We start from the raw sequence: 55,759 nt of genomic DNA, 5'->3' as shown, positions 1-55,759 counted from the left end.
CGTCCGCAGGACCGGGCGCCTGGTCATCACCCACGAGGCCGCACAGTCGGGCGGCCTGGGGGCGGAAGTGGCCGCCAGTATTACCGAGCGGTGCTTCTACCACCTGGAGGCGGCACCAGTCCGCGTCACCGGATTCGATATTCCCTACCCTTACTCAAAGCTTGAGATGCACCACCTGCCGGGCCTGGACCGGATCCTGGACGGCGTAGACCGTGCCCTGGGCCGGCCGAACTCCCTCAGCGGGCTGGAAGGATGAGCGGGACCATGATCAAAGAATTCCGGCTGCCGGACCTGGGCGAGGGCCTCACCGAATCGGAGATCCTCAGCTGGAAGGTGGGGGTTGGCGATACCGTCTCGCTAAACCAGGTGATCGCCGAGGTTGAGACTGCCAAGGCTGTGGTGGAGCTCCCGTCCCCGTTTGCCGGGGTCATCAAAGAGCTCCACGAACAGCCGGGGGCCGTCGTGGAGGTGGGCAAGCCGATCGTCTCCTTCGAGGTGGCGGACGACGCCGGCCCGGCACCTTCCGGGGCAGGCGGCGCCGCCGCTTCGGTCAGGGATGCGGGCAAGGACCCGGGCGAGGATGTTAGGGAGGCTGCGGGGCAGGCAGCGGGGGAGAGCTCCGCCGGGACCCCCAAGAGGGAGCCGAACCTCGTGGGCTACGGTGCCGTCGTCGAAAGCACTGGCCGGCCCGCACGGCGCCCGCGGACCTTCCCGGTGGCTGGTCCTGCCGGTTCGACGCCCGCGGCAACCACGCGCACCGACACAACGTCTGCCGAGACCACGTCTGCCGACGCCATGTCCGCGGAGGCCACGCCTGATGTGGCCAAAACCCCCGCGGTTGAGCACCTCGCGGCTGCGTCAGAGCATCCCGCAGGCGAGCGCCCACGGTCCACCCCGCCTGTCCGGAAGCTGGCCAAAGACCTTGGCGTAGACCTGGCCAGGGTTACCGGTACCGGACCCCAGGGACTGATTACCCGGGAGGACGTCCAGCACTTCATGGACAGCCAGTCCGCGGGCGCAGCATCGGCCGGCGCGGCTGCCGCGGACCATGCGGGTGTGCAGGCCGGCGGGGGTGCGCGGGAAACGCGCACCGCCATCAAAGGGGTCCGCAAGTTCACGGCCGCAGCCATGGTGCAGAGTGCCTTCACCGCGCCGCATGCCACCGAGTTCCTGACGGTCGACGTCACGCCGTCCATGGAACTGCTCGCCAGGCTCCGGGACAGCCGGGAGTTCGCGGGCGTCAAACTCACGCCGCTGACCCTGGCCGCGAAAGCGGTGCTGATCGCCCTCCGGCGCAATCCTTCCCTCAACTCGCGCTGGGACGGGGAGAACCAGGAGATCATCACGTTCCATTACGTGAACCTGGGCATTGCAGCCGCCACGCCCCGAGGGCTCACGGTCCCCAATATCAAGGACGCGGATTCGTTGTCCCTGGCCCAGCTGGCGCAAGCCCTCTCAGCGCTCGCCGACACGGCCCGTGCCGGCAAGACCACTCCGGCCGACCTCGCCGGCGGCACGGTCTCGATCACCAACATTGGTGTTTTCGGGATTGACGCCGGCACCCCCATCCTCAACCCCGGCGAAGCGGCGATCCTTGCCCTGGGAGCCGTGCGCAGGATGCCTTGGGAGTGCCGGGGGGACATTGCCCTGCGCCAGGTGATGACCCTCAGCCTTTCCTTCGACCACCGGCTGGTGGACGGCGAACAGGGCTCGCGCTTCCTTGCCGACGTCGGTGCCATCCTCGCGGATCCCGGCCTGGTGCTGACCATGGTGTGACCCTCGAGTTCTTGTTTGGATACGCAGGGTTCCAACCGGTTTAAGCCTGCATATCCGGACAAAAACTCCGGGCTTCAGGGGGTGGTCTGGGAGTCCGCCAGCAGCGCGGCCAGGGCCATGCTCTCGAGCAGGGGCCGGGCGGTTCCGGACGCCATCTTCCTCCCGTGGCTTCGGACCGAGTGGGGGGTGGAGTTGATGAGCCCGAACGTGGCATGGGCCCGCATCCGGAGCTCCGAAGCGTCGGTCTCGGGATGGAGCCCCGCGAGGACCTCCACCCACACCTCCACATAGCTCCGTTGGAGGGTCCTGACAGCCGCCTGGTCCTCATCGGAGAGGCAGCTGAAATCCCTGTCCTGGACCCTGATGACGTCCGGCTTCCCCAGCGCGAAGTCCACCTGGAACGCCACCAGGCTGCGCAGGGCCGCCAGGGGATCGGCGTTTTCTGCCGCCACCCGGCGCCCGCCGTCCAGGAGTTCCTGGCTGACGGTGACCAGGAGGTCCGCCAGGACTGCCTGCTTGCCGGGAAAGTGTCGGTAAACGGCCGGGCCGCTGACGCCGGCGGCGGCGCCCAGATCCTCCAGGGAGACACGGCTGAACCCGTGCAGCGCGAACAGCGAAGCTGCAGCGGACAGGAGCGCCTGGCGGCGGTTCTCCTTGGCCAGGCTGCGCTGGGTTGTGCTGGGGGACTGGTTTGGGCTGCTGGGCTCGGGCGGGCTGGCGGGCTGGGATGTGCCACTGGGCTGGGTCGTGCTGCTGGCCGCAGCGGCGTCGGTGCTTGGCACAATTCCTCCTCGGACCCCGGAAGTCTAGCAAGGCAGCTGCTGAGTTGGACATCACAGTTAATCGAGACTAACCTGAATTTCAGTTATTGAGTACTAACCGAGTTGGCCTTCTTGCCCCGGCCGGAACAGGAACAGGACGCGTCGATGGAGACCCTTGCCAGCAGGATCGACCCCGCCAGCAGCACGTTCCTGGCAAACCGCGAAGCCCAGCTTCTGCTGACGGAGGACCTGCGGAAAAGGCTCGCGGACGCTGCCCTGGGCGGACCGGAAAAGTCGAGGCAGCGGCATATGGGCCGGGGCAAGCTCCTGCCCCGCGAGCGCATCGACCGGTTGCTGGATGACGGCAGCCCCTTTCTTGAGATCGCTCCGCTGGCCGCCAACGGCATGTACAACAACGAGGCCCCCGGCGCGGGCGTCATTGCAGGCATCGGCCTGGTCCACGGCCGCCACGTGCTGGTGATTTCCAACGACGCCACGGTCAAGGGCGGGACCTACTATCCGCTGACGGTGAAGAAACACCTGCGGGCCCAGGAGATAGCCCTCGAGAACAGGCTCCCGTGCATCTACCTGGTGGATTCCGGCGGGGCCTTCCTGCCAAAACAGGACGAGGTGTTTCCGGACCGGGACCACTTCGGCCGTATCTTCTACAACCAGGCCCGGCTCTCAGCTGCCAAGATTCCCCAGATCGCCTCGGTCATGGGGTCCTGCACGGCCGGCGGAGCCTACGTGCCGGCCATGAGCGACGAAACAGTGATTGTCCGGAACCAGGGCACCATCTTCCTGGGCGGGCCGCCGCTGGTGAAGGCTGCGATCGGCGAAATCGTCACGCCGGAGGAGCTTGGCGGCGGGGAAGTGCATTCGAGGATCTCCGGCGTCACCGACCACCTCGCCGAAAACGACGAACACGCGCTGCAGATCATCCGGGACATCGTGTCCACGCTCCCGTCTTCTGCGCCGCCCGCCTGGGAGGTGGACGCCGCCGTCGAACCGTCCGTGGAACCGGAGGAGCTCTACGGTGCCGTCCCCACGGACGTCAACGCCGCCTACGACGTCCACGAGGTCATTGCCCGGCTGGTGGACGGCAGCCGGTTCCACGAATTCAAGAAGGAGTACGGCGCCACGCTGGTCACCGGGTTCGCGCGGCTGCACGGGCACCCTGTGGGGATCGTGGCCAACAACGGCGTCCTTTTCAGCGAATCCTCACTCAAGGGGGCCCACTTCATCGAACTCTGCGACCAGCGCGGCATTCCGCTGGTCTTCCTGCAGAACATCTCCGGTTTCATGGTGGGCAGGGACTCGGAACAGGGCGGCATCGCCAAGAACGGGGCCAAGATGGTCACCGCCGTAGCCACCGCCCGGGTGCCCAAGCTGACAGTGGTCATTGGCGGTTCCTTCGGTGCAGGCAACTACTCCATGTGCGGGCGTGCCTATTCACCGCGGTTCCTGTGGATGTGGCCGGCCGCCCGGATCTCGGTCATGGGCGGCAACCAGGCCTCAAGCGTCCTCGCCACCGTCAAACGGGACCAGTACGAAGCCGCCGGACAGGAATGGTCCGCCGAGGACGAGGAAGCCTTCAAGGCACCCATCCGCCAGCAGTACGAGGAGCAGGGCAGCCCGTACTACTCCACGGCCCGTCTCTGGGACGACGGCGTGATCGATCCGGCCGATACACGCACCGTCCTGGGCCTGGCATTGGACGTGGTGGCCCGCACGCCGTTGCCGGAAACCTCCTTCGGCCTCTTCAGGATGTGAGCGAGCACATGACCACCCCTTCCCTGGCCGGCACCCCCGCCGCCACCCGGCCCATGTTCGGCACCGTCCTGGTGGCCAACCGCGGCGAAATCGCCTGCCGCGTGATCCGGACGCTCAAGGCCCTGGGCATCCGCCCGGTGGCCGTCTACAGCGATGCCGACGCCGGTGCCCGGCACGTGCGCGAAGCGGACACCGCCGTCAGGATCGGCCCGGCAGCCGCCGCGGAGAGCTACCTGAACATCGGGGCGATCATCGAGGCCTGCCGCAGGACCGGGGCGGAGGCCGTGCACCCCGGCTACGGCTTCCTCAGCGAGAACGTGGAATTCGCCCGGGCCCTGGAACAGGCCGGGATCGCGTTCATCGGCCCGGGCGTGGAGGCCCTGAACATCATGGGGGACAAGATCCGGTCCAAGAACCATGTGGCGGGCTACGGCGTCCCCGTGGTGCCCGGCGTGGCACAACCGGGGATGAGCGATGCGGAGCTGGTTGACGCGGCCGCGGGCGTGGGTTTTCCGCTGCTGATCAAGCCCTCCGCGGGCGGCGGGGGCAAGGGCATGCATGTGGTGCAGCGCCCAGAAGACCTTGCGGCCACGCTGGCTACGGCCAGGCGGGTGGCGGCCAGTGCGTTCGGCGACGACACCCTGTTCCTGGAACGCCTGGTTACCACCCCGCGGCACATCGAGGTGCAGGTCCTGGCGGACAGCCACGGCAACGTCATCCACCTGGGCGAACGCGAGTGTTCACTGCAGCGGCGGCACCAGAAGGTCATCGAGGAGGCGCCGTCGCCGCTGCTCGAGGCCCTGCCGGACGGCGCCGCCATCCGCGCCCGCATCGGTGAAGCGGCCTGCAACGCGGCCCGCAGCGTGAACTACAGCGGCGCCGGAACGGTCGAATTCCTCGTCTCCGACGACGCGCCGGACCAGTTCTACTTCATGGAGATGAACACCAGGCTGCAGGTTGAGCACCCCGTCACGGAGATGGTTACCGGCATCGACCTCGTCGAGTGGCAGGTGCGGATCGCCGCCGGCGGGGAACTCACCGTCCGGCAGGCCGACGTCGAACTCCACGGCCACGCCGCGGAAGCGCGCGTCTACGCAGAGGTCCCCGAGAGGAACTTCCTGCCCTCCACCGGAACTGTGCTGCTGCTGGACGAACTGCCCGGTCCACAGCAACGTCCCGGTGCCCCCGCCCGCGTGGCAATGGACACGCCCCGCGGCAGGGTGCGGGTGGACTCGTCCCTGGTGGAGGGCGTGGAGGTTTCCTCCAGCTACGACCCCATGATCTCCAAGGTCATCGCCTGGGGGGAGGACCGCACAGCCGCCCTGGACACCCTGGACGCGGCGCTCGCCGGCTATACGGCGCTCGGCCTGGACACCAACGTGGAATACCTGCGGCTGCTGATCAATGATGCCGATGTCCGCGCCGGGCGGCTGGAGACCGGGCTGATCGAACGCAAACTGCCCGGTTTGTCCTTCCGGAGGGTTGCCGACGCCGAGCTGGCGGCGGCAGCGCTCTTCACCCTCGCCATGGAGGAACAGAACAACACGCCGCCGGCCCCGGGGCCCTGGCAGGCACGCAACGGCTGGCGGCTTGGGGCGCCGGCGCCGCGCCTGGTCAGCCTGGGAACGCCCGACGGCGGCGTTGCGGCCGTGCGTGTCAGCGGCACCCGGGATGCGGGGGCGGAAGCGGACGGCACTGCCCTGGACGGCACTGCCTTGGACGGCACTGTTTCCGGAAGGACATTCCTTGTGGCTGTGGGGGACGGGCCTGCTCGGCCGGCACGGCTGGAATTCCCCTCCCGGCGGCAGGCAGTGCTGACCCTCGACGGCCGCACCAGTACCTACTCCATCGCGCCGGTCTTCCGCGGCCCGGCGGACCCAACGCGTGATTCGCCGGTTGTCGGCATACCTGCGGAACTGTTCCTGGGCAATGAGGGCTGGTCCTGCCGGCTGGACGTACTGAGCCGGGAAGCACGGCTTGACCGGGTGCTTGCGGCCCTCCAGCGGGAGGAGGGTGCCACCGATCCCGCGGTGCGTTCACCCATGCCGGGAACAGTGGTTTCCGTTCCGGTCAGTGACGGGGACACCGTAGCGGCCGGCCAGCTTCTCGTCTCGGTCGAGGCCATGAAAATGGAGCACCAGCTGGTGGCCCCGCTGAACGGCACCGTCCATCTCACCGCCCGCCCCGGCGACCTGGTGAAGGCGGACCAGGTGTTGGCCACCATCCACCCCCACGCGGGAGACACAGACGCAGATACGATGCATTCAACGGCGAAGGAGCCTAGACATGGCAGGTTTTGAACTCAGCGAGGAATACCAGGACCTCAGCGACACTGTCCGGGACTTCGCGGACACCGTGGTGGCGCCGGTGTCCGCCAAGCACGACGAAGAGCACAGCTTCCCGTACGGCGTCGTCAAGCAGATGGCGGAAATGGGGCTGTTTGGGCTGCCCTTCCCCGAGGAATTCGGCGGCATGGGCGGGGACTACTTCGCCCTTGCCCTTGCCCTTGAGCAGCTGGGCCGGGTGGACCAGTCCGTGGCCATCACCCTGGAAGCCGGCGTCTCGTTGGGAGCCATGCCCATCTACCGCTTCGGCACCGACGCCCAGAAACAGGAGTGGCTGCCCATGCTCGCGTCCGGCCAGGCGCTCGCCGGCTTCGGGCTGACCGAACCGGAAGCAGGATCGGACGCGGGCGGCACCAAAACCACGGCGCGGCGAGAGACCGTCGGAGACAAGACAGACTGGGTGATCAACGGCAACAAGGAGTTCATCACCAACTCCGGAACGGACATCACCCGGCTGGTGACGGTCACCGCCGTTACCGGGCAGAAGGACCGCGGGGACGGCACGGTGCAGAAGGAAATCTCCACCATCCTGGTGCCCACGGACACCCGCGGGTTCAAGGCCGAAAAGCCGTACAACAAAGTGGGCTGGAACGCCTCGGACACCCACCCGCTGACGCTGAAGGACGTCCGCGTTCCGGAAGAAAACCTGCTGGGAGCGGAGGGCCGCGGCTACGCCAATTTCCTGTCCATCCTGGATGAAGGGCGGATCGCCATTGCCGCGCTGGCTGCGGGCGCAGCGCAGGGCTGCGTGGACCTGTCCGTCAAGTACGCCAAGGAGCGCAGCGCCTTCGGCCACCAGATCGGCAAGTACCAGGCCATCTCCTTCAAGATCGCGCGCATGGAGGCCCGTGCCCATACCGCGCGGCTGGCCTACTACGATGCGGCCTTCCGTATGCTTGCCGGAAAGCCGTTCAAGACCCAGGCGGCCATCGCTAAGATGGTCGCAGGCGAGGCAGCCATGGACAATGCGCGGGATGCCACCCAGGTATTCGGCGGCTATGGCTTCATCAACGAGTTCACCGTGGCACGCCACTACCGCGACTCCAAGATCCTCGAAGTGGGGGAAGGCACCACGGAGGTGCAGCTGATGCTGATCGCCCGCGAACTGGGTCTGTAGTACTGGCACTGTTGTAACTGGCACCGAAGCCGGCCTGAGAGGATCACCGATGATTGACAAGGTTGTTGCCAGCGCTGGGGAAGCCGTAGCGGACATCCCGGACGGGGCGTCCCTGGCGGTGGGCGGATTCGGCCTCTGCGGAATCCCGGTCACCCTCATTGACGCACTGCACCGGGCAGGGACAACGGACCTGGAAACCGTCAGCAACAACTGCGGCGTGGACGACTGGGGACTCGGCATCCTGCTCCGGGACGGGCGGATCCGCCGCACCATCAGCTCCTACGTGGGTGAGAACAAGGAGTTCGCCCGGCAGTACCTGGCCGGCGAGCTTGAGGTGGTGCTCACCCCGCAGGGCACCCTGGCCGAGAAGCTGCGCGCCGGCGGCGCCGGAATTCCTGGCTTCTACACCAAGGCAGGGGTGGGCACCCAGGTGTCAGAGGGCGGGCTGCCCCAAAAGTACGACGCCGAAGGCGGGATTGCTGTGGCTTCCGCACCTAAGGAGGTGCGCTCCTTCGGCGGGGTCGACTATGTGCTGGAGGAAGCCTTGACCCCGGACTTCGGGCTTGTCCATGCCTGGAAAGGGGACCGGCACGGAAACCTGGTCTTCCACGCCACCGCCATGAACTTCAACCCCCTGTGCGCCATGGCCGGCAGGATCACCATTGCCGAGGTGGAGGAGCTCGTGGAGCCGGGCGAGCTGGACCCGGAACACATCCACACCCCGGGCATCTTCGTCCAGCGTGTGGTCCTTGCCGCAAACGCGGAGAAACGCATCGAGAAACGGACCGTGGCCCTGGCCCGGCCCGGACAGTCAGCATCCGCACACAACGCCGGCAGCCCCCGGCAGGCAGGAGCATAGCCATGGACCCCAACAGCCCCGACGCTCCCCGGCCCGAAGGCGTGCGGCCAGAGTACCGCCGGGCGGCGGCGCAGCAGCACGAGGTGCAGGCGGACGGAGCCGGCGCCAAAGGGTGGACCCGGAACGAACTTGCGGCCCGGGTGGCCAAGGAGCTCAGCAACGGCCAGTACGTCAACCTCGGCATCGGCATGCCCACCCTCATCCCCAACTACATTCCTGATGGAGTGGAAGTGGTGCTCCACTCGGAGAACGGAATCCTCGGCGTCGGCCCCTATCCGGAGGAAAACGCCATTGATCCGGACCTGATCAACGCGGGCAAGGAGACAGTCACCGTCAACAAGGGTGCCGCGTTCTTCGATTCGGCTTCTTCCTTCGGCATGATCCGCGGCGGCCACGTGGACGTGGCCGTCCTGGGCGCCATGGAGGTGGCCGCCAACGGTGACCTGGCCAACTGGATGATTCCGGGCAAGATGGTCAAGGGAATGGGCGGCGCCATGGACCTGGTGTTCGGCGCCAAGAAGGTGATCGTGATGATGGAGCACGTGGACCGCAACGGTAACCCGAAGATCGTCCAGGAGTGCTCCCTGCCGCTGACCGGCAAAGGCTGTGTTGACCGGATCATCACGGACCTGGCCGTCATCGACGTCGTGGCGGACGAATACGGGTCCCGGCTGGTGCTGCGCGAACTGGCACCCAACGTGTCAGCGGAGGACGTTGCCGCCGCCACCGGGGCCGAGCTGTTCGAAGAGGACCAGGAACTGACAGTATGAGCGGCGGTGGCGGCGCTGCGGCAGGCTCAACCGGCGGGGAACCGCGGGTGGTGGAACAGCGGGGACTGTACTTCGAGGAACTGGAAGAAGGGGTCACGTACGCCCACCGCCCTGGCCGCACCGTGACAGAGGCGGACAACGTCCTGTTCACCACGCTCACCATGAACACCCAGGCCCTGCACCTGGATGCCGCCTGGAGTGCCGGGCAGCCCTTCGGCCAGCGGCTCATGAACTCCATGTTCACCCTGGCCACCATGGTGGGCCAGTCCGTTTCCCAGCTGACGCAGGGGACCATCATTGCGCAGCTGGGCCTGACGGAGGTCTCGTTCCCGCACCCGCTCTACCACGGTGACACGCTCTACACCGAGACGGTCATCAGCGGAAAGCGGCTCTCGGGCTCCCGGCCCGGGCAGGGAATCGTCACCATGGAGCACACTGGCCGCAACCAGGACGGCACGGTGGTGGCGCTTGCCACGCGGAGCTGCCTGATGTGGACGCGGGAAGCCCATACGGGCCAGCCCGGCAGAGGGCAGGGGAACGGACAGGAGACAATGCCGGTATGACTTTCGTAATGGGCCCTGCCCTGCTGTTCTGCCCCGCCGACCGGCCCGAGCGCTACCAGAAGGCCGCTGCCCGGGCGGACGCCGTCATCCTGGACCTTGAGGACGCCGTGGCACCAGCGGACAAGCAGCGTGCCCGCGGCGCCATCCTGGCCCAAGTGGGGACCACCGGGGTGGAGCCGGAGCTTGAACCCAGCTGCACCATCGTGCGGGTAAACCCCGCAGGCACCGAGGAGTTCGAGAAGGATCTTCACTGCCTTGCCCACACGCCCTACCGGACGGTCATGCTGGCCAAGACGGAAACTGTCCAGCAGCTTGAAGCCCTGGACGGTTACAAAGTCATCGCGCTGTGTGAAACAGCGCTGGGAGTCCTCAATGCCCCCGCCATTGCCGCCGCCCCCAACGTGGTGGGCCTGATGTGGGGGGCAGAGGACCTGCTGGCATCGCTGGGCGGAACCTCCAGCAGGACGGCCGACGGCGGTTACCGGGCCGTGGCGCTGCACGCCCGTTCCGCCGTGCTGCTGGCTGCGCGCGCCCACGGCAAGGAGGCGGTGGACGCTGTGTACACGGACATCCCGGATCTGGCCGGGCTGGCGGAGGAAGCGGCCGACGCCGTGGCCTCCGGCTTCAGCTCCAAAGCGTGCATCCATCCGAGCCAGGCCGCTGTGGTCCGGGCCGCCTACGCACCTTCCGATGCCGACGTCGCGGCTGCTGAAGCCCTTCTGGAGGCTGCAGCATCGGCCGGCTCGGGGGTGTTCCAGCACCAGGGGAAGATGATCGACGGTCCCATCCTCAAGCACGCCCAGGAAATCATCCGCCGCGCCCAGGCCATCGGGTAGCCGGCCCGCTCACCCCGGCCGCCCGGGGGAGCGCCGCAGTGACAACGGCGGAATCGGCTCGTAGAGCAGCGTCCGCACCCAACGGTTCCCGGTCTTCCTGAACTCTTTCCGGCTGGCAAAGCGGTAGTGGTAGCTGCGCACGCGCACCCAGCGCGGCGGTGCGCCGTCGAACGGGTCACGGCGGAGGAGCCGCAGGGTCTGCCGGTCCGCCTCCAGCAGCTTTCCCAGGAAGGCGTAGAACCATTCCTCGTGGACGGTCCTCAGCGGCAGGAACCACATCAGCCAGTCAAGCCGCAGGTGGTAGGGCGCCCACGGCCGGGGGAGCCTGCGGACGTCACCCGGCTTGCCCCTGAAACCGTACTCCCGCCAGTCGGAGGACTCGTCCGGATCCTCGTCGAAGGTTCCCTCCACCACAATCTCAATCCGCTGCTTGGTCACGGTGCCGAATGCCCCGTAGGTATTGACCAGCTGCCACCGGTTGAAGCTGGCATTCATCAGCTGGCGGCGGGAGAAAAGGTTGCGCAGCGGCCAGTAGCTGAGGACCGCCAGCAGCAGCGTGGCCGCCAGGGTAAGGGCCAGCCACCACAGGGGAGTCTCCCTCTCCACGCCGGCCTGGCCGTGCCAGTCCAAGGGGATGGCCGGCAGCACGGCATGCGCAACGGGATCGCTAACGGCGGCGAAGGCCAGCACGATGGCAATCCAGTTCAGCCAGGCGAAGTTGCCTGTGGCCACCAGCCACAGCTGCGTGAAAATGACGATCCCCGCGGCCACGCTGGCGACGGGCTGGGGTGCGAACAGGAAGAACGGCACCACGAGCTGGGCGAAGTGGTTGCCGAGGACTTCAACCTTGTGCAGGGGCTTCGGCAGGAGGTGCGCCTGCCGGCTCAGCGGCCCAGGCATCGGCTGGGTCTCGTGGTGGTAGTACAGGGCCGTCAGGTCACGCCATTCCCGGCCGCCGCGGATCTTGATCATCCCGGCACCGAATTCCAGCCGGAACACCAGCCACACGATCAGGATCAGGATGGTGCGCGGCGGGTCGGTCTGGTCCGAGCCCAGGAAAGCGACGGTGAAGCCGGCCTCCAGGAGCAGCATCTCCCAGCCGAAGCCGTAGAACGTCTGTCCCACATTGACGATAGACATATACAGCAGCCACAGGGCCAGGAAGGCGACGAGTGGAACCCAAGGCGGGCCCTGCTGCGGGATGCCGGCCACCAGCAGCGCCGACACCAGCAGCCCGGCGGCACACACCCAGCGCAGCAGCCGGTCCGTGTACCGCCAGCGGAACAGCGTGGGCCGCCGCAGGCGGCTGAAACCGGACAGGAAGTCGGGTACCGGGAGAAGGCCCCGCTCACCCAGAAGCGCCGGGAACTGGTTCAGCGAGGACAGGAACGCGACGAAGTACAGGGCCGCCACACCCCGCTGCAGCACCTGCCGCGCGAATTCGTATTCCGGCGCATCGAACCAGGAGAGCCAGTCCACGCAACCCACGTTACGCCGACGCCCGTCAGGGATGCCACAGGGGAACCCCACCAGGGGGATGCCACTAGGATCGAGGGATGTTCGTGCTGGTGCTGATCGCCGTTATTGCAGGCGCGCTGGCCCAGCGGATCGCGGGCCTGGGCTTTGGGCTGCTCGTTTCCCCGGTGCTGGTGGTGCTCCTGGGCCCTTTCGACGGCGTGATGATCGTCAATCTTTGCGGCGCCACGTCATCGCTCCTTATCCTCTCCCGGGTGTGGCGGCACGTCGCCTGGAAGAAGTACTTCGGGCTGGCGCTCGCAGCACTGGCCGGCGTATTGCCCGGTGCCTGGCTGGCGAGCAACGTGCCGGAAGCCCCGCTGCAGATCTGCATCGGTGTCCTGCTCCTCATCGCCCTGCTCGCGTCCCAGCGGCTGACCAGGAGTTCCTGGCGTGCCAGCGGCCCGGTCCCCATGGCGTCCCTGGGGTTTTCCAGCGGCCTGATGAATGCCGCCGCGGGCGTTGGCGGTCCTGCCATCACGGCCTATGCCATCGCCACCCGATGGGAGCAGAAGAGCTTCAGCGCCACCCTGCAGCCGTACTTCATCACCACCGGGTTCACGTCGCTGCTCACCAAGTACGTGCTGTCCGGCGGGCACGTCCCTGCCTTGGAAGGCTGGCAGTGGCTGGCGATCCTGGCAGCGATGGTTGCGGGCATCGCTGCGGGTGACCTGCTGGCCGGCCGGGTGCGCCCCGCGTCCGCCCGCCGCATCGTCACAATCATTGCCTACCTGGGTGCCGTGGCCACGCTGGCCAAGGGCCTGGTGGAACTCGCGGCCGCCTGAGTACGTGGCCCGGTGCGCCGGCCTGCACAAACATGTTTTGCTGGATCCATGACACGTGTTGCGGTAATAGGTGCAGGTATCGTCGGGCTGTCCACAGCCCATGCCCTCCAGAAGGCAGGCGCGGACGTCACTGTCTACGAGTCCGGGACCCCGGGCTCAGGACAGTCAGCCGGGGAATCGAGGATCTTCCGGCACGCCCACGACGACGTCCGGCTGGCCTCGTTCGTGCGTCACAGCCGCGCCCTCTGGCGGGAGTGGGAGGCGGACTTCGGTGTGGAACTGGTCTCCGGCGCCGGTGCGGTGGCTATTGGGGACAGCGTGGAGGACAAGCTCCGCGTTCTCAGCGGCCTGCCCGAAGTCCCTATTAAGCTGCTTACCCCTGGACAACTTGCGGCCGCGCTGCCGATCCTCGCAGACTTCCAGGGCAAGGCGATGCTCGATGCCCACGGCGGGACAATCCGCACCAGCGCCGCGTTCCGGGCCTTGGCCGGCAAGCTCAAGGACGCCCTCGTGGCGGACCACGTCATGGCTGTCCGGCCCACTCCCGGCCAGGGTGTGGAGGTCCGGACCGGGACCCGCGTGGACCGGTTCGACCATGCAGTCCTGTGCGCCGGACGCGGCACGGCAGCCCTGGCGCGGGGCGCCGGACTGGACATACCCGTTGAACTTGCCGCGCACGCCCGCGTGACGTTCCGCGTGCGGGATGTCCCGCCTGCCCCGCTGCCAACATTCCAGGACGGCAGCGGGGTATTCGGGGAGACCGGCGTTTACGCGGCGCCCTCGGCCGACAACCTGCGTTACTCAGTGGGCTTGAGCGAAACAACCGACGTGCGCCAGGACGGGAGCCTCGCCGACCCGGCTGCCCTGGAGTCGTTGGCGGCGCGTGCGGCAGCCTACGTGCGGACTGCGCTGCCCGGCCTCGATCCTGAACCGGCCGGCTACGTCCACTGCTGGGTGACGCGACTGCCGTGGGGCGATGACGGCGTGGGAATCTGGTCAGCCGGCAGCGTCAGCGCCGTGGCCGGGCATAACCTCTTCAAGCAGGCGCCGGCGCTGGGGGAGGCGCTGGCAGAAACAGCACTGTCCGGCGTCGTGCCCGCTGTCCTGCGGCCTGAATCGCAGCTTGGAAGGTCCTGAACGGCCGGGCGGCACGGTGCGGGATACTTAAGCAATGCAGCCACGCAGAATCGTCCTCCTCGGATCCACCGGTTCCATCGGCACCCAGGCGATTGACGTCGTCGACGGCGCCCCGCACCTTTTCGAGGTGGTGGCCCTCAGTGCCGGGGGAGGCAACCTGGAACTGCTCGCCCGCCAGGCAGTGCACACCGGCGCGTCCGTGATCGGCATTGCCGGCGGTGACCCCGCACAGTTGGCATCGCTGGTGGCCGACGCTGCCGCGGCGGCGGGAAAGCCCGGCTACCGGCCGGAGATCATCGCCGGACCGGACGCCTCCACGCGGATCGCCGGCGTTGAGGCGGAGGTGGTGCTCAATGGAATTACCGGCTCGATCGGACTGGCGCCCACGCTGGCCGCCCTGCGCTCCGGCGCCACACTCGCCCTGGCCAACAAGGAATCCCTCATTGTGGGCGGATCGCTGGTGAAGGCAGCCGCCCGGGAAGGGCAGATCGTACCCGTGGACTCCGAACATTCAGCGATCGCCCAGTGCCTGCGCTCGGGTTCGGCCGGGGAAGTGGAAAAACTGATCCTGACCGCATCCGGCGGGCCCTTCCGCGGCAGGAACAGGGACGAACTGCACGGGGTCACCCCACAGGAAGCCCTGGCCCACCCCACCTGGGACATGGGCGTCATGGTCACCACCAACTCGGCCACGCTCGTCAACAAGGGCCTGGAAGTTATTGAGGCGCACCTGCTCTTCGACGTGCCGCTTGACCGGATCGACGTGGTGGTCCATCCCCAGTCCGTGGTGCACTCCATGGTGCAGTTCATCGACGGTTCCATCATCGCCCAGGCATCCCCGCCGGACATGCGCCTCCCCATTGCGCTGGGACTGGGCTGGCCGGACCGGGTGCCCAAAGCCGCCGCTGCCTGCGACTGGACGCGCGCGGCCACCTGGACCTTCGAGCCGCTGGACACGGAGGCCTTTCCCGCCGTCGGACTCGCCAAGCACGCAGCGGGGCAGGGCAGCACGTTCCCCGCCGTGTTCAACGCCGCGAATGAGGAAGCCGTCACAGCCTTCCACGCCGGGCGCATCAGGTTTACGGACATTGTGGACACGATCGATGCCGTCCTCAGCGAACACCCAGGGTCCTCCGGGCTGACGGTGGAGTCGGTGCTGGATGCTGAAAGCTGGGCACGTGCCCGCGCCAATGAACGTTTAGCAGTCAGAAGTCTCTAGGAAGCAGCAGCACGTCAATGACCCCCGTCCTCCTTTTTGTCCTCGGCGTCGTCTTTGTGGCGATCGGCATTGCCGTGTCCATTGCGCTGCACGAAGTGGGGCACCTGGTGCCCGCCAAGCTGTTCAAGGTCCGCGTCACCAAATACATGATCGGCTTCGGCCCCACCCTCTGGTCCAGGCGGAAGGGTGAAACCGAATACGGTGTGAAGGCCATCCCGCTGGGTGGCTTCGTGTCCATGATCGGCATGTACCCGCCCAACAAGGATGACGGCTCCGTCCGCCCCTCCAGCACCGGCATGTTCCAGACCCTGGCCACCGAAGCCCGGTCCATGGCCCACGAGGAAGTGGGGCCAGGTGACGAAAAGCGGGTGTTCTACCGGCTTCCGGTCTGGAAGAAGGTCATCGTGATGCTGGGCGGCCCGGCCATGAACATGGTCCTCGGCGTGCTCCTCACTGCGGTGCTGCTCATGGGCTTTGGCATGGCCACGGCCACCACCACCATTTCCGAGGTGTCCAAATGCCAGGTGGCGGTGGGGGAAACGGTGGATCCGGATTCGGCGGACTGCCAGCCCACGCCCGCTGCCGCGGCCGGCCTCAGGCCCAATGACAGGATCACCTCCTTCGACGGCAAGACCGTGACCGGCTGGGACCAGCTGACGGAATGGATCCGGGCCTCCGCCGGGCGCGAGGTGGGCATCACCGTTGAGCGGGACGGCGCCCAGGTGTCCACCACGGTGACCCCGGTGTTGTCGGCCCGGCCCGTCATCGGGGCGGACGGCCGCCAGGAAACGGACAACGCCGGCACCCTCCGCTACCAGGACGTCGGCTTCCTGGGCATCGGCTCCCAGACCGAACTTGTGGCCCAGCCGGCGTCGTCCGTCCTGCCCATGGCGGGGGAGAACATCCGCCAGGTGGCAGGGGTGGTGTTCAACCTGCCCGCCCGCGTGGTGGGTGTGGCAAAGGCTGCCTTCAGCGAGGAGCCCCGCGACCCCAACGGCCCCATCAGCGTGGTGGGCGTAGGACGCGTCGCCGGGGAAGTGGCCGCCATGGAAGAAATCCCGGTGCAGTCCCGGCTGGCCGCACTGATCGGGCTGCTGGCGGGCCTGAACTTCGCACTCGCGGTCTTCAACCTGATACCGCTGCTGCCCCTCGACGGCGGCCATGTTGCCGGTGCCCTGTACGAGGGGGCCCGGCGCCAGGTGGCCAAGCTGTTTGGCAAACCTGACCCGGGTGCCTTCGACATCGCCAAGCTGCTGCCAGTGACCTACGTGGTGGCCGCCCTGCTGATGGGCATGAGCGCCCTCCTCATCTACGCCGACATCGTGAAGCCGGTGAACCTCTTCGGCTGACACTGTGCCCTCCATCCGGAGGGACGCCGTAGCAGCCTTTTCAGGAAGGGCGATCACATGAATCCGCAGGACACCGGCCGCTGGATCCGTGCGGGACTGTGGGCGCTGCCTGCATCCTGGCTTCTCACGGCCTGGTCTTCCCTGGAGCCCCAGCCGGACCAGGAGATTGACCCCGGCGCCTGGGCACGGTTCGTCAGTTCGTACTCCTACCAGGCCAGCCATCTCGTCGGCAGTACGGGAGGCACCATCCTGGCTGTCTTCGGGCTCTTTGCGCTGGGCTGTTTTCTGGCAGGCGGCCGGTCCGGACGCCTGGCGCTGGCGGCAATGGTCATAGCGGCTGCCGGTACCGCGTTGCTGTTGGTGCCTGCAGTTATTTCCACCTTCGTGACTCCGGCTGTGGGGAGGGCTTACCTGGCGGGGAACCAGGACGTCATGCAGCTCGAGTTCCCTGGATCGATGTCGGCGGCGTTCATGGCCGGGCTGGTGCTTGCCTTTGTTCGGACTGTCCTGCTCGGCGTCGCGGTCTGGCGTTCACGCGTGCTCCCGCGGTGGGCAGGAGCACTGTGGGTGACCGGCGCCGTCGTGTTCTACGCCCTCGGGGTGGTTCTGGGGCAGGCGACAACGGGGAGCAGCCTGCCCACCCAAAGCGCCGGAGCTGCGCTGTTGGCAGTTGCCGCCGGTGGGACTGCCTGGCGTGGTTCAGCCCGGCAGGGGCGGGAGTTATCTCCTGCAGGGTGACTACGTAAAATTAGCATATTTTGACTGATATTAAATAATCAGCCAAATATGTTTGATTGGTGATCCTCACCCGCGTACGGTTAGGGCATGTACGTCCTCACGATCGACCAGCAGGGCAGCACCTCCGATATTGACCGCGTCCCGGAGCTGATCGCCGCCCTGCGGAACCTTACGCCCGTGCCCTTTGAACGTTCGGTAGGGGACGAACTCCAGGGAGTGGTGGAACAGGCCGCCGATGTGGTGGATGTGGCACTGCATGCGCTCCGCGACGGGCACTGGTACGTGGGCATAGGAATCGGGGCCGTGGGGTTGGCGCCAGGTGCCAGCCCGCGCGAGGGCTCCGGAAGCGGCTTTGTGGCGGCCCGCAAAGCCGTGGAACTCGCCAAGGGTGCCGCCGGCCAGGTTCCGTTGTCAGTGGTGTCCGGCACCATGGTCCGCAGTAAGGATCTTCAAGCCCACGCCGGGGAGGACGCCATGGCCAGCGCAAATGCCCAGGCGGTGCTTCGCTTGATTGGACGCCTGGTGCAGCAGCGCACCGAGGCCCAGTGGCGGGTGGTGGACCGGCTGCGGGCCATCCAGGGTGGAGCCAGGCATGGCAGCCAAAAACAGGTGGCCCGGGAGTTGGGAATAACCGAACAGTCGGTGAGCCGTGCCGTGCTGAGGTCCGGGTGGCAGGAAGAATGGGCGGCGAGGCCGGCAGCCGCCATGCTGCTGGACTACGCCCATTCCTTGGCAGCCCGCACTTCAACGGAAGGAAACCGGTGAACGTACTCTGGATCGCGGTTGCGCTGCTCGTTGCCGGATTCGCCGGGTGGCCAGTGACTGCACTGGTGTTCCGGCTGGCCAGGACCATCGACGACAGGGCAGACGCAGCCAAGGCTGCGGAGGACGCCAAAAGGGCCGCCGAAGATCCGTCCGCGGATGTGACCGTTGACCTGCCGCCCGCCGGCGGGTCCCAGGGCGTCGACGGCGAGCTGACCGCAGCTGCCGACGCGCCGCCGTCGGGCCTTGCCGGCTCCGGACCGGCCGCTCCCGCCCAGCGCATTCTTCGGGGCGGTGCCATCATCGGAATCCTCGAGCGGCTGGGAGTGTGCCTCGCCATCCTCACCGGCCAGCCGGTGGCCATCGCCTACATTGTGGCCATCAAGGGCCTGGGCAGGTTCGCGGAGCTCAAGGAAACGCCGGTGGCGGCTGAACGGTTCATTATTGGAACGCTGGCGTCCATGCTGTGGGCGGCGGGAACAGCCGCAGCTATCAAGGTCCTCTTCCTGGCCTGATCGCAGGCGTCCCATACAGCTGCCAAGCCGCCCCTCCGGCCAGGCGCGTCCACCCTCCGGATGGGTGCGAAGGCAGGCGGGGAGATAGGGTAGCGGTATGACAGTTTTTGCCGTTGAGTACGTTTATGCCGCCGATTCCACAGAAGACCGCAACGCCGCCCGGGCAGCGCACCGCGAATGGCTCTCGGGCCTTGCGCAGGACGGTGCCGTCCTTGCCAGTGGACCATACGGTGACGGGGCCGGCGCGCTGCTGATTTTCAAGGCAGCAGACGAGGCCGCCCTTAACTCGATCCTCAAGCAGGATCCCTTCGCCGCTGCCGGAGTCGTAGCCGGGACACGCATCACGGAGTGGTCACCCATCATCGGCGTGCTCGCCGGCCTCACCGCCTAAGCCCCTCCCTTTTTCAATCTCTAGGAGTCCTCGTGACCTCGGTCAGCCTGGGAATGCCCTCAGCACCGCCACCCGTCCTTGCCCCCCGCCGCAAGACCCGGCAGATCAAAGTCGGTTCCGTGGGTGTGGGATCGGACTCGCCCATCAGCGTGCAGTCCATGACCACCACGCCCACCACGGACATCAACGCCACCCTGCAGCAGATTGCCGAACTGACGGCGTCCGGCTGCGACATTGTGCGCGTGGCCTGCCCGTCTGCCGACGACGCCGAGGCATTGCCGATCATCGCCCGGAAGTCGCAGATCCCGGTGATCGCGGACATCCACTTCCAGCCCAAGTACGTCTTCGCGGCGATCGAGGCCGGCTGCGCAGCAGTGCGCGTAAACCCGGGCAACATCCGCAAGTTCGATGACCAGGTCAAAGAGATCGCCGCCGCCGCCCGCGACCATGGGACGTCCATCCGCATTGGCGTCAACGCCGGATCCCTGGAGCCGGGCATCCTCAAGAAGTACGGCAAGGCCACCCCTGAAGCCTTAGTGGAATCTGCTGTCTGGGAAGCGTCCCTCTTCGAGGAACATGGTTTCCACGACTTCAAGATCTCGGTCAAGCACAATGACCCCGTCATCATGGTGGCGGCCTACGAGATGCTGGCGGAAAAAGGCGACTGGCCGCTGCACCTTGGCGTCACCGAGGCCGGGCCGGCGTTCCAGGGCACCATCAAGTCGGCCACGGCTTTCGGGGCGCTCCTGTCCAAGGGCATTGGCGACACCATCCGGGTTTCCCTCTCGGCCCCGCCGGTGGAGGAGATCAAGGTGGGAAACCAGATCCTGCAGTCCCTCAACCTGCGCCCCCGCAAGCTCGAAATCGTCTCCTGCCCTTCCTGCGGCCGCGCCCAGGTGGACGTGTACACGCTGGCCGAGCAGGTCACCGCCGGGCTGGAAGGAATGGAGATTCCGCTGCGGGTAGCCGTCATGGGCTGCGTGGTGAACGGACCCGGTGAGGCCCGCGAAGCCGATCTTGGCGTTGCCTCGGGCAACGGCAAGGGCCAGATCTTTGTGAAGGGCGAGGTCATCAAGACTGTGCCCGAGAGCCAGATTGTTGAGACACTGATCGAAGAGGCCATGCGTATCGCGGAAGAGATGGGGGAGGCCGATGGCGAAGATGCTGTCAAGGGTAGCCCCGTGGTTAGCGTCTCGTAAGGACGTCCCCGACCCGCCGGGGATTTCCATCCGCACCCTTGACGGGGACGACACCGCTGCCTTGGTGCTCCTGGCGCAGCGTGATCCGGTCTCCAACGTGTTCATCCTCGCGCACCTGCGCGCAGCCGGTACCGCCGCTCCCACCAGCGGCGGTGCCGGTGTCCTGGGCGTGTTCGACGACGGCGTCCTGGCAGGTGCGTGCTGGGCCGGGGCCAACCTGGTGCCCGTCCAGCTCGATCCCACCCTGGCCGGAGTGGTGGCCGCCGCTGCCAACAAGTCCGGACGCCGCTACGCATCCGCTTTCGGGCCGGCCACCGCCGTGCTCGCGCTGCACGCCGAACTGGTTGAACTGGGACACCGGGCCCATGAAGTCCGCCCGGACCAGCCGTTGATGACCATTAGCGAGCCGCCGTCCGTGGAGCCGAACCCGGGGCTGGGGCTGGGAAACCTCGCGGACTTCGACCGGATCCTGCCGGCCTGCGCCGCCATGTTCGAAGAAGAAGTGGGGTATTCACCCTTCCTGGGCGGCAGGGAATTCTACAGCCGCCGCGTGGAAGGCCTGATTCGGCAGGGCCACTCCCTGGTTCATCTGAACGAAGCCCGCGAGGTGGTGTTCAAGGCCGAGCTCGGTGCCGTCACCTCCGAGGTCACGCAGATCCAGGGCGTCTGGATGAACCCGTTGTACCGGGGCCAGGGCCTGAGCGCCGGGTACATGGCTTCCGTGGTGGAGCAGGCACGCAAGATTGCGCCCGTCACCAGCCTCTACGTCAACGGCTTCAACACCCGCGCGCGGGCTACCTACGAGCGGGTGGGCTTCAGCCAGGTGGGGACCTTCGCCACGGTGCTCTTCTAGGCGGCTGACGTGCCCGTGCATGCCAGGAATGTGGGCAGCACTTGTCATAGTGCGCTGCATCACATAGGTTCGATCTAGCTGCGCTGGAGTGGCGTGGGCGGTCTCACCAGTCCTCACCAGTACTTGGGCGATAACGGCGTCGAGCCACGCCCGGACGCGATGACCAGCCTCTTGGGGGGCCAGGGGCTTTGCATGTCCGGGCGTGGCTCAACTGCGTTGCGGGCTGTTCTGCGCCGGGTGCACGCCGGGCGGCGCCCGCCAGGGAGCCGGGCCGCCGGAAAGGCCCCCGCTAGCCGGTAGATTAGTACCCAGACGAAATGCCCGGCTTGCTGTAGCTCCAGCACCTCCCCAGAAACGGATACCCGCCCGTGGTTACAAGACTGTCCCAGCTGTTCCTGCGCACCCTGCGTGAAGATCCCGTCGACGCCGAGGTGGCAAGCCACCGGCTCCTGGTCCGCGCAGGCTACATCCGCCGCGCCGCCCCGGGCATCTACACCTGGCTGCCGCTGGGATTGAGCGTCCTGCGCAAGGTGGAAGCCATCATCCGCGAGGAGATGGCCAGCATCGGGGCGCAGGAAGTCCATTTCCCGGCCCTCCTGCCCCGCGAGCCGTACGAGGCCACCAACCGCTGGACCGAATACGGCGAGGGCCTCTTCCGGCTCCAGGACCGCAAGGGCGCCGACTACCTGCTGGCCCCCACCCACGAGGAAATGTTCACGCTGCTGGTCAAGGACCTGTACTCGTCCTACAAGGACCTGCCGCTGAGCCTCTACCAGATCCAGAACAAGTACCGGGACGAGGCGCGTCCCCGCGCGGGCCTCCTGCGCGGACGCGAGTTCATCATGAAGGACTCCTACTCATTCGATGTTGACGACGCCGGCCTGGACGCCAGCTACGCCGCCCACCGCGGCGCCTACCTGCGCATCTTCGAGCGCCTGGGCCTGGAAGTCATTCCCGTCACCGCGACGGCCGGTGCCATGGGCGGTTCAAAGAGCGAGGAATTCCTGCACCCGACGGACATCGGCGAGGACACGTTCGTGCGCTCCGCCGGCGGCTACGCAGCCAACGTTGAGGCCGTCACCACCGTGGTCCCGGCGGACATCGACTTCAGCGCGGCTCCCGCCGCCGAGGTCCGCGACACCCCGGACACCCCCACCATCGACACCCTGGTGGCCGCCTCCAACCAGATCGCGCCCCGCAGCGAGGCCGACGGCGGCGCGTGGACTGCCGCGGACACGCTGAAGAACGTGGTGCTCGCCGTCACCCTGCCCACCGGAGAGCGCCAGTTGGTAGTCATCGGTGTTCCAGGCGACCGCGGCGTGGACCTGAAGCGCGTTGAGGCAAACATCGGCTCGTTCCTGCCCATCGGCGGCGAGATCGGCCTGGAAGCGGCCAACGACGACGACCTGAAGAAGCAGCCGCTTATCGTCAAGGGCTATCTTGGCCCCGGCCTGACCCTGGACGAGCCCCTGCTGGGCGCCGAAAGCTCAACAAAGCTCCTGTACCTGGTGGACCCCCGCGTGGTCCGCGGCACGTCCTGGATCACCGGCGCCAATGCGGCCGGCAAGCATGTCTATGGCCTGGTGGCAGGACGCGACTTCACCTGGGACGGCGTCATCGAGTGCACCGAGGTCCGCGAAGGCGATCCCGCCCCGGACGGTTCCGGTCCGCTGGAGACCGCCCGCGGCATCGAGATGGGGCACATTTTCCAGCTCGGCCGCAAGTACGCAGAAGCACTGGAACTGAAGGTCCTGGACCAGAACGGCAAGCAGGTCACCGTCACCATGGGCTCTTACGGCGTCGGCGTCACCCGGGCCGTTGCGGCACTGGCGGAATCGAACCACGATGCCAGGGGACTCGTCTGGCCGCGGGCTGTTGCCCCCGCCGATGTGCATGTCGTCGCGGTGGGCAAGGGCGAGGAGATCTTCGCAACCGCCGAGCGGCTGGCAGCCGAACTTGAGGCGGCGGGGCTCGATGTCCTCCTCGACGACCGGCCCAAGGTATCGCCCGGGGTCAAGTTCGGGGACGCGGAACTGGTGGGCGTTCCCACCATCCTGGCTGTCGGACGCGGCCTGGTGGACGGTGTTGTGGAGATCAAGGACCGCCGCAGCGGCGACGCCGAGAACGTGGCGGTAGACAAGGCTGTTGACTATGTAGTCAACGCTGTCCGCACCAACTGACGCAACGGTGGAGTTCGGACTCGAATCCCTCGGGCTGACAACTCTCCTCTTGATCGTGCTGGCCGGCTTTGCCGCCGGATGGGTTGACGCAGTGGTGGGCGGGGGCGGCCTGATCCAGCTCCCGGCCCTTCTGCTGGTCCCGGGGATCACCCCCGTCCAGGCGCTGGCCACGAACAAGATGGGATCCATCTTCGGTACCGCCACCAGCGCCGCCACCTACTACCGGCGGGTGGGGCCGGACCTTAAGACGGCCCTGCCCATGGCCGCGATCGCCCTGGCGGGCAGCTTTGGCGGCGCCGTCCTGGCGGCAAACCTGCCCGCCAGCGTCTTCAAGCCCATCATCGTCACCGCGCTGGTCGCCGTCGCGCTTTTCACAGCCCTGAAACCGGACGTCGGCGGCATCACCGCGCTGCGCCACGACGGCCACAAGCACTACGTGGTGGCCTGCCTGATCGGAGCCATCATCGGTTTCTACGACGGCCTGATCGGGCCGGGGACGGGCTCGTTCCTTGTCATCGCCCTGGTCTCGGCCATGGGTTACGCCTTCCTCGAGGCCAGCGCCAAGGCAAAAATCGTCAACATGGCCACCAACGCGGGGGCACTGCTGTTCTTCCTGCCCCATGGGTCCATCCTGTGGGGCGTGGGCCTGCTGCTGGGGGCGGCGAACATGGCCGGCGGTTACCTGGGCGCCAGGACGGCCGTGAAGCAGGGAAGCCGGTTCGTCAGGGTGGTCTTCCTGCTGGTGGTGTCGGCATTGATCATTAAGCTCGGCTACGACGTCTGGCAGGAAAACTTCGCCTGACGGTCAAGGCCGCGCACTGCGCAGTGCGCGGCAGCTGACCGCTGCGTGGTGCCCGCCGCCCCGGCCTGCAGGAGAAGGCCGTGCCCGGTTGCCGTTATACGCCGGGCGCCTGGCCGGGCTCCGGCAGCGCGTGGGCCGGCGGCAGTCCCTCGAGGGTGCGGCCGGCAAGGGTGCTGGCAACCCAAAGTGAGCGTGCCAGGTCACCGCGGTGGCCTGGCTGGCCGGCGTACCCCAGCGCGTTTGCCACTTCCCTGGCCAGGCCCCACTCCCGCGCGGCGTCGGGGTCAAGCCCGGCAGCGGCGCTGAAGTCCACGCAGCGCTGCCGCAGGCCGGATTCAGGCTGGTTCAGCGGCAGCTCCTGCAGCCGGTTCCACAACAGCGGCGCCACGCCGAATTCCGCTTCGCCGATCATGGGCTGCGGATCGATGGCGGCGAAGGCTTCAGACACCGGCCTTCCAGCCGTTGCCTCACCATCCGGCCTGGCCAGGATGTTGAGGAAGTGCAAATCCGTGTGGACCAGCACGTCCCGCCCCGAGCGGCGCCCCACCGCGCCCCGCGTCTGGCACACCTCGAGCGCCGCTTCCAGCAGCCACCGTGGAAAGGGGCGGCCGAGCTGTTCCCACTCAGCGGGCAGGTCATCACTCCACTGTTCGGCACGAGCTGCGATGTGCTCGAATTCCCGCCACTGCGGCCGGTCGTCGGGAACAAGGCTCAACTGCCGGACGAGTCCGCCCCACACGGCCGCGGCGTCAGCCAGGGGGACGGTACCCAGGGAGCGCCCGGCGTCGAGCCTTTCGAGGAGCATGGAACACGTGCCGGCGTCGGCCGCCAGGAGGGTGACGGCGCCGTGCCCGCCCCATAGCGTCAGCGCATGCCGCTCAACGCGCGCTTCCTCGTGCGGGAAGGCGATCTTGAGGGCTGCTGGCCGGCCGTCCGCCCGAAGAACCGGTATCACTACCGCGCCGTGCCCGTTCCACGGCAGTGAGCCAGGGGCGAGGTCCGGCACGAGCCGCCACCGCTCCAGCAGGCCCGCAGTGACGCCGGGCAGGGAAGCGAGCCACTCCCGTCCGGTGGCGGTGCGGGAGTAGCGCCCGGTAAGGTCCGGCGGGATGGGTACTGCCGTTGGCTGGCTCATCAGTCCCAGCCTAGGTGCAACGGGGCCCTGCCGTTTGGCCGGCACGTATCAGCGGCCGGCAGGTTTTCCTACACCACGCCCGTGGCGCCGAGCATGGTGCCAATGCTGAAGGTGGCAGCGAGTGCCAGGGCACCGCCCACCACCACCCGGACTGCTGCCCGGGTCTTCGACCCGCCGCCAATCCAGGCACCCAGCGTGCCTGTCAGCGCGAGTGCCACCAGGACAGCCGCGAAGGTCAGGGGAACCCGGATTCCGGGCGGGGGGAGAAGGATCGCCAGCATCGGCAGTATGGCGCCGATGACAAAAGCCACGGCCGAGGCGAAGGCTGCGTGCCAGGGGCTCACGATGTCCGTCTCGTCGATGTTGAGTTCGGCGGAGAGGTGCGCTGCCAGGGCGTCGTGGGCTGTGAGCTCTTCAGCGACCTTGCCGGCCGTTTCCGGGCTAAGGCCCTTGGCCTGGTAGATGGCGGTGAGTTCGGCGAGTTCCTCCTCCGGTTCCTCGGCCAGCTCCCGGCGTTCCTTCTCGATCAGGGCCCGCTGGCTGTCGCTTTGGCTGCTCACGGAGACGTACTCGCCAAGTGCCATGGACACCGCTCCGCCCACCAGCCCGGCAGCGCCGGCGGCGAGGATGGGACCCGTTTCGGAGGTAGCTCCTGCCACGCCCACCACAATCGCCGCGACGGAGACGATGCCGTCGTTTGCGCCCAGGACACCCGCCCGGAGCCAGTTCAGCCGTTGGGCAATGTCCGTTCCATGCGGTTCGGTCTCCATATGGCGGCGCAGTTCGGGGCTCGCAGCGTCCGTGCCTGCAGGCTGGGACTGGTCGTGTGCATCCATTCCTTCAGCAAACCATTAGAAGCCCCGCCGGGCCACCCTTTCCGGCAGGCCGCCGCCATTGCTTGGCGAGGTCACGTCCCGGCGGACGCGGGTGCGGGGCTGGCTGGAAGCTCCGGGAGCTGGTCCTGGTCCAGCAGGAGGCCGGGAACCGGCCCTACACCGCCGTTCCAGTGGGCAGCGCGCCGCGTGGCGGACTGCAGGGCAGCGATCGCCCAGCTCCGCAGCCCGCCGTCGGCCTGCGCAATGACGTCCCCGTAGGCGGGCAGAGCCGCTACTTCCAGGCGGGCCAGCCCGTCGCGGGGTGCCGCGAGGAAGCCAGGGTCCAGCACGAAGCCCGGCGGCTGCGCCGGCGGGGCACTGCAGGCGGCACGGGAGTGTGCCGCGGCCTGGGCAGCGAGTTCCCGGTGCTGCCCCAGGAAGGCCTCCGCTGCTGGAGCATCGCCCGCGCCAAGCCGGGGGAGCGCCGCCTGGTAGGCGTACAGGCTTTGCTGCTCGGTGGCCACAGCTGCGGACAACGCACTGCCCAGTACAGCCGACCTCCCCGCGGCAGATGGTTCCCGCCCTGCATCACCGGGCTCCGGAAGAGGAGACGGGCAGGAGGACGCCGTCGCATCGGGCGCCAGCGCGCCGGCGGCCGGAGGCGCTGCCGTGCCGGCATGGGGAAGCGTATCCTGGGCGACGCCCGCGGCGGCGGCTAGGTCCTCCGCTGCGAGCAGCTGGGCGGTGCCGGCACCGGCAAGCAACCGCGCCATCCCGCCGTCGGACTTTGCAGCATCGGTAAGGCGCTGAACGCCACTGGCCGAGAGCGCGGAAGCCAGCCCTGCAAGCGTGGGCTCCGCCGTCGTCGCAGCCTCGGCGGCTGGCCCGGACTGTCCGGACGGCAGGGGAGTGGCGGACCCCGGGGCATCCTCCTCCGGGGAAGAATCCGCCGGTGAAAGGAGGGCGCGGGCCTGCAGGGTCAGCAACGTCACAGTTTCGTCCGCTGCGGTTGGGTTTGCGTCGCCGTCCGCCTCGGCGCTGGCTGACAGCCGCCCGGCCGCAGCGCGCAGATCCAGCGAATCCTGCAGGGCGGCCACCCTGGCCTGCTCGGAGAACGGGGGATCCGCGGGCGCCGGCGGATCGGCGGGGATCAGCGAGAATCCCAGGCTGAGCACAATCAGGGCTGTGAACGAAATAACGGCGTACCGGAAATAGCGCAGCTTTGGGCGGTTTTCCGGATCGTCTTCTTTCACAACAGACCATGGTGTCACGCCGGCGGGGAATCTCCGCCCCACCGGACCGGTAAAATAGCTACGCTAGTACACACAACATCATCTATAAGGGAGGCGGCGCGGCATCGTGAGTAACGCAGAAGCCACGGCTTCATCGGACCAAACCGGAACGGGTAAGGCTGAAGCCGCCCCCGCACACAACCCGGAGGCCGACCGGCTCCGCGCACTCCTTGAACCCGCGGTCCAGGCCAACCGCCTTTACCTGGAGGACGTGGCCATCGTGGCTGGTTCCCACCGGGTGGTCCACGTCGTGGTGGACCTTCCGCAGGAAGAAACCGGCGGCGTCAGCCTTGACGCCATTGCCGACATCTCCAGGATTCTCTCAGACGTCCTGGACAACGATCCCGCAGACGACGGCAGGCCCTACGACCTTGAAGTGTCCTCACCCGGCGTCGGACGCCCGCTGACGGAACCGCGGCACTGGCACCGCGCCAAGGGCCGCATGGCCAGGATCAACGTTGTCCAGGGCGAGAATGTCATGGGCCGGATCGCGTCAGTGGACGGTGACGGAGTCACCATCGTCCCGGAGATCGCGGTGAAAAAGGGCATGAAGCCCAAGCAGGGCGACCCCATGAAACTTCCTTTCGACAGGATCCGCAACGGAAAAGTCGAGATCGAATTCAGCCACCTCAATGGGGATGGTCTGGAACCTGGACACAATGGACCTTCTGAGGAGGCCTGATGGATATTGACATGAGCGCACTGAGACTTCTGGAGCGTGAGCGTGAAATCCCGCTGGACCTCCTGATCCCCACCATTGAGCAGGCGCTCCTGGTGGCGTACCACAAGTCGCCCGGCGCCTTCGAAAAGGCCCGTGCCGAGCTGGACCGCAAGAGCGGCCATGTGACCATCTGGGCTGTGGAGATTGACGACGACGGCGCCCCCATCGGCGAGTTCGAGCACACTCCCGAAGGCTTCGGCCGGATCGCCGCCAGCACCGCACGCCAGATCATCCTGCAGCGCCTGCGCGACGTTGAGGACGACAACGTCCTGGGCGAGTTCAAGGGCCGTGAAGGCGAGCTGGTCTCCGGCACCATCCAGCAGGGCAACAACCCGCACATGATCCAGGTCAACCTGGGTTCCGTGGAGGCGCTGCTGCCGCCGCCGGAGCAGGTTCCCGGGGAAAAGTACATCCACGGCAACCGGCTGCGTGCGTTGGTTATCGACGTCCACCGCGGCTCCAAGGGCCCGTCCGTCACCCTGTCCCGGTCCCATCCGGGCCTCGTCCGCAAGCTCTTCGAACTTGAAGTGCCGGAGATTGCGGACCGCTCCGTCGAGATCGTTGCCCTGGCCCGTGAAGCCGGCCACCGCACCAAGATCGCTGTCAAGGCAAACGTTCCCGGTATCAACGCCAAGGGCGCCTGCATTGGCGAAATGGGATCCCGGGTCCGCGCCGTGATGACCGAACTGAACGACGAAAAGATCGACATCGTCGACTTCAGCGAGAATCCGGCCACCTTCATCGCCAGCGCCCTCTCGCCATCGCGCGTGAATTCGGTCACAATCACCGATGAAGCCACTCGCTCGGCGCGCGTGGTGGTCCCGGACTACCAACTGTCCCTGGCCATCGGCAAAGAAGGCCAGAACGCCCGGCTGGCGGCCAAGCTCACCGGCTGGCGGATCGACATCGTGTCCGACGCCGCTGCTGCCCGCGACAACTGAACAGTTCCTGACGCCCTCCCGGCCTCGAATCGCCCGCGCAGTTTCGGGCAGACGGGCAGGGAGGGGCTAGAATAGTAAAGACCGCGCCTAACGGCCGGCAGCCGTGCGCCTTGGGCGTGCCCCATTCCGTTCACGCGGAGGAGGGCCGTCCGCGGCCAGCAGATATGAACGTCAGGAAGATGACCGTGCCAGTAGCAAGCGGGAATCAGCCGGAGCGTACCTGCATCGGATGCCGGAAGAAAGGCAAGCGGAATGAGTTACTCCGGCTCGTCGCCGAAGGCAGCGGATCAAACGCTGTCCTGGTGGATGAACGACGCCGGATGGCTGGCCGGGGTGCATGGCTGCACCCCAGCGAATCGTGCCTGGCTCTGGCGTTGAAGCGGCGAGCATTCGGACGCGCCCTGCGGGGAGCGGCCGGTACCTCCGCCGTAGAACGCCGGATCACATCAGGCCCGAGCGTTGCACGCGTTACGGCAACTGCAACACCAACCGTCCAACCTGAAAGCGGGTCAGAAAACTGATGGAAACCCGATGAGTTCCCAGCGATGAGTGCGCAACGATGACAACTTTGTTGCGCTCTGCAATGGGCCCTTCTGCAGCATTTGCGGCTTGGGCCCGCAGTAAGAAGTAGACGGTTCGTGCCTGGCTCGGTGCGGACCGAGACAGGAGAAATGTGGCCAAGGTCCGCGTACATGAGCTCGCCAAAGAGCTCGGTATTACTTCCAAAGATGCAGTGACAAAACTGCAGGAACTGGGCGAATTCGTTCGCTCTGCCTCTTCAACCATTGAGGCCCCCGTTGTGCGCAAGCTGCGCAACGCCTTCCCCGACGCCGCGCCCAAGGCTGCAGCACCGGCAGCAGCGCCCAAGGCGCCCGCCCCGGCGGCAGAGGCGCGTCCCTCAACACCCGCACCCGGACCGGCAGCACCGAAAGCCCCGGCCCCCAAGGCTGAGGCCCCCGCGGCCGCCGCTCCGGCAGCACCGGCACAGGCAGCTGCTCCGGCAGCGCCCGCTGCCAGCGCCCCCGCAGCTCCGGCTGCACCGGCTCCGGCCGCTCCGTCCACTGGAGCGAAGCCCGGCGCACGCCCGGCACCCAAGGCTGAAACTCCCGCTGCACCTACCCGTTCCGGCGGCTCAGGGCAGGGTGGCTCCGCTCCCCGTCCCGGCGGTCCCCGTCCGGGCAACAACCCCTTCGCCACGTCCCAGGGCATGCCCCGCGGCCGCGGCGGCGACGGCGAGCGTGCTCCCCGTCCCGGGAACAACCCGTTTGCCACCTCGCAGGGCATGCCCCGCCCGGGTGGAAGCCGCACCGACGGCGACCGTCCCGGTGGTCCGCGTCCCGCAGCAGGTGCCGGTGGTCCCCGTCCCGGAGGTCCGCGCCCCGCAGCAGGCGCGGGCGGTCCCCGTCCCGCAGCAGGTGCCGGTGGTCCCCGTCCGGGCGCACCGCGCCCCGGTGGTGCCGGTGGAAACCGTCCTACCCCGGGCATGATGCCCAACCGCACTGAGCGTCCCGCACCCGCAGGTGCAGGGCGTCCCGGTGCCGGTGGCCGTGGTCCCGGACGCCCCGGTGGCGCTCCCGGAACCGGCGGTCCCGGTGGCGGCGGCGGTGCTCCCGCCGGCGGTGGCTTCGGCAAGGGCGGCCGCGGTCGCGGCGGTACCCAGGGTGCCTTCGGCAAGGGCGGCGCCGGACGTGGCAAGCAGCGCAAGTCGAAGCGTGCAAAGCGCCAGGAACTTGAGCAGATGAGTGCCCCGTCGCTGGGTGGCGTGAGCGTACCCCGCGGCGACGGCAACACTGTCATCCGGCTGCGCCGCGGCTCGTCCATCACGGACTTCGCCGACAAGATCGAGGCAAACCCCGCCGCGCTGGTGACCGTCCTCTTCCACCTCGGTGAAATGGCCACGGCCACGCAGTCGCTGGATGAAGAGACCTTTGCCCTGCTGGGCGAGGAGCTTGGCTACAAGCTCCAGGTTGTGTCCCCGGAAGACGAGGAGCGCGAGCTGCTCTCCGGGTTCGACATCGACTTCGATGCCGAACTCGAAGCCGAAGGCGACGAAGAACTTGAGGCCCGTCCTCCGGTTGTCACCGTCATGGGCCACGTGGACCACGGTAAGACCCGCCTGCTCGATGCCATCCGCAAGTCCGACGTCATGGCCGGCGAACACGGCGGCATCACGCAGCACATCGGTGCCTACCAGGTCACCCACAACCACGAGGGCAACGACCGCAAGATCACCTTCATCGATACCCCGGGCCACGAGGCGTTCACCGCCATGCGTGCCCGTGGTGCGAAGGTCACCGACATCGCCATCCTGGTGGTCGCAGCGGACGACGGCGTTATGCCGCAGACCGTTGAAGCACTCAACCACGCGCAGGCGGCCAACGTGCCGATCGTCGTGGCTGTGAACAAGATCGACAAGGAAGGCGCCAACCCGGAGAAGGTCCGCGGCCAGCTGACCGAGTACGGACTGGTTCCCGAAGAGTACGGTGGCGACACCATGTTCGTTGAGGTCTCTGCCCGCCAGAACCTCAACATCGACGAGCTGCTCGAGGCCGTCCTGCTCACCGCGGACGCTGCCCTGGACATGCGCGCCAACCCGAACAAGGACGCCCGCGGTATCGCGATCGAAGCCAACCTGGACAAGGGCCGCGGAGCGGTTGCCACCGTCCTGGTGCAGTCCGGTACCTTGCGCGTCGGCGACACCATCGTTGCAGGCACGGCCCACGGCCGCGTCCGCGCAATGTTCGACGACGACGGCAGCGCCCTGACCGAGGCCGGCCCGTCCCGCCCCGTGCAGGTGCTGGGTCTGTCCAACGTCCCGCGTGCAGGCGACACCTTCTTCGTGACCGCTGACGAGCGCACCGCCCGCCAGATCGCCGAGAAGCGTGAAGCAGCCGACCGCAACGCCGCCCTGGCCAAGCGCCGCAAGCGCATCAGCCTGGAAGACTTCGACCAGGCAGTGGCCGACGGCAAGATCGACACCCTCAACCTCATCCTCAAGGGTGACGTGTCCGGTGCCGTGGAAGCCCTCGAAGACGCCCTGCTCAAGATCGACGTCGGCGAAGGCGTGCAGCTGCGCGTCATCCACCGCGGTGTTGGTGCCATCACGCAGAACGACGTCAACCTGGCAACAGTGGACAGCGCCGTCATCATCGGCTTCAACGTCAAGCCTGCCGAGCGCGTTGCCGAACTGGCAGACCGCGAAGGCGTGGACATGCGCTTCTACTCCGTCATCTACTCCGCAATCGATGACATCGAGGCGGCGCTCAAGGGCATGCTCAAGCCGGAATACGAAGAATTCCAGCTGGGCACCGCCGAGGTCCGCGAAGTCTTCCGCTCCTCCAAGTTCGGAAACATCGCAGGCTCGATCGTCCGCTCGGGCATCATCCGCCGTAACACCAAGGCACGCATCAGCCGCGACGGCAAGATCATCGGTGACAACCTCACCGTTGAGACGCTCAAGCGCTTCAAGGACGACGCCACCGAGGTCCGCACGGACTTCGAGTGTGGTATCGGCCTTGGCTCGTACAACGACATCAACGAAGGTGACATCATCGAGACCTTCGAGATGCGTGAGAAGCCGCGCGTTTAGGCTGTTCCAGCCTTAAAGGGTGCGGGGTCGTTGGGATTTTTCCGGCGGCCCCGCCCCTTCGCTGGGTGGCCAACGTCTTACGACGTCGGCCACCCAGCTTCGGCAGCGGAGCTGGCCTTCCCAACCCTCGCAAGCTCGGCTCGGGGCCCTCGGCCATCTCCTTAGATGCCACTCCCGGTCACCAAATCGATTGGCGCTGATGTGCGCCGCCCAAATTTATCTTCTTTTAGGAGTTGTTCATGGCTGATCCGGCACGTGCTGCCAAGTTGGCGCAGCGGATTAAGGTTGTTGTTGCTGAGGCCCTGGGCCGGAAGGTTAAGGATCCCCGGTTGGAGGGCATTACTGTTACCGATGCCCGGGTGACCAATGATCTGCAGCATGCCACTGTCTATTACACCGTTTTTGGCGACCAGGCCGTGCAGGCCGATGCTGCCAAGGGGCTGGAGAAGGCCAAGGGTGTGCTTCGGCAGGAGGTGGGCCGGAACATCACCGTCCGGCTGACTCCCAGCCTCGAATTCGTGGCCGACCAGATTCCCGTGGTTGCCTCCAACCTCGAGGAACTGCTGCGGGAGGCCAAGAAGCGTGACGCCGAGGTGGCTGCCCTCGCCGCCAAGGCACAGCACGCCGGCGACGCCGATCCCTACAAGAGCGACGTTGCAGCAGAGGTGGACATCGACGAGGACGACTTCGACGAAGAGGACCTTGACCTCAGCGACGATGGGGAACTCGACGAAGACGGCCACAAGTAGCCGTCAGCACAACAAAAGGCCCGGACCGCCGATGCGGTCCGGGCCTTCTGTTGTGCCGCTAACTGTCCTATCCCGTTACAGGCCTATTTTGATGACACTTCCCTGAGTGGGATCAGCGAAACTGAAACCGGCCGTGGCATAGAGCGAGTTTCCGCGGATTTCCACTGCAGCCGGGCCGTCGATCGCGAGGAACTGTGACCTGTGGCGGCTGGAGGCATCAAACTCAATGATCTCGTTGCCGAACAGGGACGCCACGTAGACGTCGCCGTCGTCGGCAATGGCCAGGCCGGTGGGGCTCAGGATGCCCTCCGCCCACACCTTGGTGCTGCCGGTGGAAGGGTTCACGCGGAAGATGGCACCCCGGGCTCCCAGGGAAGGATCCTCAGGCCCACCCGGAAGTGACGTGACGTACAGCCGGCCGTCCGGGCCGAACTCCAGGTCCGTCGGCACAGGCTCAAAGGCGTATTCGTGCCCCACCACGCACGCAGGAACTTCTACAGTGGTCCCAGCCATATCCACGGGGATCCTGGTCCCCGCGGGGATCACTGCAGGCCGGGGCGGCAGGACTGCCAGCGTGTCAACGTCCCCTGATTCCAGGTCCACTTCCAGGATTGCGTTTGCTCCCGCATCCGCGATGTACGCCTTATCACCCCGTATTGCCACGGCGTAGGGATTCGAGTCCAGGCCGCCCTGGTACCGGGCCGGCGGGAAGGCGGGCCACTCGGCCAGGCATGAATCCGGTACCTCGGGTCCAAAACCGTAGTGCTGGGCGCCATCAGGGTTCTTGTCCCGTTCATGGCTGGCGAGATCGGCAAGCGTATGCACCTCTCCCTCTGGGTCGAGGGACTTCAAGTAACCTTTGAGAGCGGCCGGATCACCTTCCCCGGCGCCTGCGTTCTCCACGAAGTACCTCGTGCCATGCCGGGTTTCAACGCCTCCGACGCTCCAACCCTGTTCCCCCTGGTAGAGGGCTGTAGTGGAGCCGTCGTCGTTGACGCGACTGAGCAGACCGGAGAAATTCTGGGACACCAGGACGGATTTATCGTAGGTTACGGTAAGGCTCAAAGGCGCGGTCAGGCCCTCAGCCAACGTCCGGGGCGTTGTGTGCTCGAGGGTGGAAACCGCGGCTGCGGCCCCGGCAGGAACAACTGTCGCCGCAGCAGCGAACAACGCGACGATCGAAAATTTCATCTTCATTGGGTACTCCGGTTTGGGGCCTTAACGTGGCGGATAAGGAGCCTCCCGGCAGGAGGCTAGAAATTCGGAACCCCCCGGCGCCAGATTATTCCTGCACAGTACGAATGTCGCGGGGATTTCCCCCTATCAGCCCCCTAATTCCACCCCCTAACGGCAGCCTGAGTGATTAGGATCTAGCTATGACTGAGCCGAATGACTCCGACCACACCGCGAAGTACCTCGAGCAGGCTGTGGAGCTGGCCACCCGGAACGTCGGCGCAGGAGGAGGACCGTTCGGCGCGCTGGTGGTGACTGCCGACGGGCGGGTGCATGAAGGCGTCAACCGCGTAACCCTGGATAACGATCCCACCGCCCACGCCGAAGTGGTGGCCATCCGGGCCGCAGCAACGGCGATAGCCAACTATGACCTGCAGGGAGCCGTCCTCTACGCGAGCTGCGAGCCCTGCCCGCTGTGCCTGGCGTCCGCACTGTGGGCAAGGATCGACCGCGTCTACTTCGCCGCCGACCGACACGGCGCCGCCGCCGCAGGTTTCGACGACGCAGTTTTCTACGAGTACTTCGACGGGACCCGGCCGGAACTGTTGCCCGTCACCCGAAGCGACATCCCGTCGTCGCACGCGCCGTTCCAGGCGTGGGAGGACTTCGCCGGCAGGAAGGAATACTAAGGAATGGAACCTGCACTCACCACGTGTCCAGCCTGCGGAAAGACCAACAGGGTCCCGGCCCAGGCGGCCGGCCGGCCGCGCTGCGGCAACTGCAAAGCGGACCTGCCCTGGATCGTGGCCGCAGGGGATGGTGACTTCGCGGCCGTCGCCGAGCAGTCACCCGTTCCCGTGATGGTGGACTTCTGGGCTGCCTGGTGCGGCCCGTGCCGGATGGTGAGCCCGGTGCTGGACAAGCTGGCCAGGGAACGGCCCGGCCGGATCAAGCTCGTCAAAGTGGACGTGGACAAGTCCCCGGGCCTGTCGCGCAGATTCGATGTACAGGCAATTCCCACGCTGATGGTGATGGTTGATGGCAAGGTGGCCGCCCGCCAGGCTGGGGCGGCCCCCGCGGAGGTACTCCGTTCGTGGTTGGACGGGGCACTGGCGGGAAAGGGAAACTAGCCCCTCCCCGGCGGCACTAACCCTGCCGGGACCGGCCCGGCAGCCGGCAGACACTGGCCTAATCAGCCCTGTCCGGCAGACTACCCAGGCCCTCCACCAGGTCTTCCTGCCGTCCGCACAGGGCCACCCGGACCCACCCTTCACCGATGGAACCGAAGGCAGTCCCTGGGGCCAGGGCAACACCCGAGTCTGCGAGGAACCGCCGCACCCAGCTGCGGACGTCCCCGCCGGTGGCGTGGGAGACATCCGCCCACAGATAGAACGCCCCCTGCGCCTTGAGGTAGGGAATTCCCTTCGCGTCAAGCACGGCGGACGCCGCATCGCGGTTCGCCCGGTAGTGCCCGTGTGCGTGCTGCACATAGTCCTGCGGCCCGGTCAGGGCAGCGAGTGCAGCGTACTGGGACGGTGAAGCAACGCAGGAGACAATCGCCTCCATCACATTGTCCATCTTCTGCTTGATGCCCGGCGGGCAGATCAGCGCGCCGATGCGCAGCCCGGTGAGCCCGTAGGTCTTGGACAGGGTCAGGGAGGTGAAGACGCGCGCGTCACCCGGCGCATCGCCGTCGAACCTTGCGGGGCTGACGTGCGGCACATCGTAGGTGAAGGCCTCATAGCATTCGTCGGAGATGACCCAGAGATCGTGACGGCGGGCCAGATCCATCAGTTCCCGGGTCAGGTCCTCGCCCAGCACGGCGCCGAGCGGGTTGGAGGGGGAGTTCAGGACCAGTACCCGCGTGCGGTCCGTGACGAGCGCCTCGATGTCCGCGGGCCTGGGCTGGAAACCGTGGTCCGGGTAGAGCGGGTAGCCCACGGGGACAGCGTTCAGCAACCGGGCGGTCATCGCAAAGGTGGGGTAGCCGGGGTTGGGGACCAGGATTTCGTCGCCGGGGGAGAGCAGCAGGCTCATGGCAAAGTGCAGGCCCTGCTGGGCGCCGTCCACCACGTACACCCGGTCGGCGCCGATGCTGTCGATGCCGCCGGGGCTGATGCCGGCGCGTTCACGGAACCGCGCCGCGAACGCTTCCCGCAGTGCCGGGATGCCGGCGTTCGGAGTGTAATTCGTCTCATCCCGGTCCAGGCACGCCATGGCTGCTTCCAGCACATGCCGGGGGACCGGAAAGCCCGGCTCGCCGATGCTGAGCACCAGGGCGCCGGGGGTGCGCCACGCGGCCTCGGTGATTTCGCGGATCTGGTTGACGGGCACGTCGCGGACATGGGCGGCAAGCTCAGGCATGCCTGCCATCCTAGCTGGCGCTGGAAGCGCCTCCGGAGTGCCGGTGCCCGGGCGTGGGCAGGGGCCGGGACCAGCGCCGATATACTGGGAGGCGTGCTTTCTGGACTGGTGATAGTGGACAAGCCGCAGGGATGGACCAGCCATGATGTGGTTGGCCGGATGCGGCGCCTCGCAGGTACCCGGAAAGTAGGGCACGCCGGAACGCTTGACCCTATGGCCACCGGCGTCCTGGTGGTGGGTATCAACAAGGCAACCCGGCTGCTCACCTACATCGTGGGCACTTCCAAGACCTACACCGCCACCATCCGCCTGGGCCAGTCCACCGTGACGGACGACGCCGAAGGCGACGTCATTGCCGCGGCCGGCACGTCCGGGGTCAGTGAGCAGGGAATTCACGACGGCGTTGCGGCCTTGACGGGCGACATCCAGCAGGTGCCCAGCAGCGTCAGCGCCATCAAAGTCAACGGGGAACGCGCCTACGCGCGCGTGCGGTCCGGTGAAGACGTGAAACTGGCCGCCCGCCCTGTCACCATCCACAGGTTCGAGGTGCACGCCATCCGGCGGGACCCCGAGGCGGACGTCGTGGACCTGGACGTCACCGTGGAATGCTCCTCCGGCACGTACATCCGCGCCCTCGCCCGGGACCTGGGCAATGCACTGGGGGTAGGCGGACACCTCACCGCGCTCCGCAGGACCCACGTAGGCCCCTACTCACTGGACCAGGCGCGCACCCTGGACCAGCTGGCCGAGGAGCTCAACGTCCTGGACATGTCTCAGGCTGCCCGGGCCCTGATGCCTAACCGCGAGCTCAGCGCAGAAGAAACCACCGAGATCTCCTTTGGCCGGCGCATCGCCGCCGGCGCCGTTCCCGGAAGCCCCGACGCTGCCACCGCCGACCACCCCGCAGCCGCTTTCGCGCCGGACGGAAGCCTGGTGGCACTCCTGGCCGATGCGGGCAGCTTCGCCAAACCCGTCCTGGTGTTCGCTCCCGGCAACGGCGCCCCGCCGGTCCGCAACCCCGTGGAGGGCTGACGGTGGACGCGTATTTCTACATCATCCTGGTGGTCGGGCTCCTGTCCACCGCGGTGTGCCTTGCGGCGGGCATCCTCAAGAAGGCGCCGAACGACGTCACGATCCTGTCCGTGGCCGCGGTGGAGGTCGCCCTCCTCGTCTACCTGGTGGGATCCGTCATCCGGGTGGTTGCCGGCGAGCCCATCGCCGGCGAGGCATGGGAGTTCTGGGGCTACCTGGTCACCGCCATGCTCCTGCCCCCGGCCGCCGTCTACTGGTCCATCCTGGAACGGACCAGGTGGAGCAACTTTGTCCTGGCCGCCGTCGGCGTAACCGCGCTGGTCATGGCGGCCCGCATGAACCAGATCTGGTACTGAAGTGGAAGAAGCACGCAACGTGAAAGACCAGCACACCACAACCGCCGGGCAGGACCACGCCGGCAGCAGCGCCTCCAACAGCCGGAACACCGGCCCAGGGCGGCTGCTCATCGCCGTCTACGCCGTCTTCGCGATTTCCGCCTCCGCGCGGGCGGGCTACCAGATCCTCACCAAGTTCTCCGAGGCGCCGCTCGCGTACCTGCTCTCCGCCTTCGCCGCCGTCGTGTACGTGGTGGCCACCGTCTCACTGGCCAAGGCCGGAAGCACCTGGTTCAAGGTGTCGGTTGCCGCAGTGCTGGTGGAACTTGTCGGGGTGCTGGTGGTGGGTGCCCTGAGCCTCTTCGACCCCGTCCAGTTCCCGCATGAAACCGTCTGGTCGCTGTTTGGCCGCGGCTATGCGTTTATCCCGCTGCTGCTGCCCATTTTGGGGCTGGTGTGGCTGTACCGCCGGCGCCCGGGGGCACGGACCTCCGCCTGAGGAACTTTCCTCCCGGACTGGCGCGCCCTTGCCGAAACACATGAAATATGCTTCACTATTTCATGTGGAGGGGAGTATCCCCCGAATGCCTCGTCGTCAGTCCGACCGCCCCTGAGCGGCCCGGCGGGGCAGGCTCCCGCAGGGAGCCGGGAAAGACCTCCAGTTGGTACATCTGACTGGAAGCAGGTTCCCCCTGATGAACGTTCCCCTCTGGGCCTGGCTGGCCGTACTTCTTTTCATTGTCCTGATGCTTGCCCTTGACCTCTTCGCGCACCGCAAAGCCCATGTGATCGGGGTGCGGGAGGCAGCATTGTGGTCCGCGGTCTGGGTGGCCTTCGGTGTCGGCTTCGGCGTGCTGGTCTGGCAGGTTTACGGCGCGGAGTTCGGCCAGCAATATTTTGCCGGCTACCTGATCGAGAAGTCCCTCGCCGTGGACAACGTCTTCATCTGGGCCATCATCTTCACCTACTTCGCGGTGCCCCGGGAGTACCAGCACCGGGTCCTTTTCTTCGGTGTCCTGGGCGCCCTGGTGTTCCGGGGCATCTTCATCGCCGCAGGCGCCGCCATCATCGCCAGCGCAGGGTGGGTGCTCTACATTTTCGCGGCGTTCCTTCTTGTTACCGGCTACCGGATGATCCGGCACCGGGACGACCACCTGGACCCGGAAAAGTCCCGGGCGTTGAAGCTGTTCCGCCGGCACGTACCCATGACCAATGATTTCCACGAGCAGCGGTTCCTCATCCGGCGGCACGGCGTCCTCCTGGCCACCCCGCTGCTGGCGGTCCTGGTCCTCGTTGAGGTCACGGACATCATCTTCGCCGTTGACTCCATCCCCGCGATCTTCGCCGTCACCGATGACGTGTTCCTGGTGTTCACCGCAAACGCGTTCGCCATCCTGGGCCTTCGGGCCATGTACTTCCTCCTGGCGGACCTTATCCACCGGTTCATCTACCTCAAGACCGGCCTGGCGCTCGTCCTGATCTGGGTGGGCATTAAGATGTTCCTGAAGATCGACATCTACTACATCCCCACGCCCGTTTCCCTGGCCGTCATTGCCGCGATCCTCCTCGTATCGGTGGCAGCCAGCCTGTGGGCAACGCGCGGCCAGGGCCGCCGGCCGCTTCCCGCGCCGGAGCGTGCTCCGTTCGGGACAGCATCACCCGAGGAGATGGCAGCCCTTGAACCGCTGTGGCGCCGCCGGGAACCAAGCAGGACCAACTATCCATAACCCCGAAACAACGGAGCATCCATGACGGCTGAAAGTTCCATCGGCAGCGGCCAGGAAGCTCCACGTCCAGGCGGGCCCGCCCGGCCCGCCTGGACCTTCCTCACCAACCACGGGCACGTCCTGCTGTCCGTGGCAGCGGATCCGGACATCCTGGTGGCAGACATCGCCGAGCGGGTGGGCATCACCACCCGGGCCGCCCTCCAGATCCTCAAGGACCTTGAAAGTGCGGGATACCTCCAGCGGGCAAGGGTGGGGCGCAGGACCCACTACACCATCCGGCCGCACCAGCATTTCCGGCATCCTGCAACTGCCGCGCAGGAAGTGGACGGGCTCATCCGCCTGTTCGCCGCACCGGCTCCGGACGAGCGGCCGGCAGCGGCAGCGGAAAAGTAACCGCCCGGCCCGTGCCGTTCCCGGCGTCCGGACGGGCCCCCGAATGCGGGTAATCTTAGAGAGTTCCGCGGCCGGTACCAGGCCCGAACATTGATACTTGCAAGCGGTTAAGGCGAGGGTGATGGTCTACATCTGGAACGATCCGTCCGAGGTCCCGGCGGACTTCGGCCCATCTGTGGTCACCATCGGGAACTTCGACGGCGTTCACCGGGGGCACCAGCAGGTGCTGTCCGAACTGATCCGCACGGCCCGGATCACAAGGTCCAAAGCGGTTGTGGTCACCTTCGACCCGCACCCTGCCCAGGTCCACCGTCCCGAGTCCGCGCCTGAGCTGATCATGGGTTTGCAGGACAAGCTGGAGGCGCTGGGGGAGTTGGGCCTGGACGCCATCCTGGTCATGAAGTACTCGCTGGACCTGGCCAGCCTCACCCCCGAGGACTTCGTGGAGCAGTACCTGGTGGACTGCCTGCATGCCGGCCACGTTGTGATCGGCCACGATGTACGCTTCGGCCGCGGCAATTCCGGGGACCTGGACACCATGAAGGAGCTCGGCCGGAAGTTCGGGTTCGAGGTGCAGGTGATCAGCGAGTTCGGCTCCGAGGGCTACCCCCTGCATGACGACGACGGCACGGACCGCCGATGTTCCTCCACCTGGGTGCGGGAAGCCCTGCAGGAGGGTGACGTTGCAACGGCCTCCGCTGTCCTGGGACGTCCGCACCGGATGCGTGGCGAGGTTGTCCACGGCGCCGCACGCGGCCGTGCGCTCGGATTCCCCACCGCCAACCTGGCCAGCAACGCCAGTGGACTGATTCCTGCCGACGGCATTTACGCCGGATGGCTGGTGGACCAGGCAGGGACCCGGTGGCCCGCGGCTATTTCCGTGGGCTCAAACCCCACGTTCGACGGCGTCAGCCGCCAAGTGGAAGCCCACGTGATCGACCGGCCAAAAGAGGACGTGGAAGATTTCGATCTGTACGGCCAGACAGTAGTTGTGGAATTCGTTGCCCGCCTCCGGGGCATGGTGGCCTACCGTGGGCCGGAAGCACTCGTGGAGCAGATGCGCCTGGACGTCGTCCAGGCACACGAGCTGCTGGCCAGGCGCTAGGGGCGCCCACCAGGGAAAGGCAGCACCGTGTCCGTCGACAAGAACACCCGGAAGCTGGACAAAGGCATCGTCCGCGACTTCAGCTCACGGATGAGCTACTCCTCCTACCTCCAGCTGCCAACCCTCCTCAGCGCGCAGCAGCCGGTCAGTGAGCCCGAGCACCACGATGAAATGCTCTTCATCATCCAGCACCAGACCACCGAGCTGTGGCTCAAGCTGGTCCTGCATGAACTGCGCAGCGCCGCGGCGTGGCTCCGGGCCGATGACCTCGGATCAGCGCTGAAGGGCATTGCCCGGGTCAAACACATCCAGAAGACCCTGACCGAGCAGTGGTCGGTCCTGGCCACGCTGACCCCCACCGAGTATTCCCAGTTCCGCGGCTTCCTGGGCAACTCCTCGGGCTTCCAGTCGAGCCAGTACCGGGCGGTTGAGTTCGTACTGGGCAACAAGAACCGCAAGATGCTCCCGGTGTTCGAGTCGGACCCGGAAGCGCACGCCATGCTGGAGGAACTGCTGGCAGCCCCCAGCATCTACGACGAATTCCTGGCCTACCTCGCCCGGCAGGGCTTCGACGTTCCGGCGTCGGTCCTCCAGCGGGACGTGACCAGGGCCCACGAGTACACACCGGAACTGGTGCCACTGTTCAAGCACATCTACGAGAATGCCGCAGCCAACTGGGGCGCGTACGAGGCCTGCGAGGAGCTGGTGGACCTTGAGGACAATTTCCAGCTGTGGCGGTTCCGCCACCTCCGGACGGTCCAGCGGACCATCGGCATGAAAGCGGGCACCGGCGGCTCGAGCGGCGCGGCCTTCCTGCAGAAGGCCCTGGAACTGACGTTCTTCCCCGAACTGTTCGCAGTCCGGACGGAAATCGGCCAATGAGCACGCACCAGGGGACCTTCCGCACGGACACCAACCACCAGCCGGTCCACGGAAAGGCAGCCATGACTTTGCAGCAGCGCGCGGAAGAGCTGGACAGCCATGATCCGCTGGCCCACTACCGCCACCACTTCATCGGCTCGGACACCCCCGTGTCCTACCTGGACGGCAACTCCCTGGGCCGGCCCCTCAACCGGACCGCCGACGACGTCGCCGCCTTCATCCGCGAAGAATGGGGAGGCCGCCTCATCCGCAGCTGGGATGAACACTGGCTCGCGATGCCCCAGGCCATCGGTGACCAGCTGGGCCGGGCAGTGCTGGGAGCGGCTCCCGGCCAGACCATCATTGCGGACTCCACCACCGTGGTGCTGTACAAGCTGATCCGTGCCGCCCTCGCGGCTGTGGCCGACCCCGAGCGCAACGAGCTGGTCCTGGACACCGAAAACTTTCCCACGGACCGCTACCTGGTGGAAGGCATAGCGCTGGAAGAGGGGCTGACCCTCCGCTGGATCCAGGCGGATCCGGCCGCCGGGGTAACCGTTGAGCAGGTGCGGCAGGCAACCGGGCCACGCACCGCCGTCGTCCTCCTCAGCCAGATCGCCTACCGTTCCGGCCACCTGGCCGACCTTCCCGCCATCACGGCGGCAGTGCACGACGCCGGTGCGCTGGTGGTGTGGGACCTGTGCCATTCCGCGGGGTCGGTGGAGATCGGGCTGGATGCGGCGGGTGTGGACTTCGCCGCGGGCTGCACCTACAAATACCTCAACGGGGGACCGGGGTCGCCGGCGTTTGCCTACGTGAACCACCGGCACCTGCCGTCGCTCAACCAGCCGATCTGGGGGTGGATGGGCCGCAAGGACGCCTTTGAGATGGCTGCAGGATACGAGCCGGCCGCCGGGATCCGCGGCTTCCTCAGCGGAACGCCCGCCATCCTCGGAATGATCGCCATGCAGGGCACCCTTGACCTGATCGAGGAAGCGTCCATGGCAGCCATCCGGGAGAAATCGGAGAAGCTGACGGCCTTCGCCGTCGAGGTTTTTGACGCCCTGCTGGCTCCCCTCGGGGCGGAGCTGGCCACGCCGCGCGATCCCGCCCGGCGGGGCAGCCACATCACTGTGGACCACCCCGAATTCACCAAGGCAACCGTGGAGGCGCTCTGGGACGGGGACGTCATTCCGGACTTCCGAGCTCCGCACGGCATCCGCGTGGGCCTCTCCCCGTTGAGCACCAGTTTCCGGGAGGTCCTGCAGGGCATGGAGGCAATGCGGAACCGCCTCCAGGCATAACGCGGGCACTGTTTCGACAAGATTAGGCACCGGCCGGTAAACTGAACGATGGATCCGGCTGCAGTCCGTGGCGGCTGGTTCCTGTTGCGTACGGCGCTGACCGGTTTCCGGTTGCCCGCCGCGGCAGCAGACCCGGCAGTGAAGTACTGACCTGGGCCCTCACGGCACATCCCAAGGAGATATTGTGGCACTTGACGCCGCTGTAAAGCAGTCCATCATCAAGGAATACGCAACCGGCGAAGGTGACACCGGTTCACCCGAGGTCCAGGTTGCAGTCCTGACCCAGCGGATCAAGGATCTGACTGAGCACATGAAGGAGCACAAGCACGACTACCACACCCAGCGCGGTCTGCTGGCCATGGTTGGTCGTCGCAAGCGCATGCTGAGCTACCTCAAGAAGACTGACATCGCCCGCTACCGTTCGCTCATCGAGCGCCTCGGCCTGCGCCGCTAGTCACACTTTGGGGCGGCCCTTCCCTCCGTGGAACGGGCCGCCTTCTTCACCTGAATAACTAAACAGGAGGATCAACCGCATCACGCATTCGCGGTCCTCGGTAGTGATCCCCGGGAACGGCTTCCTTGACGGAAGCCCCGGCCCGTGGGTCTCGATCGATGACCGGGTGCAGGGCCAGTAGACAGATGCTGGCTGGGTTGATGCGGCTGGACTTCCGTAAAAACAGAAACGGAGGTGACTCTCTTGGAGGGTCCCGAAATCCAGTTCTCAGAAGCAGTCATTGACAACGGCCGATTCGGCCAGCGGGTCATCCGCTTTGAAACCGGCCGCCTTGCCAAGCAGGCAGCCGGCGCGGCAATGGTGTACATCGACGACGACACCGCACTGCTGTCCGCCACCACCGCCGGCAAGCACCCGCGTGAAGGCTTCGACTTCTTCCCGCTGACGGTCGACGTCGAAGAGCGCATGTACGCTGCCGGCCGCATCCCGGGCTCGTTCTTCCGCCGCGAAGGACGTCCGTCCACCGAAGCCATCCTGGCCTGCCGCCTGATGGACCGCCCGCTGCGCCCCGCCTTCATTAAGGGCCTGCGCAACGAGGTCCAGATCGTGGTGACCGTCCTGGCCATCAACCCGGACGAGCTCTACGACGTGGTGGCCATCAACGCCTCCTCCATGTCCACCCAGCTTTCCGGCCTGCCGTTCTCCGGCCCCATCGGCGGCGTCCGCGTAGCCCTGGTTGCCGACGAAAACGGTTCACAGTGGGTTGCTTTCCCCAAGCACTCCCAGCTGGAAAACTCCGTGTTCAACATGGTTGTTGCCGGCCGCATCGCCGGTGACGACGTCGCCATCATGATGGTGGAAGCCGAAGCCACGGACAACTCCTGGAACCTCATCAAGGAACAGGGCGCCACCGCCCCCACCGAAGAGGTTGTCTCCGAGGGCCTTGAGGCTGCGAAGCCGTTCATCAAGGCACTATGCGACGCCCAGGCCGACCTCGCCGCCCGTGCAGCCAAGCCGACCGTCGAGTTCCCGGTCTTCCTCGACTACGAGGACGACGTCTACGCCGCCGTTGAGGCCGCTGCCGCTGAGAAGCTCACCGCTGTCTTCCAGATCGCTGACAAGCAGGAGCGCGACAACGCTTCCGACGCCCTGAAGGACGAGGTCACCTCCTCCCTGGCCGGCCAGTTCGAAGGCCGCGAGAAGGAGCTGTCCGCAGCGTTCCGCTCGGTCACCAAGCACGTTGTGCGCCAGCGCATCCTCAAGGACCAGATCCGCATCGACGGCCGTGGCCTGACGGACATCCGCCAGCTCACCGCCGAGGTTGAGGTCCTGCCGCGCGTCCACGGCTCGGCCATCTTCGAGCGCGGCGAGACCCAGATCATGGGTGTCACCACGCTGAACATGCTGAAGATGGAACAGCAGATCGACTCGCTGTCACCGGTCAAGACCAAGCGCTACATGCACAACTACAACTTCCCGCCGTACTCCACCGGCGAGACCGGCCGCGTCGGTTCGCCCAAGCGCCGCGAAATCGGCCACGGTGCCCTGGCAGAGCGCGCGCTCGTACCGGTCCTGCCGTCCCGCGAGGAGTTCCCGTACGCCATCCGCCAGGTGTCTGAGGCTCTCAGCTCCAACGGTTCGACGTCCATGGGTTCCGTCTGCGCCTCCACCCTGTCCATGCTGAACGCCGGTGTGCCCCTGAAGGCCGCCGTCGCCGGTATTGCCATGGGCCTGGTGTCCGACCAGGTTGACGGCCAGACCCGCTACGCGGCCCTGACCGATATCCTCGGCGCCGAAGACGCCTTCGGTGACATGGACTTCAAGGTAGCCGGCACGTCCGAGTTCGTCACGGCCATCCAGCTGGACACCAAGCTCGACGGCATCCCCGCGTCAGTGCTGGCAGCAGCCCTGAAGCAGGCCCGCGAGGCCCGCCTGCACATCCTCGAGGTCATCGACTCCGCCATTGACACCCCGGATGAGCTCTCCGAGTTCGCGCCGCGCGTCATCGCCGTGAAGATCCCCGTGGACAAGATCGGCGAGGTCATCGGCCCCAAGGGCAAGATGATCAACCAGATCCAGGAGGACACCGGCGCCGACATCTCCATCGAGGACGACGGCACGGTCTACATTGGCGCCACCAACGGTCCGTCTGCCGAGGCAGCACGCTCCGCCATCAACGCCATCGCCAACCCGCAGGTCCCGGAAATCGGCGAGCGCTACCTGGGTACGGTCGTCAAGACCACCACCTTCGGTGCCTTCGTTTCGCTGACCCCGGGCAAGGACGGCCTCCTGCACATCTCCGAACTGCGCAAGCTGGCCAACGGCAAGCGCGTGGACAACGTCGACGACGTCGTCTCTGTCGGCCAGAAGGTCCAGGTGGAAATCACCAAGATCGACGACCGTGGAAAGCTCTCGCTCGCCCCCGTAGTTGCCGAGGAAGAGGGCGCCGCGGATGAGACCGAGCGTGCCCACGCCACGGAACCTGCTGAAGGCGCTGACGTCTAGCATTCCGCCTTGCGGGCACGGCCTGCAGGTTGAAGTATGAATCGGCGGGGCCGGTGGATGATCCACCGGCCCCGCCGCTGTTACGATGGCAGCCAGATCCCGGCTGCCCCTTTTGAAAGGCCTCAATGACTGTTGTACCCCTGCCGCTTGAGCAGAACCACCCCGGCGACACCCTGGTCCACGGTTCCGACGGCGGCTCCGAAGTCCGGCGCTCGGTGCTGCCCGGGGGAGTGCGGGTACTCACCGAGGCGATGCCCGGGCAGCGGTCGGCCACCATTGGTTTCTGGGTGGGCGTCGGTTCGCGGGATGAGGCACCGGGACAGCACGGCTCCACCCACTTCCTGGAGCACCTCCTGTTCAAGGGCACCAGGCGCCGAACCGCGCTGGAGATCGCTTCGGCTTTCGACGAGGTGGGCGGCGAGTCAAACGCGGCTACGGCGAAGGAAAGCACGTGCTACTTCGCGCGTGTCCTGGATACTGACCTGCCCATGGCCATTGACGTCATCGCGGACATGATCACCGGAGCTGTCCTGGACCCCGCTGAGATGGAGCAGGAACGCGATGTCATCCTGGAGGAAATCGCGATGGACAGCGATGACCCCACCGACGTCGCCCATGAGCACTTTGTGGCGGCCGTGCTTGGCAGCCACCCCCTGGGCCGCCCCATCGGCGGCACCCCCGACGCCATCAGGGCCGTGGCCCGCGACTCGGTGTGGGAACACTACCAGCGGTACTACCGGCCGGATGAGCTGGTCATCACTGCAGCCGGGGGATTGGACCACGACGTCGTCTGCAACCTCGTGGTGGATGCCCTCGAATCGGCCGGCTGGTCGCTGAAGACCGACGCCGCGCCGGTGGAACGCAGGTCCACCGACCGCGCCCTCATCACGGGGACGGCAGGCCTGCACGTGGTCAAGCGCGCCGTGGAACAGGCCAACATCATCATGGGCTGCCCCACCATCGTGGCCACGGACCAGAGGCGCTACGTCATGAGCGTCCTGAATGCCGTGCTGGGTGGGGGCATGTCCTCACGCCTGTTCCAGGAGATCCGGGAGAAGCGGGGGCTCGTGTACTCCACGTACTCCTTCGCGTCCTCCTACGCTGATGCCGGCTATTTCGGCATGTACGCGGGGTGCACACCGTCGAAGGTGCGGCAGGTCCTGGAGCTGCTGGCTGTTGAGCTGGACAAACTGGCGGAGCACGGGATTTCCGAGGACGAGCTCCGCAAGGCCGTGGGCCAGCTGGGTGGCGGAATCGTGCTGGCGCTGGAGGACACAGGTTCCCGGATGTCACGGCTGGGCCGCGCCGAGCTCGTCTCCGGCGAATACCAGGACATCGACGAAACGCTGCGCCTGATCAAGGCTGTCACCGCCGAACAGGTCCAGGAACTCGCGGCCGAACTGGCTGCTGCACCCCGGACCGTGACCGTGGTGGGACCGTTCGAGGAGACTGAAACTTTCGGCTTCTGACTTACGGGCCCCAGGCTTAGGATGAACCCGTGAGGGCAGGTCATTGCCCGGGTTAGGGGAGGACGAAACATGGACCGGCCCCGCACCGATCATGGCCACCCGGCCCTGGCGAACCTGCTGGGCCGGTGGCGGGGGACCACACGGCTCGAGTCCGGCCCCTGGGGCGCGGAACGGACCGTGGACGCCGAAATGACGTTCACCCTGGTTGCCGGAGGCTCAGCCGTGGTGCAGAGCTACCGTCACACAGAATCGGATGGAAGCCACTTCGAGGGCCACGGCATCTTCACGGTCGATCCCGTCCGCCGGGATGTCCTCTGGTACTACGTCGACAGCGTGAACCCCGCCCCGGATGCCCCCGTGCGCTGCACCTGGCATGACGGGGACCTCCAGGTGGAGCGCCACGCCGGAGCGGGTTCCATCCGCCACACCCTGCGCGTCACAGGCGGAGTCCTCTTTGACGTCGCCGAACTCCGCCGGGATGATTCTGCTGGCACGGATCTCCGTGACCGAAGCGCAGCTGACGGGGCAACAGCCTTATACAAGCCCTTCATGACCTCCCGGTACAGGCGTGATCCCGGCGTACCAGCTGAGTGACTCCCCGCGCCCTGGACCGGCCGGACAGGCGTTCCTTACCCCCCGGCGAAGGGAGGCAAAACGTCCACCACGTCGTCCGCTTTTAACACAACTGAGTGGTCACGCACCGCCACTTCATTAAGGAGGAAGCTGCTCCGGGAGAGAATACGTGGCAGCGGGGGAGTGCCGGCCGGAGGTTCAGGGCGCTGCACGGCCAGGACAGCCTCCAGAAGGTCCGCAACGGTGGCGCCCTCCGCCAGGTGGAAGCTCTCTTCCTCCAGGCCGGCAGCAGCGCGTGCGGCAGCGAAGTAACGTACGTCCATGAGATTCAGCCCCCGATGGCGCTCATGCTGCGGTCCGGCTGGACGAAGTCCGGAGCATCAAGTCCCACGTGGTCCATTCCGTGGGCCTTCGGCTTGAGCCACATTGCGTCCTGCCACCGCTGGGCGAGGGCTGCATCGCTTGCCCCCGAGCGCAGCAGTCCCAGCAAATCGAACTCCTCGCGGGAAAAGAGGCAGCTCATGATCTTGCCCTCTGCCGTGATCCGGGTCCGGCGGCAGTCGGAGCAGAAGGGTTCCGTCACGGACGCAATGATTCCCACGGTTCCCAGCACCGGACCGGACCCGCCATCGGACCCCGCCGTCCGCCGTCGTACTTCAAAACGTTCCGCCGGCGCACCATCACGGGCCCGGGGATCGGCGCTGAGGACAAAGTCAGCGGAGAGCAGTTGGCGGATCTCGGCAGCCGTAATCATGTTCCGCCGTGTCCAGCCGTGGTCGGCATCCAGCGGCATCTGCTCGATGAATCGAAGCTCATAGCCGCGGCCGAGCGCCCAGTCCAGCAACGATGGCGCCTCGGCGTCGTTGATTCCACGCATCAGCACCGCGTTGAGCTTGACCGGCCCAAGACCCGCGGCCCACGCGGCGTCCACTCCCGCCAGCACCTGGTCCAGGAAGGGCCTGCGGGTCAGCTGGGTGAAGGTTTCCTCGTGCAGCGAGTCAAGGGACACATTGATCCGGGTCAGCCCGGCGGCCTTCAGGGCGGCAGCCTTCTTCGCCAGGCCAACGCCGTTGGTGGTCATGGATATCGGCAGGTCCGGGTGGTTGCTGCGCAGGGCGGCAATGATGTCCACAAGGTCGTGCCGGACCAGCGGTTCGCCGCCGGTCAGCCGCAGCTCGCGGACCCCCAGTTGCCCGACCCCGATGCCGACGATGCGGACGATCTCCTCAGCGGTCATCACGGCCTGCTTCGAAAGCCACTCCAGGCCCTCCGCCGGCATGCAGTAGGTGCAGCGCAGGTTGCATTTGTCCGTCAAGGACAGCCTCATGTCCGTCGCCCGCCGGCCGTAACGGTCCGCGAGCCCGGCCGGCGCATTTCCGGGGCGGGCGGCAGGGACTGACGGCAGGGGTGCGTCTGCTTCCTCCCGTGGCTGCGGCATGCCAAGCTGGACACTCATGAATTCAGGCTACGCCACCTTGGGGCGCGCATCACACCCGGTGCGGATCGAAGGGCGCAACAGAATCCCGGCAGGACCGGCGCAAGGCGTATTCCACGAATCTATGCTGGAGGTGTGAGCAGCTCCGAGCCAGGGCCGGCAACGCAATCAGGGCAGGTATCGCCATCACGGCCGCCAAGGCAGGCAACGCACGGCGGCGGGCCGCGGCAGCCTGCGCGGGCGGCAGCAGCCGCCGGCGTCGTCGCAGTGGGGAGCGCCGCCGTGCTGGGGGAACTGCTGGCCGGATTCTTCAGTCCATCACTGTCGCCCGTGACCGCTGTGGGCGGAGCGGTGATCGACGCTGTTCCCCCGGGCGTCAAGGACTGGGCGGTAGCCGTGTTCGGCACCGCGGACAAGGCGGCCCTCCTCGTGGGCATGGGCCTGGTGATGGCTGCAGTGGCCGCCCTGGCAGGAATCCTGGAATACCGGAAGCGCTTTGCCGGCGCTGCGCTGATCGGCGTCTTCGGCATGGTGGGCCTGGCCGCCGTCCTGACCCGGGCCCAGGCCAGCGCCAACGCGGCAGTGCTGGCGGTGCTCACCGCCGTCGTCGCCGTACTTCTGCTCAGGTTCCTCATTCGCAGGCTCCGGGAATGGGAGACCCAAGCGCTGGAGCCTGCACCCGGTGCCCCGCCGGCACGCCGCCGTTTCCTTCAGGCTCTGGCCGGGGGAGCGGTGTTTACGGCGGCAGGAGGCCTGCTGGCGGGACTCTGGCGTGGTGCTGCTGCCGTGGCCAGCGAGGCCCGGAGCCGCGTGACCTTGCCTGTTCCCGCATCACCTGCACCGGCCATACCCGGGGACGCCGAGGCCGGAGTGGACGGCATGCAGCCGCTTGTCACCCCCAACAAGGACTTCTACCGCATCGACACCGCCCTGACGGTCCCCGCCGTGGACCCCGCGACGTGGGTCCTCAAAGTCACAGGACTGGTGGACCGGGAAGTGGAACTGACCTTCGCCGACCTCCTGGCCAAACCCCTGACCGAACGCCACATCACCATCGCCTGCGTGTCCAACACCGTGGGCGGAGACCTCATCGGCAACGCCCGCTGGCTCGGCTGGCCCGTCCGCGAACTGCTGGCACTGGCCGGGCCCCAGGCCGGCGCGGACATGGTGCTGTCAAGAAGTGCCGACGGCTGGACGGCCGGCACGCCGCTTGACGTGCTCAGCGACGGCCGGGACGCACTGCTCGCCGTCGCCATGAACGGCGAGCCGCTGCCCCTCGAGCACGGCTTCCCTGTGAGGCTGGTGGTGCCCGGGCTGTACGGGTACGTCTCGGCCACCAAGTGGGTCACGGAGCTGAAAGTCACCCGGTTCGCGGACGACGTTGCCTACTGGACGCCGCGGGGCTGGTCCGAGCGTGGGCCCATCAAGACCTCTTCGAGGATCGACGTGCCCCGCCCCGGACGGCAGGTGCAGGCCGGAACCATAATGTTCGGCGGTGTCGCCTGGGCGCAGCACACAGGCATCGGCAGGGTGGAACTGCGGCTGAACCGCGGACCCTGGCGCCAGGCAGACCTGGCCCAAGGTATCTCGGCGGACACCTGGTACCAATGGAAACTGGGAGTGGAGCTGACGGAGGGCCAGTACGAAGTCCAGGTCCGTGCCACGGACCTCGCGGGACGCATCCAGGACGAGCGGAGCCGGCCGGTTGTCCCGGACGGAGCCACCGGGCTCCACACGATTAGAGTGGACGTGACACCCTGAACGCTCGACCTGAAGGCGGAACCATGGCCAGCCCGCAACCGCATGGAACGCCTGCAGAGGCGGAGCACCGGACGGAGCACCAGCGGCATCACGCGAAGCACCAGGCGAGGTCCGTGGCAGACCATGCAGCAGCCGTCACTGCGTTGCTGGAGCCATTGCACTCGGTGCACAGGACGGAAACGCTGCCCCTGGCGGATGCCCTTGGCCGCGGCCTGGTAGCGGACGTGCGTGCCCCCATCAGCCTGCCGCCCTTCGCCAACTCCCAAATGGACGGGTATGCCATCCGTTCCGTGGACGTGCCCGACGGCGGTGCAGAGCTGGGCATCATGCCTCCCGTCCCAGCGGGCGCACGTCCTGCACCACTCCAACCCGGCATGGCTGCCCCGATCATGACCGGAGCCATGCTCCCCGCGGGGGCGGACGCCGTCGTCCCCATCGAGCGGGCCGTCCCGGACCGCTTCCTGCCGGCCGCCGCCCAGGCAAAGGAACACGCCACCGTGTGGCTGCCTCCGGCGGCAGCAGGCACGTTTGTCCGCGCTGCAGGCAGCGATGTGCAGGCCGGCGGGGCGGCCCTGGCGGCGGGCACCTTCCTTGGCCCGGCCCAGCTGGGACTCCTGGCCGCGCTGGGCATCCCGGACGTGACCGTGTACCAGGCCGTGACGGTCCTGCTGGTCACCACCGGCGACGAAGTGGTGGAGCCCGGCCGTGAGCTCCCGCCCGGCAAGATCTTCGACTCCAACGGGACCCTCCTGGAAGCCGCCATGAAACAGGCGGGACTGCACGTCCGCCGTGCAGGCATCGCCACCGACAACCCGGACGGGCTCAGGGCGCTGCTGCGGGAAGAGGGGGCAGGAGTGGACCTGATCGTGACCACCGGCGGGGTCAGCCAGGGCGCGTACGAAGTGGTCCGGCAGGCCATGGCGGACCAGCCGGTCGAGTTCCTGCATGTAGCCATGCAGCCGGGCGGGCCGCAGGGGATCGGCACCTTCGAAGGCCGGCCCTTCCTCGGGTTCCCCGGCAACCCGGTCAGCTGCCTCGTCTCATTTGAAATGTTCCTCCGCCCCGTCCTTGCCCGCCTGCAGGGCGCCCCGGCGCCCCGCCTGCCGGTCCGTGCCAGGCTCAGCCAGCCGCTCACCTCGCCCGGGCACAAGCACCAGGTACGCCGCGGCACCCTCAAGTCGGACGGAACCGTGGAACTTCAGGGCGGCGAAAGCTCACACCTGATGCACGCGCTCGCCGGCTCCAACGTGCTGGTCCATGTTCCGGAAGGAGTGGCCGCGCTCGCGGCAGGGGCGGAGGTGGAAGTATGGACGCTGTGAATGCAGAACAGACCCCGGCCGCGCTGACGCACCTGCGCCAGGACGGCAGCGCCCAGATGGTGGACGTCTCCGCCAAAGCCGAAACCACCCGTGAGGCCACCGCCACCGCTACAGTCCGCACCACCGCAGAGGTCATGGGCCTGCTCGGCTCGGGCGGCCTGCCCAAGGGGGACGCCCTGGCCGTGGCACGGGTGGCCGGGATCATGGCCGCCAAAAAGACCCCCGAACTGATTCCGCTGTGCCATCCGCTTCCCCTGTCCAAGGTCACCGTGGACTTCGAACTGGCACCGGACTCCGTCTCCATCCTCGCCACCGTGAAGACGCGCGGCGTTACCGGCGTGGAGATGGAAGCACTCACGGCTGCCTCCGTGGCGGCGCTCAGCGTTTACGACATGGTCAAGGCAGTGGACAAGCACGCCGTCCTCACCGACATCAAGGTGCTGGCCAAAAGCGGTGGCAAGAGCGGGGACTGGACACTGTGAGCAGCCCCGGCACCCTGAACGCCCCCGAACCGCACCGCCACGGCGACGTGCAGGGCAGGAAGGCAGGCGTCGTCATTGCCTCCACCCGTGCCGCGGCCGGGATCTACGACGACGAAACCGGTCCCGTCATCACCGACTGGCTCACCGAACACGGCTTTGACGTGTTTCCCGTTATGGTAGTTCCCGACGGCGAGCCGGTAGGCGCAGCCATCCGTGCGCTCCTGACCCAGCACACCGCCGTCGTCATCACCAGCGGCGGCACGGGCCTCAGCCCGGACGACCGGACCCCCGACGTCACCCGCCCGCTGCTGGACCGCGAAATTCCCGGCATCATGGAAGCGGTCCGCCGTGCCGGAGCCGCGAAAACCCCGCTTGCGGCGCTCAGCCGCGGTTATGCCGGTGCGGCCGGGACCACGTTCATCATCAACCTGCCCGGATCACCCAAGGGGGTCATGGACGGACTGACCGTCCTTGACCCGGTCATCGGGCACCTTTGCGACCAGCTGGAAGGCGGACATGGGCACTGAGGCAGCATTCGAGGTAGTCAACGCCGTGCTGAGCGCGGAACCCATCTCCGTTGACCAGGCCATCGCCGCGGTGGAAAGTGACACCGCCGGTGCGGTGGTCAGCTTCAGCGGCGTGGTGCGCAATCACGACGGCGGCAAGGCAGTTGAGCGGCTCAGCTACAGTGCGCATCCTACCGCCCACCAGGTGATGGCCGACGTCGTGGCCCGCCTGGCGTCCGAACAGCAGGCAGCCCGCGGCAGCGGCGATGGCGACGGCGCCGCCTCTGGCCCGTCCCCGCAGCCCGTGCGGATCTGGGCAGCGCACCGGATCGGCATGCTGGACATCGGTGATCCCGCTCTGGTGTGCGCCGTGTCCGCGGCTCACCGCGGGCAGGCCTTTGCCGTGTGTTCGGAGCTGGTGGACAGGATCAAGGAGCAGGTGCCCATCTGGAAGGAACAGTTCTTCGCTGACGGCACCGTGGAATGGGTGGGTGCGGGCAGCTGACGCTGCGCTCCGGTTCCACTGCCAGCCACAGCCAGGCCTGCTCCTGCGAGGTAACGCACAGTCCACGGTTCCCCTGCCTCCCGGCCCCGCCGGTAGGGTTAACGGCATGACCCAACAACTCTCCGATCCCAAGCTGGTGGCCGTCCTTGGCGCCAATGGCCGCATGGGCGCCGAAGCCGTAAAAGCCGTTGAAGCCGCGCCCGACATGAAACTTGTGGCGGCCCTGGGTCGGGGTGATTCGCTGGACCAGATCACCGCTGCCGGCGCCCAGTACGTCGTGGACCTGACAGTTCCCGAAAGCACCGAAGCGAACGTCCGCTTCGCCGTCGAGCATGGCATCCACGCCGTGGTGGGCACTACCGGCTGGGATGCCGACCGCCTGGCCGGGCTGGAAAGCCTGCTGGCAGGCCACCCGGAGGCTGGCGTCCTGATCGCCCCGAACTTTGCGCTTGGTTCGGTGCTCGCCTCGGCCTTTGCCGCCAAGGCATCCAAGTATTTTGAATCCGTGGAGATCATCGAGCTCCACCACCCGGACAAAGTGGATGCCCCCTCCGGCACGGCAGTCCGCACCGCGCAGCTGATCGCGGCCGAACGCAAGGCCGCAGGGGTGCCGCCGAGCCCGGACGCCACCACCAGTGAGCTGGCAGGAGCGCGTGGCTGCGAGGTTGACGGCATCCGGGTCCACAGTGTCCGCCTCCGCGGACTGGTGGCACACCAGGAAGTCCTGCTGGGCGGTTCGGGCGAGCAGCTGACCCTGCGCCACGACTCCTTTGACCGTGCATCCTTCATGCCGGGCGTGCTTCTTGGCGTGCGCAACGTGGCTGCCCACCCCGGGCTGACGGTGGGTCTGGACGGCTACCTGGACCTGGGTTTCTAGGCCATGGGCGGACTGCTGGCAGGGTTCCGGAAGAACCGCACCAAGATCTGGGTGGGGGCGGTAACGCTGCTGCTGGTCTTCTATCTGGTGGT

The 55,759-nt window shown here is 67.0% G+C and carries 56 protein-coding genes (2 of these 56 only partly in view); 47 read left to right on the top strand and 9 right to left on the bottom strand.

What is annotated here, in order from left to right:
- Positions 1–256 carry the 3' portion of an alpha-ketoacid dehydrogenase subunit beta gene (locus tag IEX33_RS17180; protein WP_188732153.1) on the top strand. It extends 755 nt beyond the left edge of the window, so only the last 256 of its 1,011 coding nucleotides appear in the window; its start codon lies beyond the left edge, outside the window; it ends in the stop codon at positions 254–256.
- Between the two features lie 8 nt (positions 257–264).
- Positions 265–1,776 (top strand): dihydrolipoamide acetyltransferase family protein, encoded by a 1,512-nt coding sequence (locus IEX33_RS17175; protein ID WP_188732152.1) that lies wholly within the window; start codon positions 265–267, stop codon positions 1,774–1,776.
- A gap of 74 nt (positions 1,777–1,850) precedes the next feature.
- On the opposite strand, the gene IEX33_RS17170 is transcribed toward IEX33_RS17175, so the two are convergent.
- Complete coding sequence (locus IEX33_RS17170) at positions 1,851–2,558, bottom strand: SACE_7040 family transcriptional regulator (RefSeq protein ID WP_188732150.1); 708 nt, start codon at positions 2,556–2,558, stop codon at positions 1,851–1,853.
- Between the two features lie 144 nt (positions 2,559–2,702).
- Here IEX33_RS17170 and IEX33_RS17165 point away from each other — a divergent pair, with 144 nt between their 5' ends.
- The 7 genes from IEX33_RS17165 to IEX33_RS17135 are packed head-to-tail and all read left to right on the top strand — an operon-like array spanning position 2,703 to position 10,800.
- On the top strand, positions 2,703–4,310 hold the full coding sequence (locus IEX33_RS17165; protein WP_188732148.1) for a carboxyl transferase domain-containing protein: 1,608 nt from the start codon (positions 2,703–2,705) through the stop codon (positions 4,308–4,310).
- A gap of 8 nt (positions 4,311–4,318) precedes the next feature.
- Positions 4,319–6,610, top strand: coding sequence for an acetyl/propionyl/methylcrotonyl-CoA carboxylase subunit alpha (locus IEX33_RS17160; protein ID WP_188732146.1), 2,292 nt, complete (start codon positions 4,319–4,321; stop codon positions 6,608–6,610).
- On the top strand, positions 6,597–7,772 hold the full coding sequence (locus IEX33_RS17155) for an acyl-CoA dehydrogenase family protein (RefSeq protein ID WP_188732145.1): 1,176 nt from the start codon (positions 6,597–6,599) through the stop codon (positions 7,770–7,772). The genes IEX33_RS17160 and IEX33_RS17155 overlap by 14 nt, the downstream gene beginning before the upstream one ends.
- Positions 7,773–7,821: 49 nt before the next feature.
- Positions 7,822–8,631: a CoA transferase subunit A gene (locus IEX33_RS17150; RefSeq protein ID WP_188732144.1), complete on the top strand. Its 810-nt coding sequence runs from the start codon at positions 7,822–7,824 to the stop codon at positions 8,629–8,631.
- 2 nt (positions 8,632–8,633) lie between these two features.
- Complete coding sequence (locus IEX33_RS17145) at positions 8,634–9,401, top strand: CoA transferase subunit B (protein ID WP_229675439.1); 768 nt, start codon at positions 8,634–8,636, stop codon at positions 9,399–9,401.
- Positions 9,398–9,964: a MaoC family dehydratase gene (locus tag IEX33_RS17140; RefSeq protein WP_188732143.1), complete on the top strand. Its 567-nt coding sequence runs from the start codon at positions 9,398–9,400 to the stop codon at positions 9,962–9,964. The genes IEX33_RS17145 and IEX33_RS17140 overlap by 4 nt, the downstream gene beginning before the upstream one ends.
- Positions 9,961–10,800, top strand: a complete 840-nt coding sequence (locus IEX33_RS17135) for an HpcH/HpaI aldolase/citrate lyase family protein (RefSeq protein WP_188732141.1) — start codon at positions 9,961–9,963, stop codon at positions 10,798–10,800. Before IEX33_RS17140 ends, IEX33_RS17135 begins: the two co-directional genes overlap by 4 nt.
- A gap of 9 nt (positions 10,801–10,809) precedes the next feature.
- Here the strand turns inward: IEX33_RS17135 and IEX33_RS17130 are convergent, their stop codons facing one another.
- Entirely contained in the window at positions 10,810–12,279 is a 1,470-nt protein-coding gene (locus IEX33_RS17130; RefSeq protein WP_188732139.1) for a lipase maturation factor family protein, read from the bottom strand.
- 77 nt (positions 12,280–12,356) lie between these two features.
- On the opposite strand from IEX33_RS17130, the gene IEX33_RS17125 reads away from it, so the two are divergent.
- From IEX33_RS17125 to IEX33_RS17070, 12 genes are all read left to right on the top strand, one after another.
- A complete protein-coding gene (locus IEX33_RS17125) occupies positions 12,357–13,100 on the top strand; it encodes a TSUP family transporter (protein WP_188732137.1) in 744 nt (247 codons plus the stop codon).
- A 48-nt stretch (positions 13,101–13,148) separates the two neighbouring features.
- Positions 13,149–14,237, top strand: a complete 1,089-nt coding sequence (locus IEX33_RS17120; RefSeq protein ID WP_188732135.1) for an NAD(P)/FAD-dependent oxidoreductase — start codon at positions 13,149–13,151, stop codon at positions 14,235–14,237.
- A gap of 34 nt (positions 14,238–14,271) precedes the next feature.
- A complete protein-coding gene (dxr, locus tag IEX33_RS17115; RefSeq protein ID WP_104185219.1) occupies positions 14,272–15,456 on the top strand; it encodes a 1-deoxy-D-xylulose-5-phosphate reductoisomerase in 1,185 nt (394 codons plus the stop codon).
- A 17-nt stretch (positions 15,457–15,473) separates the two neighbouring features.
- Positions 15,474–16,805 (top strand): M50 family metallopeptidase, encoded by a 1,332-nt coding sequence (locus IEX33_RS17110; RefSeq protein ID WP_188732132.1) that lies wholly within the window; start codon positions 15,474–15,476, stop codon positions 16,803–16,805.
- A 57-nt stretch (positions 16,806–16,862) separates the two neighbouring features.
- Complete coding sequence (locus tag IEX33_RS17105; protein WP_188732130.1) at positions 16,863–17,543, top strand: hypothetical protein; 681 nt, start codon at positions 16,863–16,865, stop codon at positions 17,541–17,543.
- A gap of 87 nt (positions 17,544–17,630) precedes the next feature.
- On the top strand, positions 17,631–18,308 hold the full coding sequence (locus IEX33_RS17100; RefSeq protein WP_188732129.1) for a MarR family transcriptional regulator: 678 nt from the start codon (positions 17,631–17,633) through the stop codon (positions 18,306–18,308).
- Positions 18,305–18,820 (top strand): hypothetical protein, encoded by a 516-nt coding sequence (locus IEX33_RS17095; protein ID WP_188732127.1) that lies wholly within the window; start codon positions 18,305–18,307, stop codon positions 18,818–18,820. The genes IEX33_RS17100 and IEX33_RS17095 overlap by 4 nt, the downstream gene beginning before the upstream one ends.
- Positions 18,821–18,917: 97 nt before the next feature.
- A complete protein-coding gene (locus tag IEX33_RS17090) occupies positions 18,918–19,211 on the top strand; it encodes a YciI family protein (RefSeq protein ID WP_104185214.1) in 294 nt (97 codons plus the stop codon).
- A gap of 32 nt (positions 19,212–19,243) precedes the next feature.
- Positions 19,244–20,410, top strand: coding sequence for a flavodoxin-dependent (E)-4-hydroxy-3-methylbut-2-enyl-diphosphate synthase (gene ispG, locus IEX33_RS17085; protein ID WP_066274770.1), 1,167 nt, complete (start codon positions 19,244–19,246; stop codon positions 20,408–20,410).
- On the top strand, positions 20,373–21,263 hold the full coding sequence (locus IEX33_RS17080) for a GNAT family N-acetyltransferase (protein WP_188732202.1): 891 nt from the start codon (positions 20,373–20,375) through the stop codon (positions 21,261–21,263). Before ispG ends, IEX33_RS17080 begins: the two co-directional genes overlap by 38 nt.
- 368 nt (positions 21,264–21,631) lie before the next feature.
- Positions 21,632–23,443, top strand: coding sequence for a proline--tRNA ligase (locus tag IEX33_RS17075; protein ID WP_188732125.1), 1,812 nt, complete (start codon positions 21,632–21,634; stop codon positions 23,441–23,443).
- Between the two features lie 7 nt (positions 23,444–23,450).
- Positions 23,451–24,245 carry a sulfite exporter TauE/SafE family protein gene (locus IEX33_RS17070; protein WP_188732122.1) on the top strand — a complete coding sequence of 265 codons (795 nt, stop codon included), beginning with the start codon at positions 23,451–23,453 and terminating at the stop codon, positions 24,243–24,245.
- Between the two features lie 94 nt (positions 24,246–24,339).
- Here IEX33_RS17070 and IEX33_RS17065 read toward each other — a convergent pair whose 3' ends face one another.
- From IEX33_RS17065 to IEX33_RS17055, 3 genes are all read right to left on the bottom strand, one after another.
- A complete protein-coding gene (locus IEX33_RS17065; protein WP_188732121.1) occupies positions 24,340–25,380 on the bottom strand; it encodes an aminoglycoside phosphotransferase family protein in 1,041 nt (346 codons plus the stop codon).
- Between the two features lie 68 nt (positions 25,381–25,448).
- On the bottom strand, positions 25,449–26,150 hold the full coding sequence (locus IEX33_RS17060; protein WP_174178911.1) for a VIT1/CCC1 transporter family protein: 702 nt from the start codon (positions 26,148–26,150) through the stop codon (positions 25,449–25,451).
- Between the two features lie 137 nt (positions 26,151–26,287).
- Entirely contained in the window at positions 26,288–27,448 is a 1,161-nt protein-coding gene (locus IEX33_RS17055; protein ID WP_229675438.1) for a DUF4439 domain-containing protein, read from the bottom strand.
- A gap of 106 nt (positions 27,449–27,554) precedes the next feature.
- Here IEX33_RS17055 and IEX33_RS17050 point away from each other — a divergent pair, with 106 nt between their 5' ends.
- From IEX33_RS17050 to rbfA, 5 genes are all read left to right on the top strand, one after another.
- A complete protein-coding gene (locus tag IEX33_RS17050; protein ID WP_188732119.1) occupies positions 27,555–28,169 on the top strand; it encodes a ribosome maturation factor RimP in 615 nt (204 codons plus the stop codon).
- On the top strand, positions 28,169–29,149 hold the full coding sequence (gene nusA / locus IEX33_RS17045; protein ID WP_066274794.1) for a transcription termination factor NusA: 981 nt from the start codon (positions 28,169–28,171) through the stop codon (positions 29,147–29,149). Before IEX33_RS17050 ends, nusA begins: the two co-directional genes overlap by 1 nt.
- Before the next feature lie 164 nt (positions 29,150–29,313).
- Entirely contained in the window at positions 29,314–29,670 is a 357-nt protein-coding gene (locus IEX33_RS17040; protein WP_188732117.1) for a YlxR family protein, read from the top strand.
- A 152-nt stretch (positions 29,671–29,822) separates the two neighbouring features.
- Positions 29,823–32,738 (top strand): translation initiation factor IF-2, encoded by a 2,916-nt coding sequence (infB, locus tag IEX33_RS17035; protein ID WP_188732116.1) that lies wholly within the window; start codon positions 29,823–29,825, stop codon positions 32,736–32,738.
- 239 nt (positions 32,739–32,977) lie between these two features.
- Entirely contained in the window at positions 32,978–33,487 is a 510-nt protein-coding gene (rbfA, locus tag IEX33_RS17030; protein ID WP_188732114.1) for a 30S ribosome-binding factor RbfA, read from the top strand.
- A 75-nt stretch (positions 33,488–33,562) separates the two neighbouring features.
- On the opposite strand, the gene IEX33_RS17025 is transcribed toward rbfA, so the two are convergent.
- Positions 33,563–34,684: a ScyD/ScyE family protein gene (locus tag IEX33_RS17025; RefSeq protein WP_188732112.1), complete on the bottom strand. Its 1,122-nt coding sequence runs from the start codon at positions 34,682–34,684 to the stop codon at positions 33,563–33,565.
- A 179-nt stretch (positions 34,685–34,863) separates the two neighbouring features.
- Between IEX33_RS17025 and IEX33_RS17020 the strand changes: the two genes are divergently transcribed.
- Together IEX33_RS17020 and trxA are read left to right on the top strand one after the other, a co-directional pair.
- Positions 34,864–35,349: a nucleoside deaminase gene (locus IEX33_RS17020; RefSeq protein WP_188732111.1), complete on the top strand. Its 486-nt coding sequence runs from the start codon at positions 34,864–34,866 to the stop codon at positions 35,347–35,349.
- 3 nt (positions 35,350–35,352) lie between these two features.
- Positions 35,353–35,790 (top strand): thioredoxin, encoded by a 438-nt coding sequence (gene trxA, locus IEX33_RS17015; protein WP_188732110.1) that lies wholly within the window; start codon positions 35,353–35,355, stop codon positions 35,788–35,790.
- Positions 35,791–35,848: 58 nt separating this feature from the next.
- Here the strand turns inward: trxA and IEX33_RS17010 are convergent, their stop codons facing one another.
- Complete coding sequence (locus IEX33_RS17010; protein WP_188732109.1) at positions 35,849–37,024, bottom strand: pyridoxal phosphate-dependent aminotransferase; 1,176 nt, start codon at positions 37,022–37,024, stop codon at positions 35,849–35,851.
- 93 nt (positions 37,025–37,117) lie between these two features.
- On the opposite strand from IEX33_RS17010, the gene truB reads away from it, so the two are divergent.
- The 12 genes from truB (at position 37,118) to IEX33_RS16950 (ending at position 48,803) form a co-directional block, all read left to right on the top strand.
- A complete protein-coding gene (truB, locus tag IEX33_RS17005) occupies positions 37,118–38,056 on the top strand; it encodes a tRNA pseudouridine(55) synthase TruB (RefSeq protein WP_188732108.1) in 939 nt (312 codons plus the stop codon).
- A gap of 2 nt (positions 38,057–38,058) precedes the next feature.
- Positions 38,059–38,412 (top strand): hypothetical protein, encoded by a 354-nt coding sequence (locus IEX33_RS17000; protein ID WP_066274814.1) that lies wholly within the window; start codon positions 38,059–38,061, stop codon positions 38,410–38,412.
- Between the two features lie 19 nt (positions 38,413–38,431).
- Entirely contained in the window at positions 38,432–38,890 is a 459-nt protein-coding gene (locus IEX33_RS16995; protein WP_188732107.1) for a hypothetical protein, read from the top strand.
- Positions 38,891–39,086: 196 nt separating this feature from the next.
- Entirely contained in the window at positions 39,087–40,118 is a 1,032-nt protein-coding gene (locus IEX33_RS16990) for a TerC family protein (RefSeq protein WP_188732106.1), read from the top strand.
- A gap of 21 nt (positions 40,119–40,139) precedes the next feature.
- On the top strand, positions 40,140–40,511 hold the full coding sequence (locus tag IEX33_RS16985) for a helix-turn-helix transcriptional regulator (RefSeq protein WP_188732105.1): 372 nt from the start codon (positions 40,140–40,142) through the stop codon (positions 40,509–40,511).
- Between the two features lie 121 nt (positions 40,512–40,632).
- Positions 40,633–41,616 (top strand): bifunctional riboflavin kinase/FAD synthetase, encoded by a 984-nt coding sequence (locus IEX33_RS16980; RefSeq protein WP_188732104.1) that lies wholly within the window; start codon positions 40,633–40,635, stop codon positions 41,614–41,616.
- A gap of 27 nt (positions 41,617–41,643) precedes the next feature.
- Positions 41,644–42,498, top strand: a complete 855-nt coding sequence (kynA, locus tag IEX33_RS16975; protein WP_188732103.1) for a tryptophan 2,3-dioxygenase — start codon at positions 41,644–41,646, stop codon at positions 42,496–42,498.
- On the top strand, positions 42,495–43,781 hold the full coding sequence (gene kynU / locus IEX33_RS16970) for a kynureninase (protein WP_377090179.1): 1,287 nt from the start codon (positions 42,495–42,497) through the stop codon (positions 43,779–43,781). The genes kynA and kynU overlap by 4 nt, the downstream gene beginning before the upstream one ends.
- A 184-nt stretch (positions 43,782–43,965) precedes the next feature.
- Positions 43,966–44,235, top strand: a complete 270-nt coding sequence (gene rpsO, locus IEX33_RS16965; protein ID WP_013600532.1) for a 30S ribosomal protein S15 — start codon at positions 43,966–43,968, stop codon at positions 44,233–44,235.
- A gap of 243 nt (positions 44,236–44,478) precedes the next feature.
- Positions 44,479–46,740: a polyribonucleotide nucleotidyltransferase gene (locus IEX33_RS16960; RefSeq protein WP_188732199.1), complete on the top strand. Its 2,262-nt coding sequence runs from the start codon at positions 44,479–44,481 to the stop codon at positions 46,738–46,740.
- A 125-nt stretch (positions 46,741–46,865) separates the two neighbouring features.
- Entirely contained in the window at positions 46,866–48,209 is a 1,344-nt protein-coding gene (locus IEX33_RS16955) for a M16 family metallopeptidase (RefSeq protein WP_188732102.1), read from the top strand.
- A 69-nt stretch (positions 48,210–48,278) separates the two neighbouring features.
- Positions 48,279–48,803: a DUF1579 family protein gene (locus tag IEX33_RS16950; RefSeq protein ID WP_188732101.1), complete on the top strand. Its 525-nt coding sequence runs from the start codon at positions 48,279–48,281 to the stop codon at positions 48,801–48,803.
- A 35-nt stretch (positions 48,804–48,838) separates the two neighbouring features.
- Here IEX33_RS16950 and IEX33_RS16945 read toward each other — a convergent pair whose 3' ends face one another.
- The gene (locus tag IEX33_RS16945; protein ID WP_188732100.1) at positions 48,839–49,105 is read right to left on the bottom strand and encodes a MoaD/ThiS family protein; all 267 of its coding nucleotides are present in this window, start codon (positions 49,103–49,105) and stop codon (positions 48,839–48,841) included.
- Positions 49,106–49,110: 5 nt separating this feature from the next.
- Positions 49,111–50,238, bottom strand: a complete 1,128-nt coding sequence (gene moaA, locus IEX33_RS16940) for a GTP 3',8-cyclase MoaA (RefSeq protein ID WP_188732099.1) — start codon at positions 50,236–50,238, stop codon at positions 49,111–49,113.
- A gap of 261 nt (positions 50,239–50,499) precedes the next feature.
- Between moaA and IEX33_RS16935 the strand changes: the two genes are divergently transcribed.
- From IEX33_RS16935 to IEX33_RS16905, 7 genes are all read left to right on the top strand, one after another.
- Positions 50,500–51,978, top strand: coding sequence for a molybdopterin-dependent oxidoreductase (locus IEX33_RS16935; RefSeq protein ID WP_377090207.1), 1,479 nt, complete (start codon positions 50,500–50,502; stop codon positions 51,976–51,978).
- Positions 51,979–52,001: 23 nt separating this feature from the next.
- A complete protein-coding gene (locus tag IEX33_RS16930; protein WP_188732095.1) occupies positions 52,002–53,297 on the top strand; it encodes a molybdopterin molybdotransferase MoeA in 1,296 nt (431 codons plus the stop codon).
- Entirely contained in the window at positions 53,285–53,779 is a 495-nt protein-coding gene (gene moaC / locus IEX33_RS16925; protein ID WP_104185186.1) for a cyclic pyranopterin monophosphate synthase MoaC, read from the top strand. The genes IEX33_RS16930 and moaC overlap by 13 nt, the downstream gene beginning before the upstream one ends.
- On the top strand, positions 53,776–54,306 hold the full coding sequence (locus IEX33_RS16920) for a MogA/MoaB family molybdenum cofactor biosynthesis protein (RefSeq protein WP_188732094.1): 531 nt from the start codon (positions 53,776–53,778) through the stop codon (positions 54,304–54,306). The genes moaC and IEX33_RS16920 overlap by 4 nt, the downstream gene beginning before the upstream one ends.
- Complete coding sequence (locus IEX33_RS16915) at positions 54,296–54,790, top strand: molybdenum cofactor biosynthesis protein MoaE (protein ID WP_188732093.1); 495 nt, start codon at positions 54,296–54,298, stop codon at positions 54,788–54,790. Before IEX33_RS16920 ends, IEX33_RS16915 begins: the two co-directional genes overlap by 11 nt.
- A gap of 106 nt (positions 54,791–54,896) precedes the next feature.
- Complete coding sequence (gene dapB / locus IEX33_RS16910) at positions 54,897–55,667, top strand: 4-hydroxy-tetrahydrodipicolinate reductase (protein ID WP_188732091.1); 771 nt, start codon at positions 54,897–54,899, stop codon at positions 55,665–55,667.
- Between the two features lie 3 nt (positions 55,668–55,670).
- Positions 55,671–55,759 carry the start of a hypothetical protein gene (locus IEX33_RS16905; protein ID WP_066274857.1) on the top strand. Its footprint extends 391 nt past the window's final position, so the window shows 89 of its 480 coding nt (coding positions 1–89); it begins with the start codon at positions 55,671–55,673; the stop codon falls past the right edge of the window.

The sequence above is a fragment of the Pseudarthrobacter scleromae genome (genome assembly GCF_014644515.1).
Lineage (GTDB): Bacteria > Actinomycetota > Actinomycetes > Actinomycetales > Micrococcaceae > Arthrobacter > Arthrobacter scleromae.
The sequence above is the reverse complement of the archived record's forward strand: the minus strand, read 5'-3'. Positions and strand labels throughout refer to the sequence as shown.

What these genes read in the sequence shown, in the direction of transcription:
- IEX33_RS17080 (WP_188732202.1), top strand. Translation starts at nt 20,373, where the DNA reads ATGCTGTCAAGGGTAGCCCCGTGGTTAGCGTCTCGTAAGGACGTCCCC.
- IEX33_RS17135 (WP_188732141.1), top strand. Translation starts at nt 9,961, where the DNA reads ATGACTTTCGTAATGGGCCCTGCCCTGCTGTTCTGCCCCGCCGACCGG.
- IEX33_RS17160 (WP_188732146.1), top strand. Translation starts at nt 4,319, where the DNA reads ATGACCACCCCTTCCCTGGCCGGCACCCCCGCCGCCACCCGGCCCATG.
- IEX33_RS17110 (WP_188732132.1), top strand. Translation starts at nt 15,474, where the DNA reads ATGACCCCCGTCCTCCTTTTTGTCCTCGGCGTCGTCTTTGTGGCGATC.
- IEX33_RS17175 (WP_188732152.1), top strand. Translation starts at nt 265, where the DNA reads ATGATCAAAGAATTCCGGCTGCCGGACCTGGGCGAGGGCCTCACCGAA.
- IEX33_RS16985 (WP_188732105.1), top strand. Translation starts at nt 40,140, where the DNA reads ATGACGGCTGAAAGTTCCATCGGCAGCGGCCAGGAAGCTCCACGTCCA.
- moaA (WP_188732099.1), bottom strand. Translation starts at nt 50,238, where the DNA reads ATGAGTGTCCAGCTTGGCATGCCGCAGCCACGGGAGGAAGCAGACGCA.
- IEX33_RS17155 (WP_188732145.1), top strand. Translation starts at nt 6,597, where the DNA reads ATGGCAGGTTTTGAACTCAGCGAGGAATACCAGGACCTCAGCGACACT.
- IEX33_RS16980 (WP_188732104.1), top strand. Translation starts at nt 40,633, where the DNA reads ATGGTCTACATCTGGAACGATCCGTCCGAGGTCCCGGCGGACTTCGGC.
- IEX33_RS17140 (WP_188732143.1), top strand. Translation starts at nt 9,398, where the DNA reads ATGAGCGGCGGTGGCGGCGCTGCGGCAGGCTCAACCGGCGGGGAACCG.
- dapB (WP_188732091.1), top strand. Translation starts at nt 54,897, where the DNA reads ATGACCCAACAACTCTCCGATCCCAAGCTGGTGGCCGTCCTTGGCGCC.
- IEX33_RS17105 (WP_188732130.1), top strand. Translation starts at nt 16,863, where the DNA reads ATGAATCCGCAGGACACCGGCCGCTGGATCCGTGCGGGACTGTGGGCG.
- IEX33_RS16950 (WP_188732101.1), top strand. Translation starts at nt 48,279, where the DNA reads ATGGACCGGCCCCGCACCGATCATGGCCACCCGGCCCTGGCGAACCTG.
- IEX33_RS17120 (WP_188732135.1), top strand. Translation starts at nt 13,149, where the DNA reads ATGACACGTGTTGCGGTAATAGGTGCAGGTATCGTCGGGCTGTCCACA.
- IEX33_RS17025 (WP_188732112.1), bottom strand. Translation starts at nt 34,684, where the DNA reads ATGAAGATGAAATTTTCGATCGTCGCGTTGTTCGCTGCTGCGGCGACA.
- IEX33_RS17150 (WP_188732144.1), top strand. Translation starts at nt 7,822, where the DNA reads ATGATTGACAAGGTTGTTGCCAGCGCTGGGGAAGCCGTAGCGGACATC.
- IEX33_RS16930 (WP_188732095.1), top strand. Translation starts at nt 52,002, where the DNA reads ATGGCCAGCCCGCAACCGCATGGAACGCCTGCAGAGGCGGAGCACCGG.
- trxA (WP_188732110.1), top strand. Translation starts at nt 35,353, where the DNA reads ATGGAACCTGCACTCACCACGTGTCCAGCCTGCGGAAAGACCAACAGG.
- IEX33_RS17060 (WP_174178911.1), bottom strand. Translation starts at nt 26,150, where the DNA reads ATGGAGACCGAACCGCATGGAACGGACATTGCCCAACGGCTGAACTGG.
- IEX33_RS16990 (WP_188732106.1), top strand. Translation starts at nt 39,087, where the DNA reads ATGAACGTTCCCCTCTGGGCCTGGCTGGCCGTACTTCTTTTCATTGTC.
- IEX33_RS17010 (WP_188732109.1), bottom strand. Translation starts at nt 37,024, where the DNA reads ATGCCTGAGCTTGCCGCCCATGTCCGCGACGTGCCCGTCAACCAGATC.
- IEX33_RS17090 (WP_104185214.1), top strand. Translation starts at nt 18,918, where the DNA reads ATGACAGTTTTTGCCGTTGAGTACGTTTATGCCGCCGATTCCACAGAA.
- IEX33_RS17100 (WP_188732129.1), top strand. Translation starts at nt 17,631, where the DNA reads ATGTACGTCCTCACGATCGACCAGCAGGGCAGCACCTCCGATATTGAC.
- IEX33_RS17165 (WP_188732148.1), top strand. Translation starts at nt 2,703, where the DNA reads ATGGAGACCCTTGCCAGCAGGATCGACCCCGCCAGCAGCACGTTCCTG.
- nusA (WP_066274794.1), top strand. Translation starts at nt 28,169, where the DNA reads ATGGATATTGACATGAGCGCACTGAGACTTCTGGAGCGTGAGCGTGAA.
- IEX33_RS17020 (WP_188732111.1), top strand. Translation starts at nt 34,864, where the DNA reads ATGACTGAGCCGAATGACTCCGACCACACCGCGAAGTACCTCGAGCAG.
- IEX33_RS17125 (WP_188732137.1), top strand. Translation starts at nt 12,357, where the DNA reads ATGTTCGTGCTGGTGCTGATCGCCGTTATTGCAGGCGCGCTGGCCCAG.
- IEX33_RS17065 (WP_188732121.1), bottom strand. Translation starts at nt 25,380, where the DNA reads ATGAGCCAGCCAACGGCAGTACCCATCCCGCCGGACCTTACCGGGCGC.
- IEX33_RS17040 (WP_188732117.1), top strand. Translation starts at nt 29,314, where the DNA reads ATGAACGTCAGGAAGATGACCGTGCCAGTAGCAAGCGGGAATCAGCCG.
- moaC (WP_104185186.1), top strand. Translation starts at nt 53,285, where the DNA reads ATGGACGCTGTGAATGCAGAACAGACCCCGGCCGCGCTGACGCACCTG.
- dxr (WP_104185219.1), top strand. Translation starts at nt 14,272, where the DNA reads ATGCAGCCACGCAGAATCGTCCTCCTCGGATCCACCGGTTCCATCGGC.
- IEX33_RS16955 (WP_188732102.1), top strand. Translation starts at nt 46,866, where the DNA reads ATGACTGTTGTACCCCTGCCGCTTGAGCAGAACCACCCCGGCGACACC.
- kynU (WP_377090179.1), top strand. Translation starts at nt 42,495, where the DNA reads ATGAGCACGCACCAGGGGACCTTCCGCACGGACACCAACCACCAGCCG.
- IEX33_RS16915 (WP_188732093.1), top strand. Translation starts at nt 54,296, where the DNA reads ATGGGCACTGAGGCAGCATTCGAGGTAGTCAACGCCGTGCTGAGCGCG.
- rbfA (WP_188732114.1), top strand. Translation starts at nt 32,978, where the DNA reads ATGGCTGATCCGGCACGTGCTGCCAAGTTGGCGCAGCGGATTAAGGTT.
- IEX33_RS16945 (WP_188732100.1), bottom strand. Translation starts at nt 49,105, where the DNA reads ATGGACGTACGTTACTTCGCTGCCGCACGCGCTGCTGCCGGCCTGGAG.
- IEX33_RS17145 (WP_229675439.1), top strand. Translation starts at nt 8,634, where the DNA reads ATGGACCCCAACAGCCCCGACGCTCCCCGGCCCGAAGGCGTGCGGCCA.